45 protein-coding genes, 3 tRNA genes, 1 pseudogene and 1 riboswitch (2 of these 50 cut by a window edge) are annotated in these 57671 nt (G+C 60.4%); of the genes and pseudogenes, 26 read left to right on the forward strand and 23 right to left on the reverse strand.

The window, feature by feature from the left end; translation table 11 throughout:
- Window positions 1-1330: the 3' portion of an APC family permease gene (locus ACVDHI_RS02125; RefSeq protein ID WP_039039329.1), read on the forward strand. 14 nt of this gene lie to the left of the window's left edge; the window shows 1330 of its 1344 coding nt (coding positions 15-1344); its start codon lies off the left edge, out of view; it ends in the stop codon at window positions 1328-1330.
- Window positions 1331-1800: 470 nt separating this feature from the next.
- A complete protein-coding gene (locus tag ACVDHI_RS02130; RefSeq protein ID WP_039039328.1) occupies window positions 1801-3144 on the forward strand; it encodes an APC family permease in 1344 nt (447 codons plus the stop codon).
- A gap of 88 nt (window positions 3145-3232) precedes the next feature.
- Here ACVDHI_RS02130 and ACVDHI_RS02135 read toward each other — a convergent pair whose 3' ends face one another.
- Window positions 3233-3682 carry a hypothetical protein gene (locus ACVDHI_RS02135; protein WP_447211631.1) on the reverse strand — a complete coding sequence of 150 codons (450 nt, stop codon included), beginning with the start codon at window positions 3680-3682 and terminating at the stop codon, window positions 3233-3235.
- A gap of 303 nt (window positions 3683-3985) precedes the next feature.
- Between ACVDHI_RS02135 and ACVDHI_RS02140 the strand changes: the two genes are divergently transcribed.
- From ACVDHI_RS02140 to ACVDHI_RS02155, 4 genes are all read left to right on the forward strand, one after another.
- The gene (locus tag ACVDHI_RS02140) at window positions 3986-5134 is read left to right on the forward strand and encodes a Na/Pi symporter (protein ID WP_447211632.1); all 1149 of its coding nucleotides are present in this window, start codon (window positions 3986-3988) and stop codon (window positions 5132-5134) included.
- A 137-nt stretch (window positions 5135-5271) separates the two neighbouring features.
- On the forward strand, window positions 5272-5742 hold the full coding sequence (locus ACVDHI_RS02145) for an FKBP-type peptidyl-prolyl cis-trans isomerase (RefSeq protein WP_010673545.1): 471 nt from the start codon (window positions 5272-5274) through the stop codon (window positions 5740-5742).
- A gap of 298 nt (window positions 5743-6040) precedes the next feature.
- Window positions 6041-6808, forward strand: coding sequence for a DODA-type extradiol aromatic ring-opening family dioxygenase (locus tag ACVDHI_RS02150; RefSeq protein ID WP_010673544.1), 768 nt, complete (start codon window positions 6041-6043; stop codon window positions 6806-6808).
- Between the two features lie 143 nt (window positions 6809-6951).
- Window positions 6952-10173, forward strand: a complete 3222-nt coding sequence (locus ACVDHI_RS02155; protein ID WP_447211633.1) for an ATP-binding protein — start codon at window positions 6952-6954, stop codon at window positions 10171-10173.
- Window positions 10174-10482: 309 nt separating this feature from the next.
- On the opposite strand, the gene ACVDHI_RS02160 is transcribed toward ACVDHI_RS02155, so the two are convergent.
- Window positions 10483-10683, reverse strand: a complete 201-nt coding sequence (locus ACVDHI_RS02160) for a YbfA family protein (RefSeq protein ID WP_010673543.1) — start codon at window positions 10681-10683, stop codon at window positions 10483-10485.
- A 214-nt stretch (window positions 10684-10897) separates the two neighbouring features.
- On the opposite strand from ACVDHI_RS02160, the gene ACVDHI_RS02165 reads away from it, so the two are divergent.
- Window positions 10898-11185 (forward strand): hypothetical protein, encoded by a 288-nt coding sequence (locus tag ACVDHI_RS02165; RefSeq protein WP_039039322.1) that lies wholly within the window; start codon window positions 10898-10900, stop codon window positions 11183-11185.
- Between the two features lie 63 nt (window positions 11186-11248).
- Here ACVDHI_RS02165 and ACVDHI_RS02170 read toward each other — a convergent pair.
- Both ACVDHI_RS02170 and ACVDHI_RS02175 read right to left on the reverse strand, forming a co-directional pair.
- A tRNA-Cys gene (locus ACVDHI_RS02170) sits at window positions 11249-11322 on the reverse strand.
- 55 nt (window positions 11323-11377) lie between these two features.
- Window positions 11378-11453, reverse strand: a tRNA-Gly gene (locus tag ACVDHI_RS02175).
- Window positions 11454-11702: 249 nt separating this feature from the next.
- On the opposite strand from ACVDHI_RS02175, the gene ACVDHI_RS02180 reads away from it, so the two are divergent.
- Window positions 11703-15140 (forward strand): ATP-binding protein, encoded by a 3438-nt coding sequence (locus tag ACVDHI_RS02180; RefSeq protein WP_447211634.1) that lies wholly within the window; start codon window positions 11703-11705, stop codon window positions 15138-15140.
- A 387-nt stretch (window positions 15141-15527) separates the two neighbouring features.
- Here the strand turns inward: ACVDHI_RS02180 and ACVDHI_RS02185 are convergent.
- Window positions 15528-15617 (reverse strand) — tRNA-Ser (locus ACVDHI_RS02185).
- Between the two features lie 340 nt (window positions 15618-15957).
- On the opposite strand from ACVDHI_RS02185, the gene ACVDHI_RS02190 reads away from it, so the two are divergent.
- Together ACVDHI_RS02190 and ACVDHI_RS02195 are read left to right on the forward strand one after the other, a co-directional pair.
- Window positions 15958-16875: a L,D-transpeptidase family protein gene (locus ACVDHI_RS02190; RefSeq protein ID WP_182936007.1), complete on the forward strand. Its 918-nt coding sequence runs from the start codon at window positions 15958-15960 to the stop codon at window positions 16873-16875.
- A gap of 13 nt (window positions 16876-16888) precedes the next feature.
- Window positions 16889-17881, forward strand: a complete 993-nt coding sequence (locus ACVDHI_RS02195) for a DUF481 domain-containing protein (protein ID WP_447211635.1) — start codon at window positions 16889-16891, stop codon at window positions 17879-17881.
- Between the two features lie 63 nt (window positions 17882-17944).
- Here ACVDHI_RS02195 and ACVDHI_RS02200 read toward each other — a convergent pair whose 3' ends face one another.
- The 3 genes from ACVDHI_RS02200 to ACVDHI_RS02210 form a co-directional block, all read right to left on the reverse strand.
- Window positions 17945-18670, reverse strand: coding sequence for a MaoC family dehydratase (locus tag ACVDHI_RS02200; RefSeq protein ID WP_010673529.1), 726 nt, complete (start codon window positions 18668-18670; stop codon window positions 17945-17947).
- A 236-nt stretch (window positions 18671-18906) separates the two neighbouring features.
- Window positions 18907-19854, reverse strand: coding sequence for a 23S rRNA (adenine(1618)-N(6))-methyltransferase RlmF (rlmF, locus tag ACVDHI_RS02205; protein ID WP_183149589.1), 948 nt, complete (start codon window positions 19852-19854; stop codon window positions 18907-18909).
- A 151-nt stretch (window positions 19855-20005) separates the two neighbouring features.
- Window positions 20006-20494 carry a C40 family peptidase gene (locus ACVDHI_RS02210; protein ID WP_039039319.1) on the reverse strand — a complete coding sequence of 163 codons (489 nt, stop codon included), beginning with the start codon at window positions 20492-20494 and terminating at the stop codon, window positions 20006-20008.
- 276 nt (window positions 20495-20770) lie between these two features.
- Here ACVDHI_RS02210 and ACVDHI_RS02215 point away from each other — a divergent pair, with 276 nt between their 5' ends.
- A complete protein-coding gene (locus ACVDHI_RS02215; RefSeq protein WP_447211636.1) occupies window positions 20771-21493 on the forward strand; it encodes a 4'-phosphopantetheinyl transferase family protein in 723 nt (240 codons plus the stop codon).
- Window positions 21490-22338 carry a tetratricopeptide repeat protein gene (locus tag ACVDHI_RS02220; RefSeq protein WP_447211637.1) on the forward strand — a complete coding sequence of 283 codons (849 nt, stop codon included), beginning with the start codon at window positions 21490-21492 and terminating at the stop codon, window positions 22336-22338. The genes ACVDHI_RS02215 and ACVDHI_RS02220 overlap by 4 nt, the downstream gene beginning before the upstream one ends.
- A 141-nt stretch (window positions 22339-22479) precedes the next feature.
- Here ACVDHI_RS02220 and ACVDHI_RS02225 read toward each other — a convergent pair whose 3' ends face one another.
- Together ACVDHI_RS02225 and ribB are read right to left on the reverse strand one after the other, a co-directional pair.
- Window positions 22480-22722, reverse strand: coding sequence for an Lpp/OprI family alanine-zipper lipoprotein (locus tag ACVDHI_RS02225; protein WP_010634682.1), 243 nt, complete (start codon window positions 22720-22722; stop codon window positions 22480-22482).
- A gap of 225 nt (window positions 22723-22947) precedes the next feature.
- Window positions 22948-23601, reverse strand: a complete 654-nt coding sequence (gene ribB, locus ACVDHI_RS02230; protein ID WP_010673523.1) for a 3,4-dihydroxy-2-butanone-4-phosphate synthase — start codon at window positions 23599-23601, stop codon at window positions 22948-22950.
- A gap of 104 nt (window positions 23602-23705) precedes the next feature.
- Window positions 23706-23863: riboswitch (FMN riboswitch) on the reverse strand.
- 209 nt (window positions 23864-24072) lie between these two features.
- Between ribB and purU the strand changes: the two genes are divergently transcribed.
- Window positions 24073-24909, forward strand: a complete 837-nt coding sequence (gene purU / locus ACVDHI_RS02235; protein WP_029313992.1) for a formyltetrahydrofolate deformylase — start codon at window positions 24073-24075, stop codon at window positions 24907-24909.
- A 58-nt stretch (window positions 24910-24967) separates the two neighbouring features.
- Here the strand turns inward: purU and ACVDHI_RS02240 are convergent, their stop codons facing one another.
- Entirely contained in the window at window positions 24968-26236 is a 1269-nt protein-coding gene (locus tag ACVDHI_RS02240) for a DUF945 family protein (RefSeq protein ID WP_202044302.1), read from the reverse strand.
- A gap of 109 nt (window positions 26237-26345) precedes the next feature.
- Window positions 26346-27827 carry a cardiolipin synthase gene (gene cls, locus ACVDHI_RS02245; protein ID WP_010673520.1) on the reverse strand — a complete coding sequence of 494 codons (1482 nt, stop codon included), beginning with the start codon at window positions 27825-27827 and terminating at the stop codon, window positions 26346-26348.
- A 96-nt stretch (window positions 27828-27923) separates the two neighbouring features.
- On the opposite strand from cls, the gene ACVDHI_RS02250 reads away from it, so the two are divergent.
- Complete coding sequence (locus ACVDHI_RS02250) at window positions 27924-28466, forward strand: DUF1439 domain-containing protein (RefSeq protein ID WP_029313991.1); 543 nt, start codon at window positions 27924-27926, stop codon at window positions 28464-28466.
- Window positions 28467-28470: 4 nt separating this feature from the next.
- Here ACVDHI_RS02250 and ACVDHI_RS02255 read toward each other — a convergent pair whose 3' ends face one another.
- A complete protein-coding gene (locus tag ACVDHI_RS02255) occupies window positions 28471-28911 on the reverse strand; it encodes a GNAT family N-acetyltransferase (protein WP_010673518.1) in 441 nt (146 codons plus the stop codon).
- A 330-nt stretch (window positions 28912-29241) separates the two neighbouring features.
- On the opposite strand from ACVDHI_RS02255, the gene ACVDHI_RS02260 reads away from it, so the two are divergent.
- Together ACVDHI_RS02260 and ACVDHI_RS02265 are read left to right on the forward strand one after the other, a co-directional pair.
- A complete protein-coding gene (locus ACVDHI_RS02260) occupies window positions 29242-29994 on the forward strand; it encodes a transglycosylase SLT domain-containing protein (protein ID WP_439838532.1) in 753 nt (250 codons plus the stop codon).
- Between the two features lie 14 nt (window positions 29995-30008).
- Window positions 30009-30112, forward strand: a pseudogene (locus ACVDHI_RS02265) (lytic transglycosylase domain-containing protein); the annotation flags it as partial.
- A 105-nt stretch (window positions 30113-30217) separates the two neighbouring features.
- Here the strand turns inward: ACVDHI_RS02265 and aqpZ are convergent.
- The 4 genes from aqpZ to ACVDHI_RS02285 form a co-directional block, all read right to left on the reverse strand.
- Complete coding sequence (gene aqpZ / locus ACVDHI_RS02270) at window positions 30218-30904, reverse strand: aquaporin Z (protein ID WP_010673516.1); 687 nt, start codon at window positions 30902-30904, stop codon at window positions 30218-30220.
- A gap of 293 nt (window positions 30905-31197) precedes the next feature.
- Window positions 31198-31719 (reverse strand): crossover junction endodeoxyribonuclease RuvC, encoded by a 522-nt coding sequence (gene ruvC, locus ACVDHI_RS02275; protein ID WP_010673515.1) that lies wholly within the window; start codon window positions 31717-31719, stop codon window positions 31198-31200.
- Window positions 31720-31952: 233 nt separating this feature from the next.
- The gene (locus ACVDHI_RS02280) at window positions 31953-32861 is read right to left on the reverse strand and encodes a Gfo/Idh/MocA family protein (RefSeq protein ID WP_324050225.1); all 909 of its coding nucleotides are present in this window, start codon (window positions 32859-32861) and stop codon (window positions 31953-31955) included.
- Window positions 32862-33144: 283 nt separating this feature from the next.
- The gene (locus ACVDHI_RS02285) at window positions 33145-33372 is read right to left on the reverse strand and encodes a hypothetical protein (RefSeq protein ID WP_010673513.1); all 228 of its coding nucleotides are present in this window, start codon (window positions 33370-33372) and stop codon (window positions 33145-33147) included.
- A gap of 634 nt (window positions 33373-34006) precedes the next feature.
- Here ACVDHI_RS02285 and ACVDHI_RS02290 point away from each other — a divergent pair.
- From ACVDHI_RS02290 to ACVDHI_RS02300, 3 genes are read left to right on the forward strand one after another with little or no spacing between them, the layout of a single operon-like run.
- Window positions 34007-35545 (forward strand): OmpA family protein, encoded by a 1539-nt coding sequence (locus ACVDHI_RS02290; RefSeq protein WP_167825447.1) that lies wholly within the window; start codon window positions 34007-34009, stop codon window positions 35543-35545.
- A gap of 17 nt (window positions 35546-35562) precedes the next feature.
- Window positions 35563-37158, forward strand: coding sequence for a hypothetical protein (locus ACVDHI_RS02295; RefSeq protein WP_161469719.1), 1596 nt, complete (start codon window positions 35563-35565; stop codon window positions 37156-37158).
- A gap of 2 nt (window positions 37159-37160) precedes the next feature.
- A complete protein-coding gene (locus ACVDHI_RS02300) occupies window positions 37161-37994 on the forward strand; it encodes a hypothetical protein (protein ID WP_042017295.1) in 834 nt (277 codons plus the stop codon).
- Between the two features lie 670 nt (window positions 37995-38664).
- Here the strand turns inward: ACVDHI_RS02300 and ACVDHI_RS02305 are convergent.
- The gene (locus tag ACVDHI_RS02305) at window positions 38665-39615 is read right to left on the reverse strand and encodes a transposase (protein ID WP_447211638.1); all 951 of its coding nucleotides are present in this window, start codon (window positions 39613-39615) and stop codon (window positions 38665-38667) included.
- A gap of 657 nt (window positions 39616-40272) precedes the next feature.
- Here ACVDHI_RS02305 and ACVDHI_RS02310 point away from each other — a divergent pair.
- The gene (locus ACVDHI_RS02310; protein WP_447211639.1) at window positions 40273-42048 is read left to right on the forward strand and encodes a retron Ec67 family RNA-directed DNA polymerase/endonuclease; all 1776 of its coding nucleotides are present in this window, start codon (window positions 40273-40275) and stop codon (window positions 42046-42048) included.
- Window positions 42049-42102: 54 nt separating this feature from the next.
- Here ACVDHI_RS02310 and ACVDHI_RS02315 read toward each other — a convergent pair whose 3' ends face one another.
- The 3 genes from ACVDHI_RS02315 to ACVDHI_RS02325 all read right to left on the reverse strand — a co-directional run bounded on the left by ACVDHI_RS02315 (window position 42103) and on the right by ACVDHI_RS02325 (window position 48909).
- Window positions 42103-44508 (reverse strand): YgiQ family radical SAM protein, encoded by a 2406-nt coding sequence (locus tag ACVDHI_RS02315; protein ID WP_447211640.1) that lies wholly within the window; start codon window positions 44506-44508, stop codon window positions 42103-42105.
- Window positions 44509-44704: 196 nt separating this feature from the next.
- Entirely contained in the window at window positions 44705-47857 is a 3153-nt protein-coding gene (locus ACVDHI_RS02320) for an efflux RND transporter permease subunit (protein ID WP_042864225.1), read from the reverse strand.
- Window positions 47857-48909, reverse strand: coding sequence for an efflux RND transporter periplasmic adaptor subunit (locus tag ACVDHI_RS02325; protein WP_039039307.1), 1053 nt, complete (start codon window positions 48907-48909; stop codon window positions 47857-47859). Before ACVDHI_RS02325 ends, ACVDHI_RS02320 begins: the two co-directional genes overlap by 1 nt.
- 210 nt (window positions 48910-49119) lie before the next feature.
- Between ACVDHI_RS02325 and ACVDHI_RS02330 the strand changes: the two genes are divergently transcribed.
- Window positions 49120-50676, forward strand: coding sequence for a sensor domain-containing diguanylate cyclase (locus ACVDHI_RS02330; protein ID WP_447211641.1), 1557 nt, complete (start codon window positions 49120-49122; stop codon window positions 50674-50676).
- A gap of 34 nt (window positions 50677-50710) precedes the next feature.
- Window positions 50711-51580 carry a patatin-like phospholipase RssA gene (gene rssA / locus ACVDHI_RS02335; RefSeq protein ID WP_029313973.1) on the forward strand — a complete coding sequence of 290 codons (870 nt, stop codon included), beginning with the start codon at window positions 50711-50713 and terminating at the stop codon, window positions 51578-51580.
- A gap of 65 nt (window positions 51581-51645) precedes the next feature.
- Here rssA and ACVDHI_RS02340 read toward each other — a convergent pair whose 3' ends face one another.
- Together ACVDHI_RS02340 and ACVDHI_RS02345 are read right to left on the reverse strand one after the other, a co-directional pair.
- A complete protein-coding gene (locus ACVDHI_RS02340) occupies window positions 51646-53007 on the reverse strand; it encodes a sodium-dependent transporter (protein WP_447211642.1) in 1362 nt (453 codons plus the stop codon).
- Window positions 53008-53202: 195 nt separating this feature from the next.
- Window positions 53203-53469, reverse strand: coding sequence for a helix-turn-helix domain-containing protein (locus ACVDHI_RS02345; RefSeq protein WP_010673503.1), 267 nt, complete (start codon window positions 53467-53469; stop codon window positions 53203-53205).
- Between the two features lie 258 nt (window positions 53470-53727).
- On the opposite strand from ACVDHI_RS02345, the gene ACVDHI_RS02350 reads away from it, so the two are divergent.
- From ACVDHI_RS02350 to ACVDHI_RS02365, 4 genes are all read left to right on the forward strand, one after another.
- Window positions 53728-54315 carry a hypothetical protein gene (locus ACVDHI_RS02350; RefSeq protein ID WP_201894438.1) on the forward strand — a complete coding sequence of 196 codons (588 nt, stop codon included), beginning with the start codon at window positions 53728-53730 and terminating at the stop codon, window positions 54313-54315.
- A gap of 305 nt (window positions 54316-54620) precedes the next feature.
- The gene (ompA, locus tag ACVDHI_RS02355) at window positions 54621-55640 is read left to right on the forward strand and encodes a porin OmpA (protein WP_010673501.1); all 1020 of its coding nucleotides are present in this window, start codon (window positions 54621-54623) and stop codon (window positions 55638-55640) included.
- Window positions 55641-56051: 411 nt separating this feature from the next.
- Window positions 56052-57053: a porin OmpA gene (ompA, locus tag ACVDHI_RS02360; protein ID WP_039039303.1), complete on the forward strand. Its 1002-nt coding sequence runs from the start codon at window positions 56052-56054 to the stop codon at window positions 57051-57053.
- A gap of 219 nt (window positions 57054-57272) precedes the next feature.
- Window positions 57273-57671, forward strand: partial view of an OmpA family protein gene (locus ACVDHI_RS02365; protein ID WP_447211643.1) — the 5' end (the start) only. It continues 660 nt past the right edge of the window; 399 of the gene's 1059 nt are visible here — the first part of the coding sequence; it begins with the start codon at window positions 57273-57275; its stop codon lies off the right edge, out of view.

Raw genomic sequence — 57671 nt, forward strand, 5'->3', positions numbered from 1 at the left:
CGCCGGTCTGAAAAAAAGCCTGAAACTCTGGCACGTGGTCATCATGGGGCTGGCCTATCTCACCCCCATGGCGGTGTTCGACACCTTCGGCATCGTCACCGAGATCACCGAAGGCCATGTGCCGACCGCCTACCTGCTCGCCCTCATCGGCATGCTGTTCACCGCCATGAGCTACGGCCACCTGGTGCGCAAGTTCCCCTCGGCAGGCTCCGCCTACACCTATGCCCAGAAGGTGTTCCACCCCTATGTGGGTTTCATGGTGGGCTGGGTCTCCCTGCTCGACTACATGTTCATGCCCATGATCAACATGCTGCTGGCCAAGATCTACATGGAGGCCCTCTTCCCCGGCGTGGCCCCCTGGACCTACATCCTGGCCCTGGCCGCCGTCATGACCTTCCTGAACCTGCGGGGCATCAAGCTGGTGGCGAACTTCAACAGCCTGATCGTCATCATGCAGTTCAGCATCATCGCCGTCTTCATCGGCCTCATCGCCTGGGGCGTGAGCCACGGCGAGGGGCTCGGCACGGTGGCGAGCAGCCGCCCCTTCTTCTCCGAGCAGATGCACATCAATCCCCTGCTGACCGGCGCCTCCATCCTCTGCCTGTCGTTCCTCGGGTTTGACGCCATCACCACCCTGTCGGAGGAGACCCCGAACGCGGATCGGGTGATCCCCCGGGCCATCGTGCTCACCGCCCTCATCGGCGGCGTGCTCTTCATCTCGGTCTCCTACTTCCTGCAGCTCTTCTTCCCGGACATCTCCCGCTTCCAGCAGCCGGATGCGGTGCTGCCGGAGATCGCCCTCTATGTGGGCGGCAAGCTGTTCCAGGCGGTGGTGCTGGTCTGCACCACGGTGGCGGTGCTCGCCTCGGGGCTCGCCTCCCACGCCGGGGTGTCGCGCCTGCTCTACGTGATGGGCCGGGATCGCGCCCTGCCGAGCCGCGTCTTCGGCTACATCCACCCCACCTGGCAGACCCCGGCTCTCAACGTGCTGCTGGTGGGCATGCTGGCCCTCTCGGCGGTGGTCTTCGATCTGGAGATGGCGCTGGCGCTCATCAACTTCGGCGCCCTGGTGGCCTTCACCTTCGTCAACCTGGCGGTGATTGCCCACTTCTATCTCAGGCTGGGTCACAACAAGACCCTGAAGGATCACCTGCTGTTCCTCGCCCTGCCCCTGTGCGGCGCCGCCTGCATCGGGGTGCTCTGGCTCAACCTGGAGCCCGCCTCCTTCGAGCTGGGGCTGATCTGGGCCGCCCTCGGTGCCATCTACCTGCTGCTGCGCCTCACCGTGTTCCGGGTCCGCCTCGGCCGCCCCGAGCAGGACGCCTCCTGAGCGAAACCGGCGCCCTCAGGGCGCCGGTTTCGCATGGCGGCAAAGCAGGGTCCCGCCTGATGACAAGGTTGTCATCGACTTTCCGGCTGCGGTGGCGAAGTGATCGCTCACGGGGGGAACAAATTCCCCGCTGACGGCCTTTTTCACTTGTCTCCTCCCCCCCCTGAGGGCACAATACGGCGCCCCTTGAGAGCCGATGTTTCAACAACATCGGTTCTTTGCTTTTCTGGGGCACACCACCATTCACCAAGAGGCCGGCCATGTGCCGGAATTGATACCCAGATTGCCAAGCAATCTCCCGACGTTGTGAGGAAAAACATGGGGCATTTCACTGCTTTCCTGCCGGTCCCCGCCGGCGTGCGCCACGCATCTGTGCCACAGATGGGCGCCCCCTGTGTCCAGCGACGCGTTCCCGCGTCCCTGATCCCGTCCTATCTCGCCCACGGGGCCTGTGCAGAGGAGAAAGCGTGATGGCCGGTGCCAAGCTGCTCAAGACCCTCACCCTGTTCCAGGTCGTGGTGATGGGTCTGGCTTACCTCACGCCCATGGCGGTATTCGATACCTTCGCCATCGTCGGTGACATCACGGATGGTCGCGTGGCCACCGCCTACCTGCTGGCGCTCGGCGGCATCCTGCTGACCGCGTTCAGCTACGGCCACCTGGTGCGCCGCTTCCCGTCCGCAGGCTCCGCCTACACCTATGCCCAGAAGGTGTTCCACCCCTACGTGGGCTTCATGGTGGGCTGGTCTTCCCTGCTGGACTACATGTTCATGCCGATGATCAACATCCTGCTGGCCAAGATCTACCTGACCGCCATGTTCCCCACCGTGGAGCCCTGGATCTTCATCTTCGGTCTGGTGACCGTGATGACCTTCCTGAACCTGCGCGGCATCAAGCTGGTGGCGAACCTCAACGGCTTCATCGTCTTCATCCAGATCGCCATCATCGTCACCTTCCTCGGCCTCATCGCCTGGGGCCTGAGTCACGGTGAAGGGGCCGGCACCCTGATGAGCAGCCGTCCGTTCCATGTGGAGTCTGCCAGCATGCTGCCGCTGTTCACCGGCGCCACCATCCTCTGCTTCTCGTTCCTGGGCTTCGACGGCCTGAGCTCCCTCTCCGAAGAGACCCCGAATGCCGGCAAGGTGATCCCCCGTGCCATCGTGCTGACGGCCCTCATCGGCGGCATCATCTTCGTCACCGTCTCCTACAGCCTGCAGCTCTTCTTCCCGGATCTGGCCCGCTTCAAGGAGCCGGACGCCGTGCTGCCGGAGATCGCCCTCTACGTGGGTGGCACCCTGTTCCAGAGCGTGGTGCTGGTGTGCACCACCGCGGCCGTGCTCGCCTCCGGCATGGCGGCCCACGCCGGCGTGTCGCGCATCCTCTACGTGATGGGTCGCGATCGCATGATCCCGGAGCGGGTGTTCGGCTATATCCACCCCACCTGGCGCACCCCGGCCATCAACGTGCTGCTGGTGGGGGCCCTGGCCCTCTCCGCGGTCTCCTTCGATCTGGACATGGCCCTGGCCCTGGTGAACTTCGGCGCCCTGGTGGCCTTCACCTTCGTCAACCTCTCGGTGATCGGCCAGTTCTGGGTGCGCGAGAAGCGCAACAAGAGCCTCAAGGAGCACCTGCTGTTCCTGGTGCTGCCGCTGCTGGGGGCCGCCACCATCGGCGCCCTCTGGATCAACCTGGAGCAGAGCTCCCTGGAGCTTGGCCTCATCTGGGCGGGGATAGGGGTCACCTACCTCTTCCTGCGCCTCGCCGTGTTCCGCATCCCCTTCCGTCAGTACGAGGAAGCGGCCGACGGCCAGTAAGCCATCTCGATCGCAAGATGCGAAGAGGGGAGCCCACGGGCTCCCCTCTCTTGTTTGCACGACGCATCGCCTTCTGCCGGGTTTCCCCTCAGTAGGTGCCCGTCTTGCGCAGCACGGCGCGGCCCGCCGCCTTGGCGGGATCGTCCACCACGTTCTCGACTCGCTGCTGGGTGTTCTTCGCCTTGTTGTAGGTCTCGCCCACACCGGCAGCCTCGGCGGCCTTGCGCTTGGCGTAGTCACCGGGATTGTCCACCGCATTCTCGACCCGCTGCTGGGTGTTCTTGGCCTTGTAGTAGGCGTCATCCACGCCGGTGGCCTGGGCCGCCTTGCGCTTGGCATAGCCAGCGGGATCGTTGACCGCGTTGTCCACACGCTGTTTGGCGCTCTGCGCGGAGCAATGGCTGTTGATCCCGGTCGCGCTGTTGACGGCCGAGCCGATCGCCACGTCTTTGGAGCTGCAATCGGAGGGCAGCACGGCGGCATGAGAGGAGAGAGAGGCCATCGCCAGGGGCAGGAGAAGAAGGGACCAATGTTTCATGACAGACTCGCAATTACTGATTAAATGACGAGGCAGTCTACTCCCATTGACTGAGTGGCGGCACAGGATCCACCAGTGGATGGCACCCCGTCCGTCAGTTTCTAACGCATTCCTACATTCGACAGACCAATTCACTTAAAACAACAAAATAATCAGAATTAATCACTACCTTCCCATCTGGCCCGCCAATCCCGAGCCCCCTGTCATCAAATCATCATCAAAGTGTCACTTTGTCATATTTCTGTCATAGAGCACTGCTGTAATGCGCCCGTCCAATTCAACGCAGACGTCCCAAGAGGCACCATGCAAAGCAAACCGTCATCCCCGCAGACCCGCGCTACCGGCCCCCTGTTCAACTGGCTAGCGGTGATCACTTTTGTTTACCTGATCCTGGTCGCCGTCGGGGCCGTCTCACACGGCTTTAAAGGGTTCTCCGGCGGCGCCGAGGGCGCGGCCCAGATCTTCGCCTTCGCCAACAACCCCTTCGTCGCGCTGCTGCTCGGCATCCTGGCCACCGCCCTGGTGCAATCCTCCAGTACCGTCACCTCCGTCATCGTCGGCCTGGTGGCGGGCGGCCTGCCCATGAGCATGGCCATCCCCATGGTGATGGGGGCCAACCTCGGTACCACCATCACCAACACCATCGTCTCCCTGGGCCATATCCGTGACAGGGGCGAGTTCCGCCGCGCCTTCGCCGCCGCCACCGTGCACGACTTCTTCAACCTGCTGGCGGTCTTCATCTTCCTGCCGCTGGAATTGATGTTCGGTCTGCTGCAAAAGAGCGCCGAGTGGCTGTCCGGTCTGCTGATGGGCTCCGCCGACATGTCCATGAAGGGCATGGACTTCATGAAGCCCCTCATCTCCCCGTCCCTGGATCTCATCGACAGCGCCGTCGCCTTCCTGCCGGGCAAGGGCCCCGCCATCGCCACCATTCTCATCGGGATTCTGCTGATCCTCGGCTGCGTCACCGCCCTCGGCAAGGTGCTGCAACGGGTCATGGTGGGCCGTGCCAAGGAGCTGCTGCACAAGGCCCTGGGCCGTGGCCCGCTCACCGGCATCGCCTCCGGCACCCTGGTGACCGTCATGGTACAGTCCTCCTCCACCACCACCAGCCTGATGATCCCCCTGGCGGGAGGCGGCGTGTTCAACACCCGTCAGCTCTATCCCTTCACCCTGGGGGCCAACATCGGCACCACCATCACGGCCCTGCTGGCGGCCACCGCCATCAGCGGCGCCGGCGCCCAGCTGGCCTTGACCATCGCCTTCGTGCATGTGCTGTTCAACCTCTTCGCCGTGGCGCTCATCTATGGCGTGCCCTTCCTGCGGGAGCTGCCCATCAAGGCCGCCGAAACCCTGGCCCGGGTCGGCAGCGAGAACAAGCTGCTGGCGCTGGGTTACGTGGCCGGGCTCTTCTTCGCCCTGCCCGCCCTGATGATGGTGGCCGTCAAGTAAATCCGAACCGGGGGCATCATGCCCCCGGTGCCTTGCCCGTCCGGTCACATCCTCCGGCATCCCCCCTCGCCCTCTCCCCCTGGCTGGGATAAGATGCCCCTTCATTGCACTCTGATTTCAAGGAACAGGAAAACCCGATGAAATTCATTCTGATAGCCCTTCTTATCGCCGGCGCCGCCTACTACTTCTACTCCAGCAGCAACAACCGGAAGCTGGCGGAAGAGAACGTGCGCAAGGGGGCCGAGTTCCTCGCCAGCAACCAGGAAAAGCCCCTGGTGACCACCACCGCCTCCGGCCTGCAGTACGAAGTGCTGACCCCGGGCACCGGCACCGTTCACCCCACCGCCACCAGCAAGGTGAAGGTGCACTACGAGGGCAAGCTGCTGGACGGCACCGTGTTCGACAGCTCCGTCGCCCGTGGCGAGCCCATCGAATTCGGCCTCAACCAGGTGATCAAGGGGTGGACCGAAGGGGTGCAACTGATGGTGGAAGGGGAGAAGACCCGCTTCTACATCCCCGCCAACCTGGCCTATGGCGACAGAGCCGCCGGCAAGATCCCGCCGGGCTCAGTCCTCATCTTCGACGTGGAGCTGCTGGGCATTCAATAAACTCGCCCGGGGCCCGCGTTGCTCTTGGCGGTGGCGCTGCGGGGCATCCCGTCAGAGGCCACGTCCGACGGACCCTGATCACAACGCCGGCGCACTGCGCCGGCGTTGTCGTTTCTGCCCCGGACTCCCTCGCCCTGATGCCAGACTATCAACCAAAAGTGAATAGTGCTTATCCATAAAGCCTGATTGTTAACCCATCAATAGGGGCAGATAATGACCACATCGTCAGCGGCATGTCGCCCTGGCCTCGGGTTGTCGGTGCGCCGCGCGCATCGGCACAACGCATATGGAGTCTGTCATGTCTATCGCCCCTGTCTGGTTCATCTCCCACGGCGCCCCGGATCTGGTCCTGCGCGATCAGCCCGCGACCCGGTTCCTGAAGCAACTGCGCCTCGAGGGTGCCAGAGGGCTGGTGGTGATCTCGGCCCACTGGTTCAGCCGAAGCGAGCTGCAGATCAACGTCGAGCCCAGCCCGGCCCTGATGTACGACTTCTACGGCTTCCCCGAGCCCCTCTACCAGATCCGCTGGCCCGCGACGAGCCCGCAATGGTTGCAGGAAGCGGTGAGCGATCAGCTGCTGCTGGCCGGCCTGCCCGCCACCCCGGTGCGCCGCGAGCTGGATCACGGGGTCTGGTCCCCCCTCTCCCTGATGGATCCGGACAGTGAACTCCCCCTGGTGCAGATCGCCATCCCGGCCAGCTTCACCCCGGCCCAGCTGTGGCAACTGGGGGAGGCATTGCAGGGGCTGCGCGAGCAAGGGATCGGCATCCTCGCCTCCGGCGCCATCACCCACAACCTGCGTGCCCTCGGGCCGGACGGCTCGCCGGTTCCCCAGTGGGCGAGCCAGTTTGCCCGCTGGCTGGAGCAGACCATGGCAGAGGGAGACAGGGGAGCGCTGGAAGAGTACCGGGCCCGGGCACCGGGCGCGGTGGAATCCCATCCCCATGACGATCACCTGCGCCCCCTGTTTGTGGCGCTCGGCGCGGCGGGGGCCGACAGACCGCGAAAGCTGCACGACAGCTGGGATTACGGCAGCCTCTACATGGGGGCCTACCAGTTCGGTTGAGGGCGGGGCGGCCAGGCCGCCCTGCTTGCCGTGCTCTCGCCGACGCGCGTGGAGAAATAGCGGACTCGTTATAGCCATTTTCCGGTAGAATGGCGGCCATTGGATGAGGCTTGGCAGGGATGGCTGTCGCGTCGGGTGGCTAGATGAACCTATATCGAACACTGATCCTGCTCTGTCTGCTCTGCCTTCAACCTGTGCAGGCCCTGACCCTGCACAGCCGCTACGATCCCGCCCCGCTGCCTCCCCGCTGGTCGGAGGCGGAGCTCGGATGGCTGCGCCAGCAGTCCCAACTGCGGGTCGGCATCCTGCAAGAGGACTACCGCCCCTTCACCATGATCGCTCGCCAGCGCGTCGAGGGGCTCAGTGCCGACTACATCGACCTGCTGGCCCGGATGCTGGACAAACCCGTTGCCCTGAGCGCCTTCCCCGACAAGGCGCACCTGCTCCGTGCCCTGGCACGGGGGGAGATACACCTCGCCAGCCTCGGCAATCTCACCCTGGCGGACAGTGACACCCGGGCGATCCGCCTGAGCAACCCCTATTTCAGCAGCCCCCTCGTCTTCTCCGTGCCCAGACGTTATCGGGGGGCACTGCTCACACCGGGACAGCGGGTAGCCGCCGTCCGGGATCAGATAGACAGGGCGCGCTTTGGCCGCTACTACCCCACTCTCACCCTGGTGACCTATCCCTCCAACATGGAGGCGTTCGATGCGGTCTTCTTCGGCCGCGACGACATCCTGCTGGGGGATGCCCACGCCACCCACTACCTCAACAGCGAGCGCTTCGACAACCTTCGCCAGCGGGGCGAGGCCCCGCCCGAACTGGCGCCTGCCGAGTTCCGCTTTGCCGTCCCGGCCACCGAGCCCGCCCTGCTCAGCCTGGTCAACCGGGGGCTGGCGGCCATCGACGACCGGGCGCGCAACACCCTCTTCACCCAGTGGAACGGGCCCATCCGCGACATGAACGAGCGAAGCGCCGATCTCTATGATGCCGCCGAGCGGGCCTGGATGCGGCAAGCGCCCCCCATCAGGGTGTGGCTGATGGACAACCTCTACCCCTATGGCGCCCTGGATCATGACGGCCAGCTGGTCGGCATGACGGTGGACATGCTGGACAAGATCCGCACACGCACCGGCCTCACCTTCGAGTTCGTGCGGGCAGACTCCGAGGGTCAGCTGGCAAAAGCCATGCAGTCAGGCGCCATCGACCTCATCGGCGCCATCTCCCAGCAGGTGGCCGGACACTACGGGCTGCGCACCTCGGTGCCCTACGCCACCGACAACATCTATGTGATCCTCACTCGCCAGGAGGAACAAGGGATCGACACCATCCGGCGTCTGGCGGGCAAGGCGGTGGCGATGACGCGCCATGTGCCCCTCGCACAGAGACTGGAGGGCAGCCGCATCACCGAGGTGGAGAGCGCCGCAGAAGCGATGGAGGTGCTCGCCCAGGGACGGGTGGATGCCGCCATCGTGCCCCTCTATTTTGCCCGCCATGCGCTGGACAATGATCCCCAGAGCCCCCTGCGCATCGCCGGCCCCGCCGATGACGAGCCGATCCGGATGGGGTTTGCCAGCCTGCCCGGACAGGGGATGCTGATGGGGATCCTCGACAAGACCATCCTCGCCATCCCCCCCAACGAGCTCGCCATGATGAGTTACGAGTGGCGCAACCGCAAACTGCCGGTGCCCGGCTTCATGGATCGCCACGCCCACATCGTCTACCTGGTGTTCGTGGGGCTCCTCACCCTGGCGCTGGTGCTGCTCTATCGCAACCGCATGTTCAAGCGGATGGCCAGCGCCGAGCAGGCTTCCCGCCAGCAACTGGAGGCCCATGTCAGGTTCATTCGGGCACTGGGGGAGAGCCTGCCCCACCCCATCGTCGTGCGGGACAAGAGCGGCAAGGTATTGCTGTGCAACAGCAAATACCTGACCCAGCTCGGCGCCGAGCCAAAGGCCATCCTGGGTCAGCCCTTCGCCCAGGGGCTGTCAGGGGTGCTCGATGCAGACAGCATCGCCGTGCTGGAGCAGGACTTTGCCAGGGTATTGCAGGAGGGGCAGCCCATCTTTGCGGATCGCCTCTTCCATCACAGGGGCACCCAGAGCGACATCTATCACTGGATGGTGCCCTATTTCGACGGGGAGGGGGCCATCAGCGGGGTGATCGACGGCTGGATAGACATCACGGACCGCAAGCGACTGGAAGAGGCGCTGCGCGAGGCCAAACAGCAGGCCGACAGCGCCAGCCGCGCCAAGAGCGACTTCCTCGCCACCATGAGCCACGAGATCCGCACCCCCATGAACGCCATCCTCGGCATGCTGGAGCTGGCCACCGAGGATCCCGCTCTCAGCCGTCACAGCGGCGAGCTGCTGCGCATCGCCGCCGACTCCGCCAACGGCCTGCTGGATCTGCTGGGGGACAGCCTGGATATCGCCTCCATAGAAGCGGGCCAGATGACCCTGACTCCCACCCCCTGCGATCTCGCCCCCCTGCTCTCGTCCGTCACCCGGGTCTTTGCGGGCATGGCCGAGCAGAAGGGGCTGACCTATGAGGTCAGGCTGCCTGACACCCCCATGCCAAGGGTGCTGATCGATCCCCTTCGCCTGCGCCAGATCCTCTTTAATCTCATCGGCAACGCCATCAAGTTCACCGAGCAGGGCCGGGTCGCCATCACCGCCACCCTGACCGGGGGCGAGCAGCCTCCTGTGCTGCACCTCACCATCACCGACACCGGAGCCGGCATTCCCGCGGACAAGCTGCCCCGGCTCTTCACCCCCTTCTATCGCGCCCACGGCCAGGGCCAGTTCCCCGGCAGCGGGCTGGGCCTCAATATCGCCCGCATCCTGTGCCAGATGATGGGGGGGGAGATAGCCGTTCACAGCCAGGTCGGCGAAGGCACCCGCCTCGAGATAAGGCTGCCCCTCACGCTCGCCCAGCACCCCCCCGCCCCGATCACGGCAATCCCGGCGCCCCAGCCCCACCAGGCCCAACCCCTCCCCCATCGGCTGCATATCCTGGTGGTCGATGACAATCACGCCAACCAGATCCTGCTGCGCCAGCAGCTCAAGCACCTGGGACACGACGTCAGTGTGCGCAGCAATGGCCTGGAGGCCCTGCGCGCCCTCGCCAGCCACCCCTTCGATCTGGTCATCACCGACTGCCAGATGCCGGTGATGGACGGCTTCGAGCTGACCCGCAGCCTGCGAGCCCTCGGCCATGGCCTGCCCGTCTGGGGCTTCACCGCCCATGCCCAGCCTCGCGAGCGGGAGCTTTGCCTCGCCGCCGGCATGAACGACTGCCTGTTCAAGCCCATCGGCCTCGCCCGTCTGCGCGCGGCGCTGGCCACTCTGGGGCCAGCGCCCTGAGTACCGCCAGCCCTTCCTCCCGTCATGTCGCACGGGCGCGGCTGAGAGTGCGACTGAGAGTGCGGCTGAGAGTGCGCCGGCGTTTGCGGCATAAAGGGTCGCCCACAGAAACAAGAGACAAGAGACAAGAGACAAGAGACAAGAGACAAGAGACAAGAGACAACGTGGACCAGCCATGGATACAAGGCCGGTGGCTGTTCGAGCCCCATAAAAAAACCGACACCAGGGTGTCGGTTTTTTTATATCGGGAGGTGCGCCCTGCCTGTCACGCCAGTCTGGCACCGGGTGAAGCGGGCGTCACGAGGAGGATCAGTAGAAGATCCGCTCCCCTCGCTCGCTCATCTTGAGCCAGACCGGCTTGGTGCTGGTCTTGCTCCAGATGCGGTGCAGGTAGCTGTAGAAACGGGCGCGATCCCGGCGAAACAGCATCACCGGGAAGGCGAGCAACCCCGCCATCAGGACGAAGATGCGGCGAAGGATTATCTGAGTCAGGGAGAAGGGATGAAACATGATGTAACGCCTCACTGGTAAGACCACTGAACAAAGATTACGCCAATCATTGTAGGATTACTACACCGATAGCGCCATTTTTTGATAAAAAATGGGGCTAAAAGCCTAAAAATGAAACCGGGTTACATTCTTTAACTAAAAAACAACAAAGGTGGCAAAACGCGGCCCCTGTTCCAGAGTTAACGAGGACTGGACCAGAACGGGGGAACACAGGATGAAACTTGCAGATGCGGCGCTGCTGGGGGCATTGGGCGTGCTCGCCTGGAGCCAGTGGCAGGAGTGGCGGCTCAATCGTGACGATGCCATCGACATCCCCTATCACGGGGTCCCCACCGCCAGCCTGTGGCAATGCGGTTTGCTGATAAAGGAGATGGCCGCACTGGCAGAACAGAGGGGCGAAGAGAGGTCCGGATCCAGGGGCGAGGCATTGGCCGAGATGGATCAGCATCTGCACAAGACGTGGCAACGGGAGGGTTGTTCACGGCTGACTGACATGCAATGAAGCATCATCCTGGGCCGCCATGGCGGATAGACAACGTCAGTGACGTGGAAAACAGGGAGAAGATGGAGGCACGTTCCGGAGTCGAACCGGACTAAACGGATTTGCAATCCGCTGCATAACCGCTTTGCTAACGCGCCATGCTGACAAGGCATTGCCTTGAGAGTGATGTCCATGGTTGGTGCCATGGAGCATTGGAGCGGGAAACGAGACTCGAACTCGCGACCCCGACCTTGGCAAGGTCGTGCTCTACCAACTGAGCTATTCCCGCATGACTGCTTGCGTGCCAGTTGCCTGACAACGAGGCGCATTATACGTACCCCGAGCCCGGGCACAACCCTTTTTTCTCACTTTGAGCCCTTTCCCGTGCTGTTTGCTCACCCTTTAGACGCCTTGGTCGAAAATCCCCCCGCTCCCTGTGACCCGACGAGCGAATTTAAGATAAAGCCATTGAAATAGTTAGCCTTTAGTCAGAAACTCATCGCGCTTAGTAACTGGATTCTCAATTGAAAATCATGCGATGAAATGGAACTTCAGGCCTCGGGGGCTCAGACCGCAGCTGATGCTGGCTTTTTTCATGTTGGGCCTGGTGCCCTTCCTGGTCGTCACCCTGTTTTTCCTCTATAGCCACGGCAAGGATCTCACCACCCAGACCTCCAACCATCTGGTCTCGGTGCGCAACATCAAGAAAAACCAGCTGCAAGACTACTTCGGCAACCTCAAGGAGCAGATCATCAACTTCTCCCAGCAGGACTTTGCCGGCAACAGTATCGGTCGCTTCTACGGTTTCACCGGTGCCTTCGAGAAGCTCGGCACCACGCCGCAGGAGGCCCGTGCCCGCGCCCAGGCCCGCTATGTGCCGGGCTCCTGGGACAAGCTGCAACAACCTGACAGTCAGGTGGAGATAGAGCCCTCCATCAGCGCCCTCATCCTGGCAGACGAGATGTATGGCCGCGTCCACCAGCGCTTCCATCGCGGCTACGCCGACATGGTGCGCAAATCCAACTACAGCGACATCTTCCTGGTCGACCTCAACGGTGACGTGGTCTACTCGGTCACCAAGCAGGCCAACTTCGCCACCAACCTGCTCTCGGGCCCCTACCAGTCCAGCGGTCTTGGCAACACCTTCGCCAAGATCAAGCGCCGCCTCGATGGCGGCCAGAAGCCCCAGCAGATCTTCGAGTTCACCGATTTTGGCCGCAACGAGCTGACCGGCCAGGTGGTCGCCTACCTCGCCGCTCCCGTGATGCAGTACGACTATGTGCGCGGCGTGGTCATCTTCGAGCTGCTGCCGGACAAGCTCAACCAGATCATGGCGGAGCGGGAGGGGCTCGGCGCAACCGGCGAGACCATTCTCATCGGCCCGGACAAGCGGATGCGCGCCAACGCCTGGCTCGCCCCCGAATTCAGCGTGGAGAACAGCTTCAGCCCCGACTTCCGACCGCTGCAGACCCCCCTCATCATCAAGGCCCTCTCCGGGGAGCAGGGGGTCGGCCCCTTCCTCTCCTACCACGATGACGAGGTGCTGGCCGCCTATACCCAGGTGAAGGTGTTCGATACCGAGTGGGCCTTCATCGCCGAGATCTCCACCAGCGAGGCCTATGCCCCCATCCGCCAGCTCGAGACCCTGGTGATCCTGCTGGGGGCAGGCTCACTGCTGCTGCTGATCCTCTTCTCCCGCTGGCTCTCCCACTCCATCACGGCGCCCCTGCGATCCCTCACCGCCGCCGCCGAACAGGTGGCGGACGGCGCTCTGGATCACCCCATCACCATCCCCCGCACTGACGACGACATCGACCGGCTGGCCCAGGCGTTTCGCCACATGCAGCGCTCGGTGAAGGACAAGATCGAGCTCATCGAACGCCAGACCCAGGAGCTGCAACAGCAGGTCAAGCTGACCCACAAGCAGAACCTCAGCCTGCAACAGGCGGACAAGCTCAAAGACGAGCTCCTGGCCAACACCTCCCACGAGCTGCGCACCCCCATCCACGGCATCAAGGGGATGGCCGAGTCCATGCTCGCCAGCCAGCAGGACTTGACCGAAGGGCAGCAGAAACAGCTCGGCCTCATCATCAAGAGCGCCGACGGTCTGGCGCGCCTCGTGGACGACTTGCTCGACTACCACCAGATGCGCTACGGCCAGCTGGAGATCCACCCCCAGCCGGTCTCCTCCAAGGGGGTCATCCGGCTGGTGCTGGATCTCTGCCAGCATCTCGTGCAGGCCAAGCCCCTCACCCTGGTGGACAAGAGCCCCGCCGAGCTGCCCCCTGTGCTGGCGGACGAGCAGCGCCTCGAGCAGGTGCTCTACAACCTGGTGGGCAACGCCATCAAGTACACCCCCCAGGGCAAGGTGGTGCTGAGCGCTTTGGTGGAGGGCAACTTCCTGCGCATCAAGGTGACCGACACCGGCATCGGCATCGCCAGGGACCACCTGGAGCACATCTTCGAGCCCCTGGTGCAGATGAGCCCGGAAGTGAGCAAGCAGGGAGCGGGCCTCGGTCTCTCCATCACCCGCCAGCTGGTGCACCTGATGGGGGGGGAGCTGTTCGTGGAGAGCGAGCCAAGCGTCGGCTCCACCTTCGCCTTCACCCTGCCGCTGGCCAGCGGCAAGGCGGGCAGCCTGACCCTCGACAGCCGCCAGATAGAGCACCAGCTGGTGCGCCAGCAACCCGTCATCCTGCCGGACTGGGAGAGCGAGGATCTGCCGCCCCCGCCGCAAGATGCCCCCGTCATCCTGGTGGTGGATGACGAGCCCATCAATTTGCACATACTGCGCCACCTGCTGCAGCCCTGCGGTTATCGCATCCTGCCCAGCAGCGACGGCCACGACGCCCTGACCAAGCTGGCTCAGGAGCCGGTGGATCTCATCCTGCTTGATGTGATGATGCCCACCCTCTCGGGCTTCGACGTCTGCCGCCGTCTGCGCCAGCAGCACCCCAAGGAGAAGCTGCCGGTGCTGCTGCTCACCGCCCTCAACCAGCCCAAGGAGATTGAAGAGGGTTTCAACGCCGGGGCCAACGACTATCTGGTGAAACCCTTCTGCAAGGAGGAGCTGTTCGCCCGGGTGAGAGCCCTGCTGGAGGCCAGCGCCGGGCGCGCCTCCCTGGTGGAGAACCGCCTGCTCAAACAGGAGATAGAGCACCGTCTGCTGCTCCAGGAGCAACTGCACCAGGATCAGGAGCGGCTCCTCGCCCTGCTAGGCGAGGGGGCCGACCCCATGGTCTTCCTCGATGAGCAAGGAGGGGTGCTGTTTGCCTCCCGGGCCCTGGCGCGCCTGCTGGGTCAGGAGCCGGAAGCCATGGAGGGGCAGATGCTGGACGAGTGGCTGGCCGCCCCGCTGGCAAGCCAGTGGCCCGACATGACCGCGCAGCCGGAGCGGGAGCTGGACTTCCTGGTGGCGGGCCAGCGAGACACCCTCAACGCCCGCGCCCTGCCCATCAACCTGAGGGGGCAGCACGCCTATGCGCTGACCCTTGGCACCGAACCGCGCCAGGACGACAATCGCATGGCTGCACTGGAGAACGCCCTCAAGAGCCTCTCTCGCCAGGCCATCATCGAGGATGGCCAGTTGCTGGGGGAACTGAGCCGGCTGGGCGGGGAGTTCCGCTCGCTGGCGGACGATCTCATTCGCCAGCAGGATGACGAACCTCTGCGCCGCGCCCTGGTGGACACCATGCGTCTCACCCTGGAGACCTGGCAGCAGAGCACCGGCAAGGGCAAGATAGTGCTGGCGGAGAAGAGCAAGCTGTGGCGGGTCTACATGGACCGCTCCAGTCCCCAGACCCGCACCCTCGACAAGTACCTGAACCTCGACACCCTGCCCAAGGCACCGCGCTGGAAGACGGTGGTGGCCAGCGCCGAGTACGTGCTCAAGCACTGCGCCCTGAACGAGGTGCAGCACCAGAGCCTGCACCAGAGCACCCAGCGCCTTCGCCAGCTCGCCAGCCGCAAGGCATGAGTCTCCAACCCGCAGCCACGTTGCTCTGATGATGGCTGCGGGATAGAAAACCAAGCACCAATGGCCAGCTCTGGACACATCGACTCGCAGGCTTTCTGCACCTCTCAGGAGGATCGCGATGGCTGAGCTCGCGGGGTCGGCCAGATGACCCTGCAGGTTCGGACCCATTCCCCATCACCATGTTGGTGATGACCCCGGGAGACCTGTCTGGGCCGGCAAGTGGCTAATCAGGTGAATAGACATTCGAGAGAATGGGTGACGCTTCGCGACCCCGTGACCACAGGCCCCAAATCGGAAAAGACATTGGGAGATGGCTGAGCCGGGGGATGGACAGAGATGAGATAGAAATGACAAACCCGCGACGGACGCGGGCTTGAGGGGAATAAATGGCGGAGAGACAGGGATTCGAACCCTGGGTGGCATTGCTGCCACAATTGATTTCGAGTCAATCCCGTTCGGCCACTCCGGCATCTCTCCACGGGCACTCATATTGACCCAACCCTAGCCGGGAAATCAATGTAAATCTCGTTGCAGATCAGACGACTGGCGATAAAACCGCCATCCGGCGATCCCGCCCCTCCCAACACCAGTGACGTTCACCCGGCAGCGCCTCCTCACTCACTGTCTCCACCCTGTACCCGGTTCCGGGCGGGCGAATACGGCGAGCCTGATGGACCTGTGACACCCTGTGACGCGCTCGCCACCGCCCTCCCGGCAGTCATGGTGCCGGACTGGTAATCCCCGCGGGATTCGTTGACAATCTCTGCTCATTTTTTGGAAGGGAACCCGTCCCTCGCCCCAGCCGATAGGAACAACCATGCTCAACACTCGTATCGTCTCACTGCTGCTGGCCGCCGCCAGCCTCTGGGCCGCACCTGTCTGGTCCAACACCTATCCCCTGCCGCCAGCGGACAGCCGTCTCATCGGCGCCCTGGAAGATTACATCGTACAGCCTGGCGATCATCTGGAACTGGTCGGCAAGCATACCCGGACAGGCTTTCTAGCACTGCTCGAAGCCAATCCCGGCGTAGACCCCTATCTGCCCCCCCCGGGCACCCGGCTCACTCTGCCGACCCAGATGCTGCTGCCCGACGTGCCGCGAGAAGGCATCGTCATCAACCTGCCTGAACTTCGCCTCTACTACTTCCCCAAGGGCAAGCAGGAGGTGATGGTGCTGCCCATCGGGATCGGTGACATCGGCCGCGAGACGCCGGAGATGACCACCACCGTCATTGCGAAAAATCCCAACCCGACCTGGGTGCCCGGCCCCATGGTCCGCAAGTCCTGGCTGGAGCAGAAGGGGATCGATCTGCCCGCCGTGGTCCCCCCCGGCCCCGACAATCCCCTCGGCAAGTTCGCCATGCGTCTTGGCTATGGCAACAAGGACTACCTCATCCACGGCACCAACAAGGATTTCGGGGTCGGTCTGCGAGTCAGCGCGGGTTGTATCCGGCTGCGCCCGGATGACATCGAAACCCTGTTTGGTCTTGTTCCCGTCGGCACCCCGGTCCGGGTCATCAACCAGCCGGTCAAGATGGCGGTAGAACCCGACGGTCGTCGCTGGCTGGAGGTACACTCCCCCCTCTCCCGCACCGAAGCGGAGATGGCACAAGGGGCGCCGCTGGTGCTCTCCCCCGAAGCCGAGCAGTTCATCGCTGCCCCCGACATCGACAGTGCCCGGGTGACCGCCCTGCTCGAGCGCAAGAGCGGGCTGCCCAAACCCGTGAGCGGCTGAAGGCCTGACCACCATGAACAGAATCAGTCATGTGGTTTGCCTGTTGCTTCTGCTGCCTGGCTCCGCGGCGATGGCGGACATCCTCTGGATGCACAACGGCGATCGAGTGAGCGGGACCATAGAGGAGATCACGGACGAGCAGATCCGCATCAAGCCCGCCTACAGTCAGGCCATGACGGTCCCGCGCCACGCCATCAAACGATGGCGTCTGGACAAGCAGGAGAAACCCAAGCCGCTCACCAAGACGGGGATCCCCCTGCTGGACTCTCCTGACGAGGCCAATGCCTGGCTGCTGACAGGGAACGGGGATCTCAACATCAAGCTCAAGGAGAACACCAAGAAGACCAACAACGTCAATCTCAAGGTCTCCACCGAGTTTGCCAATCTGGACTGGCGTTACAGCCTGGATGGCGAGTACATCTACGAAACGGCGAACAACATCACCGACAGCCACGAATACAAGCTCAAACCCAAGCTCGACTTTTTCTTCGACGATCACTGGTTCCTGCGCTCTTCCATCGACATCGATTACAACATGATCGATGCAGGCTATCTGGAGATTGACTATGCTTCCGGCCCCGGCTACCGCTTCTGGAATGACAGGCAACGCCGGCTGGAGATCATCAGCCAGCTCGGCCTGGAGCGGGCCTATTTCAGGCCGGAGGTGTGGAGCAATTCCGACCTGTTTGACGACAGGATCATCAATTACCCCTTCGTCAGCCTGGGTTGGGACTACCGGCAGCCCTTGGCACTCTGGGAAGAGAAGTTCGAGCTGTTTGGCAAGGGCAGTTATGAAAAATTCGTCGATCAACCCTCCCCCTACCTGACCAGAAAACAGTCCGTCAGCGGCAGCCTGGGCCTCAGGTACTATTTCAACGATCACCTGCGCCTCTCCTGGTCAAGCGAACTGGATTGGGACGATGCCTGGCTCGACTACCACGGCCTGCACAGGGATGTGAGCGAGAAGGAGTGGCGTCACCTCATCACCCTGGGGGCGAGTTTCTGACCCGCCAGAAACGACACAGGCCCACCGAAGTGGGCCTGTGTTCATGGACGCAAGACGAGCGCGTCAGAAATAGATCCGGGTGACCGACTCGATGACGCAGCCAGGGCGGCGGATCCCCTCGATCTCTATCTTGATCTCCTTGAGGAGCTCGATGCCACCCTTGATGGGCGTGACACGCGACAGCTTGGTACGGGCGCGGATGTTGCTGTCCACCTTGATGGGGTAAGGGAAGCGGACCTGCTCCAGGCCGAAATTCACCACCATGCGAGCGGTCGGGAACTCCGGCGTGCTCTCGTCCACCGAACCGGTCAACTGGGGCAGCAGGGCCAGAGTCAGGAAGCCGTGGGCAATGGTGGTCTTGAAGGGAGACTCGGCTGCTGCACGCTCGGGATCGGTGTGGATCCACTGATGATCGCCGGTCACGGTCGCGAACTGGTTGATCAACGCCTGGGTGACCTGCAACCACTCACCCACATGGGTCTCTTCACCGATGCGGGTCTGCAACTCGGCATAGAGTGCCGCCGCTTCACCTTCGAGCTCCACCACGGGATCCTGCGCCAGGGCAGGCTGGCCATTCGCGACCTGGGTGACTCTGGCAGCCTCTTGCTGGCGGGCATCCTGGGACTCCCCCTGCAGATCCAGCACTCTTCCCAGCAAGGGGTGAAGGTGTGCCTTTTGCTGAAACTCACGCCAGTAGTCGCGGATCGCCGGAGAGAGCCAATCCTTGAGCTCAAAGGGGTGTTGCGCCAGAATTTCGCGCTTGTGCTTCAGAAAATCGACAACTTTCATTTACCGATCCCTATTTGATTCAAAGCCTGTAAAGAGGTCTAACCAGTCCTATTTTATGAAAGTTTCATCAGCAAGTACAAAAAAATCTCGGCGTACACCTGTACCAGGCGCGAAAGTGGTCACTAACATGCGAGCAAACACGGGCAGGAAAACGATTGAATGGAAGGCTGCAAACGAATCAACATCTGATCTGAAAAAGAGACGGGGCCCGTGTCGCCACTGAGCCCCGTCCTCGATCATCTCCCCTGGGCGGTCCACCAGCTCTTGCGCTGCCCATCGTCCAGGAAACTCCAGGCGAGGATCCGGCTCACCTTATTGCCTTGCGCCATGTCGAGCACGCGAACCTCCCGCGCCCCCACCCGAGCCAGCGCCTTTCGTGCGGCAGGCAGATTTTCCTTTTTCGACACCAGCGAGCTGAACCAGAGGCATTGGCTGGCAAACTCCTTGCTCTGCTCTATCATGGCCGCCAGAAACGCCGCCTCGCCCCCCTCGCACCAGAGCTCAGCCTTCTGACCGCCGAAATTGAGCACGGGCGCCCCGGCCACTGCCTGGCCCTTGCCCAGGTTGCGTAGCTTGCGTTCCGTCCCCTTGCTCGCTTCCGCCAGAGAAGCATGAAACGGCGGGTTGCACAGAGTCAGGGCAAAGTGCTCCTTCGGCCCCAGGATCCCGCGAAAGACATGCTTGGGGTTACCCTGATGACGGCATGTGATCTGGTTGCCCAATCCATTGCTGGTGGCCAGCAGGGTTGCCGCCTTCACCGACACAGGATCGATGTCTGAGCCCACGAAGCGCCAGCCATACTCCCGGGCGCCCAGCAAGGGATAGATGCAGTTGGCCCCGACACCGACATCCAGCACTCGAACCTGCTTGCCCGTCGGTACGCATCCCGCGCTCTCGGCCAGCAGATCCGCGGCTCGATGCAGGTAGTCTACCCGGCCCGGAATGGGCGGGCAGAGATAGCCGGGGGGCAGATCCCAATGCGCAATGCCATAGTGCAGTGCCAGCAATGCCCGGTTGAGCGTCTTGACGGCGGCCGGATCGGCAAAGTCCAGGGTTCGGGTGCCGTGCTCGTTGGTGAACACGAAAGGCGTCAACGCCGGGGTACGCTGGCAGAGCGCGTCGAAGTCGTAGGGTGCCTGATGGCGATTGCGCGGGTGCAATCCGGTTTTCTGCTGGGGTGTCATGCTGGACCTGCCGAGGATCAAGGGGGCCACACTATAGAGAGTCGACCAGGGAAAGTCTAAACGAGGGTCATAAAAAAACCGGGCCCTGAGGGCCCGGTTCAAGTGAGGTTGGAAAAACAGTCCGTACTGCGAGCCGTTTGTCCAGCCTGACTCAGATGTCTATCCGGCGTGCCTGCCAGAATTTGCTGCGCCAGTAACTGCTGTCGAGCTTGGAGCGTGTCACCCCGGCGCGGGTGGAGGCATGAATGAATTCGCCATTGCCGACATAGATGCCCACGTGATTGAGGCGGCGGTTGATCTTGAAGAAGACCAGGTCTCCTTCGACCAGATCCTGTTTGGAAACCCGGGTGCCTTCATGGACCTGGGAGCGGGTATCACGGGGTAATTCGATGCCGACGGCATTGCGGAACACTTCACGGGCGAAGGCGGAGCAATCGATGCCTCGCTGGCTGCTTCCTCCCATCCGGTAAGGAACGCCGCGCCACTCTTTGTATACGGTCAGGATTTCGTTGACGTCAGGGGTTGGTGAAACTTCGGGTTCAATCACGGGTTCCATCATGGAAACCTCGATCTTGCTCGCGACCTCGGGTTGGGGTGCCGATGCACAACCCACCATTCCGAGCGCGACCAGCAGTAGCATCAGGTGGCGCAATCCTTTATCCCCGCAAAAAGAGTGAAACTTGTTAAAATGCAGCCCGAAAGGGCAATTTATAAGGCAACAGCACCCGACTATATCCAAGAATTCTATCGAGGCAAGCGAAAATCCCAATCGACCTCACATTTTTGCAAGGAAATGCTCTGTTTAGCGCAATTTATGTGATCATGCCCAAACAATATACAATCTTGAAAGCATCGGTTTTGAGCGCATCAAACGGACTGTTATCGCTATTTCACCCCCATTTTTAAGTGAAATATTATGCTATCTGCGGATCTCTATTTGTTAAATACGGCAAGCGTTGATGCAGACCTGGTGATCAGGCTGGCATCCGAACTCGCCCCGGATGAACGCCGTCACTGGCACGAGATCCACCAGGCGGGTCGCCAGCATGAGTACCTGCTCGGCCGGGTGCTGCTGCGCCGCCTGCTGGCCGAGCGACTCCATTGCCGGGCCGATGCCCTGACTTTTGGCATCGGTGCGCATGGCAAGCCGACACTGCTCAGTCATTGCTGGCAGTTCAACCTCAGCCACAGCGGAGAGTGGCTGGTGATCGCCCTCTGTGAGGAGGGCCCCCTTGGCGTGGACATCGAGATGGGCTTGCGTGACCGCCCCATACTGCCGCTGGCCAAACGCTTCTATGCGCCAAGCGAATACCAATGGTTGAGCGCCCAGCCCCGAGAGGAGCAACATTCGGCCTTCTATCGGCTATGGTCTCGCAAGGAAGCTGTGCTCAAGGCGCATGGCGACGGCATTGCCGCCGGACTCGACAAGATCAGCTTCCTTCCGGAGCAGGCATGGCAGCTCAATAATCACCTCGACAATCGCCACTATGAAATCCGTGACTGGCCCGCGGGCAGCGGATGGCTCAGCCTGGCTGCCCCGACTCGCCGGGTCGATGCCCATCTGCTGGATGCGCGCTTGAATTCCACCCCGCTGGACCCCATGTTGATCCACACCATTTTTCGAGAGTCAGCCTCATGATCGTCGACATCACTCCCCAGAACTTCCACGCAGAATTGCTCGATGCGTCCATGAAAAAGCCGGTCGTCATCTATTTCCACGCGCCCCAGATGCCGGAGTGCCAGGCCATGACCCCGCAAGTGGAAGCGCTGGTCGGCCCGGCCAATGCGGCGGTGACCCTTGCCAAAGTCGACATGAACGACCCCCAGCTGCAACCTCTGGCCAGCCAGCTTGCCTTGCGCGCACTGCCAGCGCTGGTGCTGTTCCATCAGGGGCGCCCGGATGAACAGGCCATTCTGGAAGGGCCGCAGGATGAAGCCACATTGCGCCAATATTTCGCCGCCTTTGCCCCCAAAGAGGAGGAGTTACTGCTCGATCAGGCAAAGCAGGCGCTGGAGAACGGGCAAGCCAATGTGGCGCACACCCATCTTGGCCAGGCCCATCGCCTCGCCCCCGAGCGTCACGACATCACGCTCTGGCTGATACAGGCCGCGCTGGATCTCAATCTCCTCGACGAGGCGCAGAGCCTGCTTTCGACCATCCCCATGGTGGCACAGGATGATCATTACCAGACCCTGAGCTCCCGCCTCTCGCTGGCGCTGCAGGCCAGCGACAGTCCTGAGCTACGCGCCCTGGAGCTGCGCCACGCTGAACAGCTGGATGACCATGCCCTCGCCCAGGAGCTGGCGGTGCTTTACAGCCAGGTTGGTAGACAGGAGGAGGCATTGGCCCTGTTGTTCACCATCCTCAAACGTGATCTCGCCTTTGGCGATGCCAAGAAGATCTATCTCGATGTGCTGGCAACCATGGGTGCGCACCCTGCAGCGCAGAGTTATCGTCGCAAGCTCTACAGCCTGCTCTATTGAGCGACAGGAAAATCAGATGAGGGGATGCCGATTCGTCGGCATTGCCTTGTCAGGCGGATATTAGCGGGAAAAAAAGCGGGTATTTGACGAATTTCAGGCAAAAAAAATGGCGCATTGAAATGCGCCATTTTTTCGCATGGATTACTTCTTGTAGGAAGTAGCCATGTTGTCGATGCGCTGGTTAGCACGCATAGCTTCTTGCTTGGCTTCTGCAACATCAGCAGCGATCTTGGACTGATCAGCACGAACAGCGCTAACATCTTGAGCCAGTTGGTCAACTTTGTTAGACAGATTCTGAACGGAAGTTTCCAGTTCGCTGGTGTTTGCACAACCGCCCAGCAGAGCGGACAGACCAACAACACCTACCAACAACATTTTTTTCATTTTTAAAAGCTCCCTTTAACTCGCCAGACGTTTAGCAAGCGGCGTGATTATGGCACAAAAAAATCATAGTTTGGATAGGCCTCATCACAGATAAATGCGTTAAAACCCTCATTTTTTTTTAGTTGCACACTTTCCGTACAAACTTTAAGCAAAAATGAGTGTCCCTGGATGAGGTTCGCACAAAGCGTAACCAAAATTTGGGCTTATTACAATTTCGTATGAGGCTCAGGCTGAACGTTCTGACAGCAATTGACGATATTGCACCAGATCTTCGATGGTCAGGACCGGCATCCGGTGCTGGCGACCGAAGGCCACCAGGTCCGGCAACCTGGCCATGGAGCCATCTTCCTTGGTCAACTCGCACAATACTCCGTAAGGTTTGAGCCCGGCGAGCTGCATCAGGTCGACGGTCGCTTCCGTGTGACCACGGCGGGTCAGCACCCCACCCGTACGGGCGCGCAGCGGGAAGACATGGCCGGGTCGATGCAGATCGGAGGGCCGGGCACCGTCGGCGATGGCCGCGCGGATGGTGGTGATGCGATCGGCGGCGGACACCCCGGTGGTCACCCCCTGCGCCGCTTCGATGGTCACGGTGAAGGCAGTCTGATAGTGGCTGGAGTTGGCCTCCACCATCATCGGCAGCTCGAGCTGGCGAACCCGCTCGTCGGTCAGACAGAGGCAGACGATGCCGGAGCACTCGCGGATCATCATGGCCATCTGCTCGTTGGTCATGGTTTCTGCGGCAAAGATGAGATCGCCTTCGTTCTCGCGATCTTCATCATCGGCCACCAGCACACCCTGACCGGCACGCAGGGCGGCCAGCGCGGCTTCGACGCGAGCAATGGGATCACCGAATTCACTAAGTAGAGACTGATTCATGGTAAGACTCCTAAAAAAGACAAGGACCAGAATCAGGGCATGGAAAGGCAGACAGAAGTAGCCATGCGGCGGCCAACCCGGCAGGGTCTGGCCAGCAATATCTGTCTTATCCTCTTTCATCCGGACTATGACCGTCGGCTCCGGCATCTCACCGGATCTGCTGACCCCGTCCCGGATGAATGCCGGGTCGGGCGCTCGCGGGCTCCCCGAGTCACATCGGGATACCGCCGGTGGGGAATTTCGCCCCGCCCTGAGAATAAGCGCAGACAGCCTAAAGAAAAAAGACGCAGGATGCCAGCCAAAAACCCATCAAAGACAAACCGGGAGCTGGCTGCACTGCAATTTTCGCGCGAGCACCACCCGATACACGGCGCGCTGTCCTTTCTGATTTCGTTTGTGGCATAGTGCCAGCAAAAACGCGCGCGCCCGCGCAGACCGGGTGCCAACATCACAAACGGAATCATGACAGAGATGGAAAAGAAAATACTGCTGACCGATTGCCCCGACGCCAAGGGTCTCATCGCCAAGATCACCAACATCTGCTACAAGCACCAGCTCAACATCAACAAGAACGACGAGTTCGTGGATCACGAAAACGGCCGCTTCTTCATGCGCACCGAGCTGGAAGGGCGCTTCAACGACGAGACCCTGCTGGCCGACCTCGATGATGCCCTGCCTGCCGGCGCCCAGCGTCGTCTCGTCAAGGCGGGCAAGAAGCGCATCGTCATACTGGTGACCAAGGAGACCCACTGCCTCGGCGACATCCTGATGAAGAACTATGCCGGCGCCCTGGACATGGACATCGTCGCGGTCATCGGCAACTACGACACCCTCGCCGAGCTGACCGGCAAGTTCGACATCCCCTTCCACTGCGTGAGCCACGAGGATCTGAGCCGCACCGAGCATGAGGAGCAAGTGCGCACGCTCATCGATGGCTACCAGCCGGATTACGTCATCCTGGCCAAATACATGCGTGTGCTGACCCCAAGCTTCGTCGAAGCCTATCCGCGCAAGATCATCAATATCCACCACTCCTTCTTGCCTGCCTTCATCGGCGCCCGCCCCTATCGTCAGGCCTTCGACCGCGGGGTCAAGCTGATTGGTGCCACCGCCCACTTCGTCACCGACGATCTGGATGAAGGCCCCATCGTCGAGCAGGACGTGATCCACGTCGATCACACCTTCAGTGCCGATGACATGGCCAAGGCCGGACGCGACGTGGAGAAATCCGTGCTGAGCCGGGCGCTGGAACTGGTGCTGAACGAGCGGGTCTTCGTCTACGGCAACAAGACAGTCGTGTTCAAATAAGCGGCTGCGCGCCCCCAGAAAAAAGGCTCCCGAAGGAGCCTTTTTCATTGCGCGGCACTCACGGGTGCAGCGGCAGACCATTGACGGTCACGGCCCCTTTGTCGAGCTTGAGCTCGGCCTGAAGCTGTGACTCCTGCGCCTTCAGATATCCCATGGCAGTGAATTGCTCCAGCATGGGGGCCAACTGGGGTACGGCCTGGCCCAGCTTCTCCCCAAGGTGGGCATGCAGCAGACCGGAGAGTGCCTGCATCCCCTCCTCGCTGCCCATCAACTGTGCCAGGGTGGTGGACGCCAGCTTGGCCTCCCCTTGCAGGCTGACAGGCTCACCGTTCAATCGCGCACTCAGATCCGCCAGTTCCAGTGTGGCCCCTCTCTGGAGCATCTTGTCCAGCGCTTCCTGGATGGCCGCTTCGTCCACCCGTTTGCTGCTGGCCTCCTGCAGCGTCTGATACCCCTCGAGATCCAGCCCCTTGAGGGAGAGATCCAGATTTCCCTGGGTCAGCGCGAGCCGGTCTTCCTCGCTCTCCATGTTGAGGGTCGCCACCTTCATCTGATAGCGAGTGGAGAGCGTCTGAAGATCGTCCCCCGCCAGCTCGGTGGCCGTGGTCAGCCCCTCCAGCGTGATCTTGACGTTCCCCGGCTGGGTCAGGGAGAAAGCCGTGAGGGTCGCATCGCTGCGGGGAGAGAGCCAGAGGCCGCTGATCTCGGCCATGTCGGCACTGCCCTTGAGATCCGCCAAGGCCAGATCTGTCTTGCTCTGGGCATCGTGGACCGTCATCCCCAGCCAGTGGGCGGTGAGATGGCCATTGCCGTCGAGATCCCCGCGATAGTCGCCGTTCAAGGGCAGGAAATTGAATTCGTTGAGCCCCTCCTTGACCTTGAAGTCGCTCACCCAGAAGCGGGAGCTGTTGCTCATGGTCCAGAGGCTGCTCGCCGATTCTGCCCCCAGTTGCCACTGCTGCATCCCCAGGGAGGTCAGGATGGGCGCCAGCGTGCCCTGTGCGGTATCAAGCTGGAGGTGACTCTTGATATAGAGCGGCAACAGGCGGCTGTTGAACGCGAACTGCATCTCGATGGGTTCGCTTCCCGCCAGTTGGGGATCAAAACTCGCCAGCGTCTGGGGCGGCACCACCACCTTGAGTACGCCGTCGCGGGTAAACAGATTCTCCGTCTCTGGGCTCCAGGTGACTTCGATCCCGCTCTCCTGCTGCGCCCTGGCGATCTGCTCGGCCAGGATCCGGTCGAACGTATTGCCCGTGTACCAGCAGGCGCCAAGCCCTCCCACCACCAACACGGCTCCGACGGCCAAGGCCACTTTTTTCTTCATCAGTTCTGTTTCTCCACAATGGTTCAATGGCGGGTGCATGGGCGCACTCTACGGGGAGGATGGGCATCAACACAAGCCAGACAACGGCTTGGGGTCCACGCTCTGGCTGTCACAGCAGGGGGCTGAACAGGTAGAAGATGTTCTCAAGCAATTTTTTGTACCAGGGGCGGGCACGCCACCTGGTCAGTGACATGGGGGTCGCCTCCAGCATGTAGCCCTGCACCAGCTGGTTCATCTCGGCGACAAACACCGGGTTGTCAATGAGCAGGGTGATCTCGAAATTGAGCCAGAGACTGCGCCGGTCGAGGTTGACCGTGCCCACCAGAGCGAAATCATCGTCCACCAGCACGCTCTTGGTGTGCAGCAGCCCGGCATCATAGCGATATATCTCCACTCCTGCCGCCAGCAGATCCTCCATGAAGGAGTTGCTGGCGTGGTTCGCCATCAGGGAGTCGTTGCGCGCAGGCAGCACCAGTTGCACCAGCACGCCGCGGGCCGCCGCCGAAGAGAGGGCCGCAGCCAGCGGATCGTCCGGCACGAAATAGGGGGTGGTCAGCACCAGATGGTGACGAGCCTGGTAGATGGCGAGCAGCAGGCTCTGCTGGATACAGTCACCACCGACGAAGGGGCCGGAGGGAATGAGCTGGGCCCGATAGTTGGTCTGTGGCCAGGCTTCCGGCTCATGTTGCAGACTGTCGAGCAGCCGCTCGCCGGTCTCCATCTCCCAGTCCCAGACGAAGGTGGACCACATCAACGGCACCACGGGGCCCTGCACCCGGATCATGATGTCGACCCACTGGCCGACCCCGGCATCCTGCTTGAAGAAACGGGGATCCACCATGTTCATGGAGCCGGTATAACCAACCTTGTCATCGATCACCACCAGCTTGCGGTGCATGCGCAAGTCCTGGCGCTGGAAGGGGATTCGCCAGGCGCCGACCGGCAACACTTCCACGACTTTAACGCCGGCGGCGCGCAAGGTTTTGGGCCAGGAGGAGCGGAAGAAGGTCTTGCTGCCGATGGAGTCGAGCAAGACACGACAATCCACGCCGCGTGCCGCCACCTCCATCAACGCCTCGCACACCTCGTCCACATCCCCGCCGGGGTGCCAGATGTAGAACTCCAGATAACAGGATTGGGAGGAGCCCCGGATGTCGCGCACTATCTCCTCTACGATGCTCTTAGGCTTGTGCAGCAGGGTCATCCGGTTGCCCGAGAGCATGGGCATGGCCAAGCGCCCCTGGATCAGATCGTGGAGCGGGCGTGCCTTGCTGCCCACCTCGCAGCAGTGCTGGGGGAAGAGGCGCGCGAGCTGGCGGATCCAGATGGCGTAAGGACGGTACATGGCCTGGGCCCGCTCCGCCCGCTTGCGACCGAGGCGTATCTCGCCAAACAGCACGTAGAAACCGACCCCGGCGAAGGGGATGGCATAGATGAGGGCCAACCAGGCGAGGGATACCCCGATGGGACGCCGCTTCATCACCACCCGCAGGGAGATCCCAGCCACGATCACGGTGTGAAACAACAGCAATAACCAGCCGAGAAAGCGGGAAAACAGCAACTGAATGTCGTATTCCAGACCGTCGAGCAAGGCGACTCCTTGGTGTATTGGACAGATGGCACGGGCAGACCCCACAGGGTCGGGATGGTATGCTATGGGGCACACCCATTCTATCAGGTCGTTAGCATGATCCTGCAATCTATGCTGCTGAGTCTGGCCATGCTAGGTCAAGGCTCATATGACATCAATGAGCAGCAGATAAATCAGTACCTGCAGTCCCAGGTGCAAGTGGACAAACAGCTGGAATTGCCCGGCATCATCAAGGCCCATGTGCAACTCGAGCAGAGCGATGTGCAGATTGGTCGCCAGAGCCCGGATACCGCCAGGGTGTTTGGCAAAGGCAAGTTGAAAATCGCGCTCCCGGATCAGACCGAGTACGACGCGCGCCTCAACATGACCTATGAGGCGAGGCCCCGCTACGACAAGGCCAGGAGTGCGCTCTTCCTCGACAACATGAAGCTCATCGATTACAAGCTGGAGCCTGCAGCGGCGGAACAGAAGTTTGGTTTCATGCTGAGGATGCTGCTGCAGAGCATGGAGAAACGGCTGGAGACCCAGCCTGTCTACAAACTGGATGACAAGGATCCCAATCAGGCCTGGCTCAAGGAAAATCTGCTGGGGCTGGAGCTGTCACCAGGCAAGATCCACCTGCTGACCAAACCCCAATAAGACGTCAGTTGAAAACAGGCGCCTTCGCCTGACGCACCAGCAGCTCGATCTGGTAACCCTGTTCGTGCTGCTGGTGATAGAGAGAGTGGAGGGGCCCGTCGAGTTCATGCAGGGGAAGGTGGTCAAATCCCGCCTTGAGGTAGAAGGGTTTCTCGAACGGCAGGGCGTGACAGATCACGGGCTTGTCGGAAAGATCGCGGCAGGCATGCTGCAGCAGGCGGGACCCCAGCCCCAGGGACTGGTAGTGAGGGAGCAGACGAAAGCCGCACAAGTGGTAATAATCCTGTTCATCGCGCAGGCGCACCGCCCCCACCAGCCAGTGCGCGTCACGGACCACAAAAATCCGTTCTGCCAAATCCGGCACATAGTGGGAAAACGTCGTCTCGTAATAGTCTCTGATGAGGGAAAGATCCGCATCACAGTACTCTTCGAATCTGAGCTCCATCGCTCGCCTGCTTGTCATGCCCATTTCGCTCTGGCCATACCGGCCCTCTCCTGCTCGCTCGCTGGCTCCACGAAGAGATCAGACCAGAGTGGAGCAACAGCAAGATAACACGCCTTTAACTTACAAAAAAGCCAATAACTCGATGGAAAAGACGAGGTTGCGATCATCCGCCCCTTGACGCCATGAGCCGCGCCCCTTGTCCTGAGTGAGCACTCAGGTGGGACGTCCCTCTGCCATCACATTTCCAGCCTCCCCTGTTCACGGGCACTTGTTCTGCGCCATCCCGAATGCTTTACTCAACGTGGCTAACGAGGCTTAAGGAGCAAGCCGTTGAAAGCATGGATGTTGCTGGGCATGATGCCGCTGTTTTCCCACGCAGCCCCGGCTCAGATACCGCCGCCGGCAGAGGTGGTGATCCTGACCCCGGAGACGGCTGTCTCCTCCCCGGTTCCCACGCTGCGTACCGTGGCGCTCACCACGGCGCCGCTCCCCTCCCCTGAACCCGCCAAGCCTGCAAGCCGTCAGATCCAGGTCTACAAGTCGGTACAAAAGAACGGGGTCATACGCTATTCCGACATGATGCCGGAGCAGGGTCACTACGAACTGCTGCTGTTCAACGACTGCTATGCCTGCGATCCGGCGTCCAAGGTCAACTGGCGCACGACAGGACTCTTCCTCTATGACTACGCCAGCACCATACAGGCGGCAGCCAAGACTTATCAGGTCGAGCCTGCCCTCATCCGGGCGCTGATCCATGCCGAGTCCGCTTTCAATCCTCTGGCCGTCTCCCGCAAGGGCGCCATGGGACTGACCCAGCTGATGCCCGCCACGGCGCGCGAGCTCGGGGTCGGCAACGCCCTGCTGGCGGAGCAGAACATCTTTGGCGGGGTGAAATACCTGGCGGGTCTGCTCAAGCAGTATGACGGCAATGTGGCCCTGGCCACCGCCGCCTACAATGCAGGCGCCGGTGCGGTGCAAAAACACGGCGGCATACCGCCCTATGCCGAAACCCGGGCCTATGTGGAACGAGTCAAGCTGCTGCATCAGCGCTACAAGGAGATGCTGAGCGCCAAGGGGTTGTAGGACCGGTACGGTACAAGCACGGCGGCATCCCTCATTGGCCGAAACCCGGGCCTATGTGGAACGGGTCAAGCTGCTGCATCAGCGCTACAAAGAGATGCTGAGCGCCAAGGGGCTGTGATCATGCCGTACCCTATCGTCGGCATGGCGCCCTGCCCGGTATTCCTTCAGGCATAAAAAAACACGCCCGAAGGCGTGTCGATACCACACGTTAACTAGCAACACATCACTCTTTCGTGGCGATCACACGATAGGCCAATGCACCCAGAATGGCACCGACAATGGGGGCAACCCAGAACAGCCAGAGCTGGCCCACGGCCCAGTCACCGACAAAAAGCGCCACGCCAGTGCTGCGCGCCGGGTTGACCGAGGTGTTGGTCACCGGGATGCTGATGAGGTGGATGAGGGTCAGGCACAGACCGATGGCGATGGGAGCAAACCCGGCCGGTGCACGGCTGTCGGTGGCGCCCATGATGACGAACAAGAAGAAACCGGTCATCACTACTTCACACACCAGTGCAGCCAGCAGGCTGTAACCGCCGGGGGAATGCTCGCCATAGCCGTTGGAAGCAAAGCCGGCGCTCACATCAAAACCCGCCTGTCCGCTGGCAATGACATAGAGCACGCCACCTGCCACGATCCCGCCAAGCACCTGGGCCACGATGTAGGGCAACACGTTGGAGGCCGGGAAGCGACCACCGGCCCAGAGCCCGACGGTCACGGCCGGGTTCAGGTGGCAACCCGAGATATGACCGATGGCATAGGCCATGGTCAGCACGGTCAGGCCAAACGCCAGGGCGACGCCCAGCAGGCCGATCCCCACATTTGGGAAGGCAGCAGCCAGCACGGCGCTCCCGCAGCCCCCCAGCACCAGCCAGAAGGTTCCCATAAATTCAGCAGCAAAAGGTTTCACTCTTGTCTCTCCCATGATGACTAACACGCGAACCTGAAAGGCTCATACGGACACTGTTATTGAACAGGCGCCATATTATGGGAGTGTGGCGGAGCAAGACGAAACCGACCCGATTCATCGCGGATATGTGATTAATGTCACAAGTTATTGATAAAGTAGAAAGATATTCCCCCGCCCGGAGCACTTCTCCATGGGAGTCCCATCGAGGGACGCGACAGATTGTGACCCGACCAGCGATTTTGCCAGCAGCTCCCCGCGCTCCCCTGCCAACACCAGAAGCCTTCCCCCGGGGATCAGCGATAACGGCCGCGCACCGATCCGCTGGCCCGCCCGGCCATGCGAATGAGGCTCTGACGGGTGTGGAAGTGGCAGAGCGCCACCCCGAGGGCATCCGCCGCATCCGCCTGCGGGGTGGCAGAGAGCTTGAGCAGGTGAGTCACCATGTGCTGCACCTGCTCCTTGGCGGCGCCACCGGTGCCCACCACCGCCTGCTTAATCTGGGTGGCCGAGTACTCGCTCACCGGCAGCAGGGCATTGACCGCCGCGACGATGGCACTTCCCCTGGCCTGGCCGAGCTTCAGGGCCGAGTCCGCGTTGCGCGCCATGAAGACCCGCTCGATGGCGAACTCGTCCGGCTTGAACTGGGTAATGATCTCGCTCACTCCGTCATAGACCTGCTTCAGGCGAGACGGCAGCTCCCCCAGATCGGTGCGGATGCAGCCCGATCCCAGGTATTCCGCCTTGCCCGCGACGATGCGAATGACCCCGTAGCCGGTGATGCGCGAACCGGGATCGATCCCCAGAATGATGCTCATGAACGGAATACCCCGCCCACTGCGGTCAGCCATCTCATCTTCGACACCTTCTTCATTGCGATTTCTTGCCCTGCAGCTCTTGATGGCCGCCAAGATAACAAACCCGCCTTCGCTTGGCTCGCTCGCTGGCACCTTTCCCGGCTGACTGCGCAAGGAGCCACCATCTCATACAGTGCTCTGCCGCTTCTCTGGCCAGTGATGCCTGCCGGTGTCACCAGCCCCTTGCCTCCGGGTCATCCCTTTGCCAGGGCGACGAGGCGCTCTGCCAGTCGATGGCTTTGCAGGTAGCTCTCGACCAGCGCCCCGTCTGCCCGCCCGACGTCAATCTGCCCATACCAGTGCTCGAGCATGGCGACAAAGCCTCGGCTCGCCAGCACGGGCTGCCAGTCGCCCGGAGCCAGAGTCTGCACTGTGTTGTCTCGCGCAAGCAGGCCACGAGTGCAGTTCTCGATATGCAATGAGAGGTTGTCGCCATAGGCATCGATGCGCTCCTCGGTCATGCCGGCGCTGCGATTCATGCTGCCGCTCACTGCCACCTGCCCGCTCTGCCAGGCCACGCTCACCCCGGCCAGCAGTTCGGGCTGCTCACTGCTGCGTCGCAGCACCGCATGCAGCTCCCCGTCCGGCTCGCCGCCATAACAGCAGAGGCTGTCGAGCACATGGATACAGTCGTCGAACAGAAACTGGCGAGGCGCCCCTGGCAGGGCGTGCCTGTGCTTTTGCCAATGGAGCTCGGTCAGCGGCTGGCCACGTGCGGCGGCCATGGCGGGCAGATAGCGACGGTTGAAGCCGACAAATAGCGGGCAGTCCCTGGCGATGGCGAGATTGGCGAGCGCCTCCACCTCTCCTGCGTTGTCACACAGCGGCTTGTCCACAAAGGTGGGAATGCCAGCACGCAGGCACAGCTCCGCCAGTTTGCCGTGCACGGCGGTGGCAGCGTGGATCATCACCGCATCAGGTCGGCTCGCCAGCAGCGCATCGACCTCGGTAAAACACTCGCCAATCCGGTACTGGCGCGCCAGTTTGCCGAGCACCGAGGGACTCCGGGTACAGAGCAGCGGGGTGACTCGCTCGTCACTGGCAAGCAGCGGCAGATAGGCCTTCCTGGCGATATCGCCAAGGCCAATCAGGGCAATGCGCATGGGCACTCCTCTCAAGGGGATAATCAGATAACTGCCTGCACGATCTCAGGATTTCCCTCGCAGATCCAGCCTTGGCGCCATCTCACTCCAGGCGCCTTCTGATGCATTGCGGCATCGCCCCGCGACCCCCTGGCCACCGTCCTCCATCGCAGCGCCCCCCGGCGGCGCGGCGCTTGAGCGGCAAACCGCGATAGCAAAACAGGCAGGGCGACAACTGTCGCCCTGCCTGTTACACCCGCACACACCGCCGCACTCGGGCGATTGGCGCTCTTCTCACGTCGAGTTACTCTGCCGATCCGGCCTGCTCTTTGGCATCCCGCCACTTGCCAATCCTGGCGCCCAGCTCGGCGCAAAGCATGGCGCTGACCATGGCACCTATCATCCGGGTCATATCCGACATCTCTGTTGCAACCGGAAGCAGGGGCACAATCAGGTTAAAGGCGATGAGCCCCATCACCAGCCCGAGTCCGCTGCCTACCTTCTCTCTTCGGGATCGCGTTGTTATCGCCATCTGATTGCTCCTGACCAAACCCTTTCGACAATATTATCAAACAATGCGTTCAACAATGCTCTTGCAATGCTTCGCACTGCCTGTGCCCCAGTCTATAAACTGTTGTCAGACATATTTATCGACAATTAATCCATTATATAAACGGGATGCCAGACGTTATTCTGCCCATGAACATTATTTCGCCAGCACTGTCAGTGGGGGCAACCACATACTTCCCCCAACAGCCCTCATCCTCAATAGCGATAATCGGCCTGCGCCTTTCACAAACCACAAGAGCGTCACAATAACCCTCTTTGTGTTCAGCGTCGGGGAGATGGGCAAAGATATTGGAAAGTTGATGTTTTTCCTATGGTTGCATCACTTTTCCACTCGCATGATCAGGCTCGTTTGGCTTATCATAGCCACTCGATACCTATTGAACCGCATAGATAATTGCCTCTTCTGACACTCAGGACATATCAGACACAGCCGCTTGCGAGAATGAGCACGCCTGGCGCCGATATTAAACATCAGCCCGCGTTAATATCTTTTATATCAGCAAGTGTCGATATTTCACTCCACCCGAAGACGCTTTTCTCTGGCCTCACTGGCATGTCTGAATCTCGCTATTAAATATAAATGGCAAGGAATCGCTATGGATAAATCGTTTCGTCTTGCACCTCTCAGCTGTGTATTGATTGCCGCCGTGGGTTGCAGCTCTCAGCAGATGCAGAATTTCAAATCCACGGTCAATGATATCGGCAAGGATTACGGCATGCCGGTGCTTTGTGGGGCTGGCATGATTGCAGGAGGGGCTGCGGGCTACGCCATCAACGGGAAAAAAGGGGCTGTCGCGGGGGTTGCCCTCGGTGGGGCACTGGGCTGCGCGGCAGGCTATATGTGGCAGTCCAGGCTACAAGAGCTTGACCGGATAGCAAAGGAAGAGAATCTCAACATCGCGACCGAGAAGCTGACCGTTGCCGAGCCAGCCGCAGTGACCGGTGTCCCTCAGGACGCCGGCCTTGTGGCCCAGATCCCCGATTCCGGCATGTTCTCGAGTGGTTCTGCCCAGCTCACAGAAAGCGGCCTGCGCGTGGTCACGAAACTGGCCCAGCTCTATGCCAAACCCGCAGCCGCAGACGCCTCGGATCAGCGCCGTATCCTCCTCGTCGGCCACAGTGACGCCACCGGCCCTGCAGAACTCAACCTGCGACTCTCCGAGCAACGTGCGCGAGCCGTCGGCAAGGTCCTGGTCGCATCGGGGATCCCGGCCTCTTCCATTTACTATCAAGGCGCGGGTTCTTCGCGTCCCATCGCAGACAACAGCGACCCCTTGCTTCGCGGTCAGAATCGCCGGGTCGAAATTGTGGAACTGGCGAACGAGCAGGCTCTGGTCATGCGGGCCCAATCCGAAGAGAACAACACCCGCTATCTGCGTTATGGCGCTTCCGATACGGCCAAGCCTCGTGTGGCTGCGACCAAACCGGCGGCTCAGTCCGCAAGCGGTTCAAGCAAGGTGGCGGCCACGTCGCAAACCGCCCCTCGCCAACCCGCCGCCAAGCAGAGCGCCTCAAACACCAGCACGACCAAGGCCCTGCCCAATGCCAAGGCCGCAGTGGACTTCGGCGGCAAGCCTGCCGGCACCTATCAGTGGAACATGGCCCAGAACATCAAACCCAAGGCGAGTGGTTTTGCACTGATCAGCAGCGCATACGCAAGCGACATGCCGATGTCGAGCTGTGAGGCAGATAAGCCACGCAGTGCAGGCCAGGTACTGAGCATGGCAGACGACAAGCCTCTCCCGCGCCATGCCACCAAGGAGTACATGCCCGGCTATAACAATCGCGTCTGGGCCAATACCGTCAACGGCCACCTGGTGACTGTCTCTCCGGTTTCCATCTTGCGTGACAACGCCCAGGTCGATCGTCAACCGATCCTGCAAGTCGTTCAGGGTTACAAATCCTCGAATCAGAAGAAGCCCCAGACCCTCAAGGCGGTGGCCAACACCTATGAGGGCGAGAGTGAGGTGCTGTACCGCGTCTTCACCAGCGATCCCAAGGCGTCGGTGTCCTGCATGGACCTCGTGTTCAGCAAAGGCAACGCCAAGGTCAGCCAGGGAGCCCTGTTCTACCCGGCAGGTTCCGAGGCTTATGTGGCTTCGTACCTGCCCATTCCCGCCACCCATTCCAAATAAGAAAACGGAGAAACTTAGTGGAAGACTTTTCTTTGGCAGCGCTCAAGACGCTGATCCTCGCCAACCAGATGCTGACCGTTGGCATTGTTTCATTCCTCGTCAGCGCCGTGGTGGTGTGGCGGCATTGGGAGCATGTCTCCTACTTCCTGATCCGGGTATGGCACAGCCTGCCGCTGATCGGCACAGTGGCCCGTCTCGCCCGCAAGCCGGCCTCGGTCGATGGCGATGGCTGGATCAACCATGAAGTGACCCTGTCAAATGTGTACTACCGCGAATACAAGAAGCATTTAAAGGGGACAGATGCCTACAACGCCTCCCTCGACTACCTTGCCAAGGCAGGAGAGGCCGGCCGCTCCCCGCGCCCGGCGTGGGTACTTGCTCTGGTGCTGGTGCTGGTGCTGGTCGAGGCAATGGGCTTTGCCTACGTGCTGGCAGGCTGGATGAACATGGATGCCTCCACCAATGACCGTCACCTGCTGGCAGCCGCGACGGCTCTGCTGCTCGCCGTTGCATCCGCATTCCTGGCTGAAGTGGCCGGACACTCCCTGCATCACAACAGCCTGATCGCCCGGGCGCGTCACTGGTGGCAAGGGGAAGAGCCCTCAAAACGCTCCCGTACCCTCAAGGCAAACAAGGCCATCAATCTGGAAGACTCCTTCTCGGACTCTGACAAACCTGACTACGAGCAGCTGCTGGCCCGCCTGAAAGACGTGAATTCAGGTGTCAGCCGCAAGTTTGTCTGGCTGATTGTCTGTGCTTCGTTTGTTGCCTGCATGGCCGTGGGCGCCTTCGTGGTGCGTTCAGCCACCCTCGACAGCATCGAAACCGAGATGGTCAACAACATGCGCGCCGAAACAACGGCACAGAGTGACAGCAGCATGGGGTCGCCGTTTGATCTGCCGGAAGAGTCTCAAGCCATCAACAACGAGGCGGAAGAGGCCACCATCGAAGACAAGATGCAGGCCATCCGTGAGGCCAGCCTGACCACCTACGTCATGCTGTCGCTCATCTACATCGCCATCCAGGGGATCAGCATCTGGCTTGCCAGCAAATACCACTTTGCGGGCACCCATTCCAAAACAGCCTGGCGTCTGACACACGAATACGCGACCGCCGAAGAGATGCTGGACGCGATGGACCAGCAACGCACCGCCATTGCCAGCCATGCCGATGACAAGCTCCGCCGCTTGCAGACCCTGTTGTCGAGCCGTGACCATACCAACTCGGGTGTGCTGGGGGCGCTGGAAGGGGAGAAATCCGCCCATCGCAATTTCCTGGCCTTTATCGAGTACAAGGCAGGCACCGTGCCGCCCAAGCCGGCCCCTCAGGCGGCCCCCCAGGTCGCACCGGCAGCGCAAGCCGAGCCGGCACCCGCCGTACAACCGGCTGTTGCGCAGGCAGAGGCGGCTCTCCCGCCCACCACTGACGCCCCCGGCCAGACCGGCGCTGCCGTCAAGGCCGCCGATTTCCATGATGTCACTGGCCTGCCCGAAGAGAGTCTGGCAGCAGCCAGCCGCGCACTGGGGGTGGACGAAGCGCAGTTGCGTGATATCCGTGAACAGCAGATGGCCCTCAAGACCCTGGGCCTCTTTCCCACCAAGCAGAGTGCCTAATCGTGAAGATCACCCAGGTATTGCTACTGGCGTTGACGCTGCCTTGTGCAGCGTTGGCGGCCGAGCGTAACGACATACAGAGCTGCTATGAGCGCAATGGCCTGACCGACATCAAGCCTGCGGGCACCGGTCGCGAACTGGTGGTCATCATCGACCAGACCATTCCGATGCCTGACGATCTGCAACGCAGCAGTTGGGGGCAGATAGAGCGGTTCGTGCAGGCTGGCGATCGCGTCAAGCTCTATACCTTCTCCGCCTTCTTGCCTGGCGAATACCTTCGCCTGGCCTACGCGGGGCAACTGGATATGCCGCTGGAAGGGGAGATCCGGGACGATGTCAGCATGCGCAAATTGCGCGGCCTGGACACCTGCCTGACGACGCAGACCAAGGTCTTTCGTAACGGCTTTGGCAAACAGTTCGTGAAAGCACTGCGTGATGCCCGCCAGGACATCCCCAAGAGCGAGATCATGAACTCGCTGCGCAAGGTGGGTGACGATATGAAGGCCGAGCAAGGCGTCAATGACCGCGTCGTGTTCCTCATTTCGGACATGCTGGAGCACTCCGATTACACCAGCTTCTATGCCACCAACAAGATCAAACAGCTCAATGTCGGTGACGAGCTCAAGCAGGCCAAGAGCAAGGGGCTGTTTGCCGATCTGCAAGGCGCTCGCGTCTACGTCACGGGCGCCGGGCTGGTGACCGACGCGGTGAAACACGCCTATCGTTCCGGCAAGACCATGGATGCACTCGGTGACTTCTGGTCACAGTACTTCGAGCATTCCCATGCCACCCTGGTGAACTTCGGCGCCCCCAGCCTGAGCACGGATTTGCAATAACCGTCACCTTCACAGGCAGAGCCCGCGCTTCTGCCCATCACACAAGGGCGACCAACTGGTCGCCCTTGTTATTTATTGCCAACGCTGCCCCCATTCGAGATATCGGCCAACCCGCCCCTTGGCATCAGGTTTGGTCATGCGAGCCAAAGGTGGATCCCCATATTTGCCGACTCTCGTAAAGATCTCCAAGGGACGTCGTCATCTCCCCCCCTTCTCCATGGACCGAGCAAAATAAGGTCTCTTTTTTATTTGGGACAGCCATCTTTGTGTACGGATTGTTCCATAAGATAAGCTCCCTTTTTATTTGGGACAGCCATCTTTGTGTACGGATTGTTCCATTGGAGGCACCATATCACCCACTCTGTTTCACTGATGCAAAAATCACCTGCTCAAGCAACACCCACGGTGTCGCCGCATTGTGAGAAAGGGCCTGTTGACAAAGGACCGATAGCCCCTCTTCCCCAACCCGCCTTATCAGGACAGCCATCTTTTGGAGAAAGCCCTCATCCAGCGCCCAGCACAACTCGTCATCCAGCATGTGCGATGGCATTTGTGAAACTCGGGGGATTAAAAAGAATGTCTTGGCATCGATGACGCCAATTCAGATGCGATCACACCGGTGATGAGCTGGCGCTATACCGGACGTTGTTATGACACAAATATTCATCACTCAAAGGGATGGTTGATGACACCGTCGCTGGCCACAGTGCCAGGCAAACTGCTGACAATGCTCTTTGTCACCCACCACTCTGATACCCTGGCGCCGAAACAGCGTCACTTGCTTGAGCCAGCGCACCTCGTCCAACCCCAGCCGCGCCAGGATAGGGGCAAGAGAAGCCGGGATATGGCCCCGTTTGTTCACTCGGATGGCGCGACCTGTCCAGTCCACCAGCATCAGGTAATCCGCAAAGGCATATGGCAGGCTATCGGGTCGCGCGTCGTGCGCAAAGGGCAACAACAACGGCGACAATGGGGCGGCGGACTGCTCGCCATCGAAACGCTGCTTGAGGCTGGTGTAGTCGCTATGCTCGGGCCGGTCGGCAATCGCCGCCCGTATCGGATTGAGATCGACATAGGCCATGCAGGCCAGCAGGGCTGATTCGGTGAGCAAGACCTGGCTCTTGAAGCGCCCTTCCCAGAAATGGCCCTTGCAACCATCTTCCCGATTGGACTGCCGAGCCAGGTTTTCGTTGAGCAACCGCACAAACCAGCTGATGGAATGTAACCGCTCCCGCCACTGCCCTATCAGTTGTTGCACCACAGCGAGTTCAGGCTCAATCAGGGATTCCCCCTGATACCAGCGTCGTACCAGCAGCGGCCACTGGAATAGCGCCGCCCAACGCTCGGCCACCTCCCGCTCGCTCCAATTGGCAGCGGTATCCGGCTCGACCTTGAGCACCAGGTGATAGTGATTGCTCATCACCGCATAGGCACACACACCGATGGCAAACAGTCGCGACAATTGGCCCAACTTGTCGACCACCCACTGGCGCCGATGCTCGTAACTCTGGCCGGAGTGGGCATCTTCCCCGCACAGAAACGCCCGCCGCACACAGCGACTGACCACATGATAGTAAGGCGTATCCTGCAAACTGATTTGACGTGAACGAGCAATGGTCATGGCTCACCCCCTGGGCAGTGACACCTCAAGCCAAGTACAGGGCTACGCCGCTGTCACAAAGGTGGGTGTCCCAGATTTCCCAATATGTTTTAGGGAGATACCATGGTGCCCTCCCCTTTGAACCAGACGCCAAGATAACAAAGTCACTGTCACCTAGCCGCTTTTGGTTGCAGTTGGTGATGCGCTTTGATGATCTGGTTCAAAAAACGATAACGTTTTGATGGTTGTATCACTTCCGATACTCGTAAAAGCGGCTTCGTTTGGCTTACCATATCCGTCCAGAACCTGTTGAGCTGCGATGGGTTGCTGCCAACGCGGGTCAATGGGGCATATTGGAAGCTGTAATCCACGGGCGGTAGCGTGTACTTTATATGTTTTAACAAACTGCATGCACAAAAACTTATTTAAGAAGGAAGTATTAATAACTTTTTCGACATCATCTAACGGCCAGTTTTTGTGAGTAAAAACAAGTTCTTATTGACTTTCAAATTACATGGCGATATTGTCCACCTCGGCTTATGGGCAGATTTTGGATTGTGTTTCGCAATCAGTGAAAAAAATGTCCCACAGGACTCGCCATTTGGCGGATTGACGCAGTGTCGATTCCGAATATAAGTGCATAAGAGTGCCCATAAGCCTTCACTTTAACTTCAAAAAATGTCCAGACTGGCCTTATTAAAGCAAGCAACTACTAAGAGAATGCTTGCAAAAGTACTAGATGTAAACCCCTCCTTTCTTACCAAAACCCTCTATTTGACCAGCGATGAACTAAAATATAAATCTTTTGAAATACCTAAACGCAATGGCGACCCTAGGACAATTTACGCACCAAACAAAGAATTAAAAGATTTGCAATCTAGGCTTTCAGCTTTACTACTTGACTGTATAGATGAAATAAATAAAGAAAGGAAAATAACACCAAAACTATCTCATGGTTTTGTTAGAAATCGGTCAATAATAACAAACGCAAAAAACCACACTCATAAAAAAAATGTTTTAAATTTAGATTTAAATGATTTCTTTGGATCATTTAACTTCGGTCGAGTGAGAGGTTTTTTCATAAAAAACCAGCACTTTGAGCTTCATGAACATATTGCAACTGTTATTGCACAAATAGCATGCTATAAAAACTTTTTACCTCAAGGAAGTCCATGCTCTCCAGTAATAACAAATTTAATAATGCATAGTGTCGATATTCGACTTGCTAAACTTGCTAAGAAAAATAGCTGTACATATACCAGGTATGCAGATGACATAACCTTTTCAACACGTGAAAATATATTTCCAAAAGATATTGCAATAGCAGATAAAAACAAAATTCATCTCGGCAGAAGGCTTTCCAAAGAGATAACTGATAATGGATTCACAATAAATGAGAAGAAAACCAGAGTTCAGTTAATGGATTCAAGACAAGATGTAACTGGCTTGGTTGTAAACAAAAAAGTTAATATAAAAAGTGACTACTGGAGAATCACTAGAGCTATGTGCCATAGCTTATTCCAAACTGGTTCATACATAAAATGCGAACAGAATGGACAAGAGGTTGCGGGTACTCTTTATGAACTAGATGGCCGATTAAATTTCATTGATTACATAGATAAATATAATAACGTAAAGGAAAAAGGTCCTATAGATAACCGTTTTTCACTGAGAAACCACGGACTTAACTACAGAGAAAAACTTAATGTAAGAGAAAAAACCTTCAGTCGATTTTTATTTTACAAGTATTTCTTCGGCCATAATAAACCAACGGTACTATGTGAAGGGAAAACCGATAACATTTATATCAAGGCAGCCATACTACGTTTATCTGAAAAATTTGACTTATTATCCAATGCAAAAACTGATGAAAAAGAATATGAGCTCCTGGTTAACTTTTTAGAATACAGTAAGAGAACTAGATACCTCCTTGATTTATATGGTGGAGCAAGTTATCTAAAGCGTTTTGTAGAAAGATACCGTTCTGATTATTCTTACTATCGAGCTCCAGCAGCAACGCAACCGGTCATTATTGTTGCGGACAACGACTCTGGTTCAACAGAGTTAATTTCATATCTTGTAAATAATAAACCTCTCTACCCTGAACTAAAAAAGGATAAAGCCGAGTCAAATAAAATCATAAAAGATTCTTCTTTTGTTCATGTTGAGAAAAACTTATATATAGTGTTTACGCCACTTATTGATGGTCGAGATAGCTTCATGGAAAATCTCTTTTCACATGAAACACTAAATATTGAAGTTGATGGACGAAAATTCTCACCTCAACAAGAAGCCGATACTAAAAACTCCTATGGTAAAAATACTTTTGCGACCAAAGTAGTATCGGCCAAAAAGCATAGCATACCTTTTTCCGGTTTTGAGCCATTATTAACCAGAATGGAAGAGGCTATTATTCACTATCGTACCCAAATTGAAAAAAATAAGGTTAAATAAAAAAGGCGACCATCCGGTCGCCTTTTTATTTCTATCGCTTTTCAATCAGCAAACTCACCTTGCCGGTCGCTTGGCACCATTGCCTTTGGCCGCGGGCTTGCCGCCCTGAGTGGCGGGTTTGGCGCCCGGCTTGGCAGAGCCGGCGCGGGTCGGCGCCTTGCCCTTGTGAGCAGGTTTGCTCTTACCAGCACTCTGCCCTGCGCCCTGCGCGGCAGGCTTGCCGTTGCCAGCCCCTTTGTGGAGCTGGGAGCCCACCGGCTTGCCATTGCCGGCCTTGCCGCCATGTTTGCTGGCTGCCGGGGCATTGGCTGCACCAGCCTCGCTGCGGGCGACCTTGTTGCCAGCCCCGTTGCTGCGCTGGTGAGTGATGGCACTGTGGCGGGTCAGGGCGGGCTTGAGGCCCTTGCTGCGGCTGCGCTCGGCTTTGGCTTCACCACGGCCTTCCGGCGGCACCAGGCAGTCGGGGCCGTTGCCGATGAGGTGACCCTTGCCCATCTCCAGCAGGGCTTCGCGGATCATCGGCCAGCCGGCCGGATCGTGATAGCGCAGCAGCGCCTTGTGCAGGCGACGGCGACGCTCCCCTTTCACCACGAACACGTCCCCGCCCTGGCGGCTCACCTTGTTCAGCGGGTTTTTCTCGGTGTAATACATGGTGGTGGCGTTGGCGAGCGGCGACGGGTAGAAGTTCTGCACCTGATCGAGCTTGAAGCGGTTGGACTTGATCCAGAGCGCCATGTTCACCATGTCCTCATCCGTGGTGCCCGGGTGGGCGGAGATGAAGTAGGGGATCAGGTACTGCTGCTTGCCCGCCTCTTTGGAGTACTTGTCGAACAGCTCCTTGAAGCTGTAGTAGCTGCCCATGCCCGGCTTCATCATCTTGGAGAGCGGACCCTCTTCGGTGTGCTCCGGCGCGATCTTGAGGTAGCCGCCGACGTGGTACTTGGCCAGCTCCTTGATGTAGCGCGGATCTTCTACCGCGATGTCGTAACGCACGCCGGAGGCGATCAGGATCTTCTTGATGCCCTTGAGATCGCGCGCCTTGCGATAGAGGTTGATGGTCGGGCTGTGGTCGGTGTCCATGTGCGGGCAGATGGTCGGCCAGACGCAGGAGGCGCGCCGACAGGTCTGCTCGGCCTTGGGGCTCTTGCAGCGCAACTTGTACATATTGGCGGTAGGGCCGCCCAGATCCGAGATGACGCCGGTAAAGCCCGGCACCTTGTCGCGGATCTCTTCGATTTCTTTCAAGATCGACTCTTCCGAGCGGCTCTGGATGATGCGCCCTTCGTGCTCGGTGATGGAGCAGAAGGAGCAGCCGCCGAAGCAGCCACGCATGATGTTGACCGAGGTCTTGATCATGTCGTAGGCCGGGATCTTCTCCTTGCCATAGGCCGGGTGCGGCACCCGCTGGTACGGCAGGCCGAACACCCCGTCCATCTCGTCGGTTTCGAGGGGGAAGGCAGGCGGGTTGACCCAGATGATGCGATCGCCGTGAGCCTGGGAGAGCGCGCGGGCGCAGCCCGGGTTGGTCTCGTGGTGCAGGATGCGGGACGCATGGGCGTAGAGCACCTTGTCCTCCTTCACCCGCTCGAACGCCGGCAGCTTGACGTAGGTCAGCTCCCACGGCTTTTGCTTAGGGGGCTGCACCAGGATGGGCTTGGCCTCCTGCTCCACCGGCGCGGTACCCTCGTCATCGCTGCAGGGCGCCCCTTCCATATAGGGGTTGGGGATGGGATCGATGCGGCCAATCTGGTCGAGCTTGCTCGAATCCACCCCGCGCCAGCCCGGCAGTGGCTCCTTGCGGATCACGGCGGTGCCGCGAATGTCCTGCATGGTCTCGATGGTCTCGCCGCCTGCGATGCGGTGAGCCACTTCCACCAGGGGGCGCTCGGCGTTGCCGTAGATGAGGATGTCGGCCTTGGCGTCGATCAGGATGGAGCGACGGATGGTCTCGGACCAGTAGTCGTAGTGGGCGATGCGGCGCAGGGATGCCTCGATGCCGCCGATGACCACCGGCACCTCTTTATAGGCCTCTTTGCAGCGCTGGGTATAGACCAGGGTGGCGCGGTCCGGCCGCTTGCCGCCCACATCCCCCGGGGTGTAGGCGTCGTCGTGACGCAATTTTTTGTCGGCGGTGTAGCGGTTGATCATGGAGTCCATGTTGCCCGCCGTCACCCCGTAGAAGAGATTGGGCTTGCCCAGGCGCATGAAGTCATCTTTCGATGACCAGTCCGGCTGGGCGATGATGCCGACCCGAAAACCCTGGGATTCGAGCATGCGGCCGATCACCGCCATGCCGAAGCTCGGGTGATCCACGTAGGCGTCGCCTGTCACCAGCACGATGTCGCAGCTGTCCCAGCCGAGCTTGTCCATCTCCGCGCGGGACATGGGCAGGAAGGGCGCCGTGCCGTAGCACTCGGCCCAGTAACGGGGATAGGAGAAGAGGTTGGTAACCGGCTGCATTTTGACCACCTGGAACAATTCGGGTCGCGCATTATACCGGCAGAGCAAGGCGGGGGCGACGGCTTTTTGCCCCTACAGAAAGCGAGGGGAAGGGGCGCCTTCGAGCGGGCGTGACAGGTCGGCGTGACAGACTCGGATCTCATCAACAAGCAGGGCGCCCATTGGCGCCCTGCTTGCTGTCATCCGGGTCGGCACGCTAGGCCGCCGGTTTGTCACGCCCCTCGGGGGCCACCGCCCCTGGCACCGGGGAGGGACTGGCCGGGGTTGCCGTGGCCAGTACCTCGTCCACCAGTCGGTCCCGCGCCCCCGTCATCCCCGCGCGTCTGGCGATCAGGTGATAGATGGCGGGCACTACCAGCAGGGTCACCAGGGTCGCGAGCGACAACCCGAAGAAGACCACGGTCCCCACGGCCATCCGGCTCTCGTACCCCGCCCCCATGGAGAGCATCAGGGGCACGGCGCCGATGATGGCGGTGAGCGAGGTCATCAAGATGGGGCGCAGGCGGCGCACCGACCCCTTGATGATCGCCTCCTCGAACCCTTCACCCCGCTGGCGCAGCTGGTTGATGAACTCGACGATGAGAATGCCGTTCTTGGTCACCATGCCGATGAGCATGATCATGCCTATCTGGCTGTAGATGCTGAGCTCCTGCCCCGTGAGCCAGAGGCCGAGCAGGCCGCCGAAGATGCCGAGCGGCACCGTCATCATCACCACCGCCGGGGTCAGCAGGCTCTCGAACTGGGCCACCAGCACCAGATAGACCACCAGCAGGGCCAGGCCGAACACCAGTGCCATCTCCCCCTGGTTGTCGCGATAGTCCTTGGACTCGCCAGCGTAATCCACCGACATGCCGGTGGGCAGGTGATCTGCGGCCCAGCCATCCAGGAAGTCGAGCGCCTCCCCCAGGGTGTGACCGGGGGCCACGTCTGCGGTGAGGGTGACCGCCTTCTGGCGCTGGTAGTGGTTGAGGCGCTGGGGGCTCGCCACCTGGGTGACGGTCGCCAGGGTGGAGAGGCTCACCATCTCGCCGCTCGCGGCCTTCAAATAGATGCGGCTGATGTCGGAGATGCCGTTGAACTGGGTCTGGTTGGCGCGCAGGTAGACATCATACTCTTCGCCCCTGTCCACATAGGTGGTCTGGCTGACGCCGCCGAGCAGGGCCTGCAGGGAGCTTGCGATGGTGGAGACCGGAATGCCGAGCTGGGTGGCTCGCTCCCGCTCTATGGTCACCTGCAGCTCCGGGGTCTTCTCGGCATAATCGAGATCCGGGCTCTGCATCAGCCCGCTTTGGGCCGCTGCCTCCTTGAGCGCCAGCCCCTGCTGGTTGAGCTCGCCGTAATCGGAGCCTTGCAGCACGAACTGCACCGCCGCGGTGGAGCCGCCTCTGAACCCCGGCTGGAAGGTGCGGATCATCACGTCGGGGATGCCGGCGAGGCGACCGCTCAGGGAGCGGCCAAACTCGGTGGCCGTTTCGTCCCGCACCGCCCAGTCACTGAGCTGGATGATGGCCATGCCGGTCTGATCGCCGCCGCGCCCGAAGGCCGGGGTGCTGAAACTCATGGCCTGCACCACCCCCTTGCCGAGCAGCGGCAGGATGGCGGCCTCCACCTGCTGCATGTTGCGCTTCATCCGCTCGATGCTGGTGCCCTCCGCCCCTTTCACGAACACATAGAGCACGCCCCTGTCCTCGGTCGGGGTGAGGCTCGCGGGCAGCTTGCCAAAGAGGGCGCCAATGCCGCCAAGGCAGAGCAGCAACACCAGGGGCATCCAGACGGCGCGGCGCAGCACGGCCCCCAGCACGCGGCGATAACGCTCCTCCACCCAGCCAAGTCCCTTGTCCAGGGTGGCGGTCAGGGCGTTGGGCTTGTCCACGGCACGCATCAGCCAGGAGCCCATGGCCGGGGTCAGGGTGAGCGCTACCAGGGAGGAGAAGAGCACGGCCAGGGAGAGCAGGATGGCGAACTCGGTGAAGAGGCGCCCCACCATGCCATCCATGAAGGCGATGGGCACGAACACCATCACCAGCACGGCGGTGGTGGCGATGACGGCAAAGCCCACCTCCCGGGTGCCGTGCCAGGCCGCCATCAAGGGGGACTCGCCCCGTTGCAGGTGGTGGTGGATGTTCTCCACCACCACGATGGCATCATCCACCACCAGGCCGATGGCGAGGATGAGGGCCAGCAAGGTAATGAGGTTGATGGAAAAGCCCAGATACCAGGCACCGATGAAGGCCGAAATCAGGGAGACGGGCACCGTGATGGCGGGAATGAGGGTAGTGCGCCCCTGCCCGAGGAAGAGATAGAGCACGGCGACCACCAGCAGGGCGCAGATGGCGAGTGTCTCGTATACCTCGTCGATGGCCTGCTTGATGAAGATGGTGGAGTCGTAGTCGACCTCAAGGGTGGCCCCCTCCGGCAGGAAGCGCTGCATCTCCACGAGCTTCTTCTCGATGCCCTGGGCCACCGCCAGGGGGTTGGCTGTGGATTGAGCGACGATGCCAATCCCCAGGCTCTCGCGGCCGTTGCGCTGATAGGCGCTGTCTTCGTTCTTGGCCCCCACCTCCACATCCGCAATGTCCGCCAGATAGATGCTCTGACCATTGGTAGCTGTTTTCACCGGCAGGGTGCGAAAATCTTCCGCACTGTGATAGAGCCGTGCGATCTGCACCGCCATGGTCATGGTGTTGTTGCGGATCTCGCCGCCCGGCAGCTCGATGTTCTCCCGCTTGAGGGCATCCTGCACGTCGGCTACCGTGATGCCGCGGGCAGCCATGTCGGCGGGGCGCAGCCGCACGTACATCACCTGGGTCAGGTCCCCGGAGAGAGACACCTCGCTCACCCCGTCCACCAGGCTCAAGGGGTCCACCAGCATGCGATTGGCGTAATCCGTCATGGCGGTACGATCCATCTGGGTGCTGCTGAAGTTGAGCCAGATGGCCACATCCCCGTTGCCGTTGTCCTTGGTCACCATGGGCTCGTCCGCCCCGTCTGGCAGCTTGGGTCTGGCCCGGGAGATGGCGTCACGCACGTCGGAGGTGCCCTCCAGCATGTTCCAGCCGAGCTTGAACTCCACCGTGATGGAGGAGCGCCCCTTGCGGGTCACCGAGTTGATGTTCTTGATGCCGCTGATGCCGGAGAGCTGATCCTCGATGGGCTTGGTGACCTGGCTCTCCATCACCTCGGGGGCCGCCCCCTCATAGGTGGTGGTGATGGAGACGGACGGGGTCTGCACATCCGGCATCTCCCGCACGGTGAGTTTGCTGAAGGCCACCAGGCCGAACACGGTGAGCAGGGCGCTGATGACCACCGCCACCAGGGGACGGCGTACTGAGATATCGGAGAGCCACATCAGCCTTTCACCTCGCCCAGATCACGTACCTGGGCGCCGTCGCGCAGATTGACCAGCCCCTCCACCGCGATGCGATCGCCGACGTTCAACCCCTTGAGCACCCAGACGGCCTCGCCATGGGTGTCGCCAAGCTCCACCGGCACCCGCTTCACCCGTCCGTCCGCCTCCAGGCGATAGACGAAGCGCTGCTCGCCGGCGTACTCCACCGACTGGGCGGGGATCAGGGTCATCTTCTGGGGTGGCAGAGAGAGATCCACGTTCATCAGCATGCCGGGACGCAGCTGGCCGCCGGTGTTGGGCAGGATGACGCGGGCCTTGATGTTCTGGGTGTCGCTGGAGATCCGGCTGTCGAGGGTCTCCAGCACGCCGGAAAAGGATTGATCCGGCCAGGCCGAGCTGGTTGCCGTCACCGCCATGCCGGGGCGCAGCAGGGAGAGGTAGCGCTCGGGCACCGCCAGATCGAGCCGCAGTTTTGCCAGCTCGTCCAGATGCAAGAGCACGTCGCCGCTGTTGACCAGGGCTCCTTCGCTGAGATCGATGAGGCTGACGGTGCCGTCGAAGGGGGCGGCCAGGGTGCGCAGGGAGAGCTCGTAACGGGCCGCATCGACCCGGGCCTGGGCCTGGGCAACAGTCGCCTCCTGCCCCTCCAGCTCCGAGGTGGTGACGGCGCCTCGCGCCACCAGCTTGCGCATGTCCCGCAGCTTGCGAGCCTCGTCGCGCACGCTGGCGCTCTGCTCGGCCAGCTCTGCCTGCTGCTTGCCCGCATCCAGGGCGATCAGGGTCTGCCCCTGTTTGACCTGCTGGCCGGAACTCACCGCGATGGTGGCAATGCGGCCGGTCACCTCGGGACTGATGGCCACGGAGCGATTGGCCGCAAGCTTGCTCACCAGCTTGATGGAGGGCTCGGCCAGACTCTGCCTGACGGTTTCGGCCCTGATGTTGATCTCTCTTGGTGCAGGCTTGCTGGCGGGTTCAGCCTGCCGCAGATGCCAGGCGCCCGCCGCCAGCAATAGAAGAAGAGGGAAAAGCCACAGCCACACGCGCGTTTTCATCACAAGATCCATGCAGTCAAAGAGAGAGGAAGAAGAGATAGCTTCATCAAGGATGGCACCATGTTACCCCCTGACTATGCCGTGACTATGTATAAATGTGACAAAACGTAACAGTCCGGTGAGAAGATCATCAAAAACGCATCTTGTCGGCACGCGCGTCAGGGTTCTGCCTTACACTGATGCCGACTCTCGCCATCTTCCGGTACGCCCATGTCCATTCCCTCCCCCGCCTTTGCCAGATACCGATTGCAGTGGCTGCTGCTGGGCCTCGGCCTGCTGCTGTTGCTGCTCGCCCTGCAACATGCGTTTCGCCAGGTTACCGAGATAAACAAGCGTGACACCATCAACGCCGCGACTCAGCTCAGCAGCCAGCACCAGCGGATGGAGACCTTCCTTGAGGCCATGCGCGGCCAGGCGGAGGAGCGCCTGCGCAGCAATCCCCAGTCCGTGCTCTCTCGCCAGCTCTATCAGGCGCTGCAATCCGACGGGGAGCACGGCATCAACCTGGATCGCATCCCCGTCGATCTGCCCCCCGCCCTCATCGGCAACCTGACCGGGCAGGGCCCGCTGCCCCACGACGGCAGCGAGCGGCAAGCCAGAATACATCTCGCCCTCAGCCTCTCCCCCCTGCTCGCCACGGCCAGCAAGCTGCTGGACAGGGACGTGGCCTGGATCTACTTCACCGGTACGGACAATTTCATCTACCTCTATCCCTGGGTGCCATCCAGCCAGTTTCGCTTCGATCCCGTGATTTACAGCAAGGCCTACTGGCAGGAGGCGATGGCCAGGTATCCCCACCTGGAGCACGCCATGCTCTCGCGCCCCTACCAGGATTTTGCCGGACGGGGGCAGATGATCACCCTCTCCCAGCCCATTACCCAGGGCGGCCAGATCATTGGCCTGCTCAGCATCGACATCCAGACCGTCACGCTGGCGCAGACCCTGCACCGCCTCGCCCCCCGGATTGGCACCCTGTTCCTGCTCAACGCCCATCAGCAGATCCTCGCCAGCAGCCAGTCCGGTACCGCGCCGCCCCCGGCCAGGACGGCGCAGTCAGCGGAATATGAGTGGCAACAGGGCGCCCTGCAGCTCGTCTATCCCATCCCGGAGACACCGCTCTCCCTCATCCATCGCATCCCGCTGCTGCCTCTGCTGCAGACGCTGTTGTGGCAATCGGCGACGGCGCTCATCACCATTTTCTGTCTGGTGGTGGCGACCGTCTCCAGCCTGCGTGCCCAGCGCCTCAACCGGCGCCTCAACTACCTGTCGCGCCACGATGCCCTGACCGGCGCCTTCAACCGCCACTACTTCGATGCCTTCGAACACCGCCAGGCCCTGGCAGGCCGCCAACGCATCGGCGCCATCATGTTTGACTGCGATCACTTCAAACAGGTCAACGACCGTTTCGGCCACGGGGTGGGCGATCAGGTCCTCATCCGTCTGGTGCAGCTCTGCCAGTCCTTGCTGACACGGGAGTGCCACCTGATCCGCTGGGGCGGCGAGGAGTTCCTGCTGCTCGTCGCCGATGAAGCGATCCCTCTGGCCCCCTTGGCCGAGCGGCTTCGCCTGTGCATAGCAGAGCATCCCTGGAGCGCCATCGCGGCCGAGCTGAAGGTGACCGTCAGCCTGGGCCACTGTCGTCAATCACCAGCCATCTCCTTGCAGGAGGTGATCCGCCGCGCCGATATCGCCCTCTATCAGGCCAAGGCCGACGGCCGCAATCGCAGCGAAGCGTGGCGGGATGACGGACAGGAGAAGCCGGAGTAAGCTGGACTCCCACTTCATGTCAGGAGACGCAACTGTGTCACGAAAACCCCGTCTGGGATTGGCTCTGGGCAGCGGTGCGGCCCGAGGATGGGCCCACATCGGCATCATCCGTGCCCTGGAGCGACTGGGCGTCAAGCCGGATCTGGTGGCTGGCTGCTCCATCGGCAGCTTTGTCGGCGCCGCCTATGCCGCTGGTGAACTGGACAAGCTGGAGAGCTGGGTGCGCGGCTTCAGCCGCCTGCAGGTCATGGGGCTGCTCGATCCTGCCCTTTCCGGCGGCCTGTTTCGCGGTGACAAGGTATTTGGCATCGCCGCCGGCCATCTGGGGGATCCCGCCATCGAAAGCCTGCCGCTGCCCTTTGCCTGCGTCGCCACCGAACTCGATACCGGCCGCGAGATCTGGTTGCAGGAAGGGCCGCTTCGCCAGTGTGTGCGCGCCTCTTGCGGCATGCCCGGCCTACTCACCCCGACCCGGGTGGAGGATCGCTGGCTGGTAGACGGGGCCGTGGTCAACCCGGTCCCCATCTCCCTGGCCCGCGCCATGGGAGCCGAGGTGGTGATCGCCGTCAACCTCAACACCGACATGCACCAGCCCTGGACCGACGAACCGGACGAGCCCGTGCAGGGGGGGCTGCTCAGCCAGTGGTTGAACCGGGGCGAACGCGAACCCAGTACCCCCGGCATGTGGGGGGTAATGACGGGCTCCATCAACATCATGCAGGAGCGCATCACCCGTGCCCGGATGGCCGGGGATCCCCCCGAGATCCAGCTCTGCCCGCGCCTTGGCAACCTCTCCATCATGGATTTTCACCGCGCGAGCGACGCCATCAACGAGGGGGAAGCCTGTGTCGAGCGCAACCTGGAGCAGCTCAAGGAGGAGCTGTCACGACTCTGCCTGATATGAAGGCATATCGGGGTAAAAGACAAAAAGAGCGCCAATAGGCGCTTTTTTGTTTCGGGCGACCCGGCTCAGAACAGCCCCAGCCCCTTGAGCATCACCACCAGGATCAGCAGCGGCGACACATAGCGGATGATGAAAAACAGGGGCCTGAGGATGGGCTGCGCCAGCTTGCCCCCATTGGTCAGCGCCGTCGTCATCCGCTCAAATCCCCATACCCAGCCCACAAAGAGGCAGAGGAAGATGCCGCCAAGGGGCATCAGCACGTTGGAAGAGACGAAGTCGAACAGATCGAAGAAGGTTTTCCCGCCAACCTGCACATCCGCCAGCGTGCTGCTCGAGAGCGCACAGGTCGAGCCGACCGCCCCCAGCACCAGCAGGTTGATCAGGGTCGCCCTTGTGCGGCTCATGTGAAAGCGCTCGGAGAGCACCGAGACCGGCACCTCCAGGATGGAGAGCATGGCCCCGGTGGCTGCGATGGCGGAGAGCACGAAGAAGAGCACCATGAAGAGGTGGCCTAAGGGTATGCTGGCAAAGACCGCGGGTATGGTGATGAACAGCAGGGAGGGGCCTGCGCTCGGCTCGAAGCCAAAGGCAAACACCGCCGGGAAGATGGCGATCCCCGCCAGCATGGAGACGAAGAGATCCGCGCACATCACCCGTACCGTGGTGAGAGGGATGTGCTGATCATCGCGAAAATAGCTGCCATAGGTCATCATGCAGCCCATCCCGATGGAGAGCTTGAAGAACGCCAGCCCCATGGCCGTCAGCACGACGCCTGCGGTCACCTTGGAGAAATCCGGCGAGAACAGGAAATGCAGTCCTTCGCTCGCTCCGGGCAGAGTCAGGCTGCGCACGCCTATCACCAGCAGCAGGATGAAGAGCAGTGGCATCAACCGCTTGGTGACCGCTTCGATCCCCCTGGAGACCCCCATCAGCAAGATCCCCCCCATCAGGGTCAGCACCAGCCACTGCCAGAGCAGACTCTGCAAGGGATCCGTGATGAGTGAATTGAAGGCAGCACCCGTGACGGCGGGATCGGTGGAGAGGATCTCGCCGCTGGCCGCCTTGAAGATGTAGGCAAACACCCAGGCCGCCACCTCGGAGTAGAACGACATGATGAGGAAGGCCGCGCTCACCCCCATGGCGGCGATCAGCCACCAGGGTTGCCCCTTCGGAGCCAGCTTGATGAGCCCGCTGACCGCATCCGTCCTGGCCTCGCGCCCCAGCATGATCTCGGAGATCATCACCGGCAATCCCACCAGCAGGGTGGCGATGACATAGACCAGCAGAAAACCGGCGCCACCGTTCTCACCGGTCAGATAGGGAAACTTCCAGATATTGCCGAGCCCGACGGCAGACCCCAGGGTCGCGGCCAGCACGCCAAAGGTGCTGGTAAACCCATCTCTGGCTTTGGTAATGGATTGGCTCATCGTTGTCTCGCTGTGTGGATCACCGCCTGAATTAAAAGGGTCGGAGTGTTCTGTGGATTAATCCAGCCCGACAAGATGATTTAGTGAAAATCGCCACTGGCCGCACCCAACGCATTATTTAATTAAATAATTTTCCATTTTGACAAATAAAAAATGCCGCCTCGAGGGCGGCATTTTTATCAAGGTTGAACCGAATCAAGCCTTGGCAATATCGTCCGGACCGATCTGGCCGATTTCGGCGACTTTCTTGTCAGCCAGCAGCCAGAGGGTGAACTTGTGCAGATCGGGGTGGTGGGCCAGGGCAACCAGGAAGGCGCCTCCGACTTCACGGTAACCCAGTTCATAGTTCTTCAGGGTGGTTGGGGGGACGCCCAGCAGATCGGCAAACTTGGGACGGCTCAGGCCTACCGCTTCGCGGATCTGACGGATCTTCTTGCCAACAGTTACGATATTTGAATTCATGTGTTCCATACTCCGTTCGGCGGATTGACTCCACCTTTATTTTTCGCGACGACTCGTAGTCAAGTGTATCAGTTTTGAACGGACTCGTTATGGTCGAGCCTCTATCTATAATCAGCGTCTTTCGACGACAACCCTTCACAAACCTCGGGGATGGTAATCGCTGCGTCGCCTCAGGTAAACAGTCTCGAAAAGAAACCTTTCTTGTTGCCCGGCCATCCCTCGTATAATTCGCCGGTTATTTCCAAGAGAGTCATCAACATGGCATTTCCCGGCATCATTTCCCGCCTTCATTCCGACCCGGACTCCCTCCCCCGTCAGCTCGCCCAGGGTCTGCAGACCCGGGCCGAAGCGTTCTGGCTGCCCATGGCCATGCAGGGGGACGCCGCCACCGTGCTGGCGGCCCTCCCGGACAGCTGCAGCCTCTATCTTGAAGGCCAGGCGACGCTTCCCCTGCGCAGCCACGACGGCGTCGTAGCAGAAAACGGCACCCTGGCACTGGGCAATGGTCACACGATGACGCTTGCCAGGGAGAAAGGCGATGGCGGCATCGTGCCGGAAGAAAGCCTCGCCGAGATGGCCCAATGGCTGGAAGCGGGTCATCGGCACTTCATCTGCTCCACTGCCGTCCAGCCCGTGGCGCGGGCCATCCTCAACATCTGGCCTCTCGATCCCTACCTCGCCCGTCACTTCTTGCTCAGTTTCACACCCTTGCTGTGCGAAGCAACTGAGGCGGACTATCTTGCTGTCCTCTCGGTCAGGGCGGGTGACGCCATCCCGCGGCACGCTTGGGCTGAGGCTTATATGAAGCTTGAGAAGAAACTGCATCGCGCCTACTTGGATCACTAATAAATCCCAAGAAACAGCCAGTTATCCCTACGACACAATTTGCCCCATCCCTTATCTGTGAGCTTGATCATGTTTTGAAATGGGCATAAAGTGCGCCACGTCATCGGAATGACGTCGGCTGTTCGTGGCGGAGTATGCATTGTCGACAGTGCAACCCGCGCACTTGTGCACCCAGATACGTGCCTCCTGGATGGATCTAGGATCCCTGTTCGCACCAACGTCGTTGGTCGACAGAGCCAGCAGCTTACATAAATTACAAAGTGCGAAGCACGTGAACAACGTGCCATCTCAACGAGGATTATTTTATGATGAAAATGGCTCCTTCCCTGATCGCCATCGCTATGGCCACCATGGGTGCAACTGCAGCTCACGCCGCTGACGACATCTACTTCGGCGCCGGTGTTGGTGCAACTCACTTCAACGGTCTGAACAAGATCGAAGGCGTGAACGTTGGCGAAGAAGATGCGGCTGCTGCCAATGCCTTCGTTGGTTACAACTTCAACGAATACTTCGGTTCCGAGCTGGGCTACCAGTACACCGGCCGTGGCAACACCGACGGCAACCGTTACGAGAGCCAGGGTGCCACCCTGTCTGGTATCGCTCGTCTGCCGCTGGGCAACGATTTCTCCCTGTTCGGTGAAGCTGGCGCCTACTGGGGCCACACCGACGGTCTGGGCACCAGCGATACCAAAGTATCCCCGCTGGCCGGTGCCGGTGTGACCTACAAGGTCAACGACGCGCTGGATCTGCAAGCTCGCTACCGCTACATGTGGGACGTGGCTGACCTGCACGCCGACAACGTACGCTACAAGTCCAACCAGAGCGTTGCGACCCTGGAAGCCGTTTACCACCCGTTCCGTACTTCCTACGTAGCGCCTGCTCCGGCCCCGGTTGTTGAAGAAGCACCGGCCCCGGCTCCGCAAATCGTTGAGAAGAACTTCGCCCTGAACTCCGACGTGCTGTTCGCCTTTGGCAAAGACAGCCTGAAGGCCGAAGGTGTGCAAGCCCTGAACGCTCTGTACCAGCAAATCGTTGAGTTCCAGCCGAAAGACGGCAACGCCGTTGTTGTTGGTTACACCGACCGTATCGGTTCCGACGCTTACAACCAGAAGCTGTCTGAAGCTCGTGCCCGCACCGTTGCCAACTTCCTGGTCAGCAAGGGTATGGCTGCCAGCAAGGTTGCCATCGAAGGTCGCGGCGAAGCCAACCCGGTCACCGGCACCAAGTGTGACGGCGTCAAGGCCAAGGCTCAGCTGATCTCCTGCCTGGCTCCGGACCGTCGCGTAGAAGTTCGCGTATCCGGCGTACAAGAAGTTCAAAAGTAATCTGACTTCGCTCAGGTAACGTAAAAAAGGGGATGCCACGGCATCCCCTTTTGCTGTCTCTCTCCTCCCCCCAGCGACACTCTCTGTCTCACCTTTTCTCCCCTTTACCCCCGTATTGCGGCCCCGCGACACCGGTGTCGGCGCTGCATATCTGTGCAGAAACTTGATCACGCTGATTCAAAAGAATACAGTAGCAACGCTTGTAAGACATTGGATGAACTATTAAAAGTGCTCAGTGCCCGGTTAGTTGTCCATGGAGAAACAGCTTCATGAGAATCCAGGTTTCCATCCATTTTTTATCAAGCCGTCCGTGATCCGCTCACGGTGTCGCACATGAAGTGTCATCTGCGACCGGTATAACAAAGAGTGCGCAGTACGCCCATAGCACGGCAACTCAACGAGGATAAAACGATGAAAATGAAAATGGCACCAACCCTGATTGCTCTGGCCATTGCAGCCATGGGAACCACCACAGCTCAGGCGGCCGACGACTGGTACACGGGTATGGGTGCAGGTTGGGCCTATGGCCACGACCTGGATACCTTCGGCCAGGATGCTGACAAGGACGCCACCGCGCTCTCCCTGTTCGGCGGTTACAACTTCACCGAGAACTTTGCCGCCGAGCTCGGCTATCTCTATGCCGGCAAGGCTGGCGTCGATGGCGTCGACTTCAAAACCCAGGGTGCCACCCTGTCCGGTATCGCACGCCTGCCCATGAATGACATCTTCTCCGTCTTCGCCGAAGGGGGTGCCTACTTCAACCACGTCAACGGCAACGGCCAGAGCGACAACGGCACCTCGCCGCTGGCGGGTCTGGGTCTGACTGCCAAGCTCTCCGACCTTATCGACCTGCAGGCCCGCTACCGCTACATGTGGGATCTGGGTGACGATCAGAAAACCTGGAAAACCGACATGAGCGTCGCCACTCTGGAACTGGTGATGCACCCGAACCGCACCACCTATGTGGCACCGGCCCCGGCACCGGCTCCCGAGCCGGTTCCCGAGCCCGTCATGGTCGACAAGAACTTCTCCCTGAGCTCGGACGTGCTGTTTGCCTTCGGCAAATCCACCCTGAAGCCGGAAGGGGCTGCTGCGCTCAACACCCTGTATCAGCAGATCGTCGACGTCCAGCCGAAAGATGGCAGCGCCGTGGTGGTGGGTTACACCGACCGCATCGGCTCCGATGCCTACAACCTGAAGCTGTCTGAAGCCCGTGCCCGCACCGTGGCCGACTTCCTGGTTGGCAAGGGTCTGCCGGCTGGCAAGGTATCCATAGAAGGTCGTGGTGAAGCCAACCCGGTCACCGGCACCCAGTGTGACGGTATCAAGGCCAAGGCTCAGCTGATCGCCTGCCTGGCACCGGATCGCCGCGTCGAAGTGCGCGTCACCGGCGTACAGGAAGTGCAGCAATAAGGGGACAACCACCTGTTGCAAAAAGGGGCCATTCCGGCCCCTTTTTTAATGCCCGGACGGCACCGCCAGCGCGGGCAGCCCACCAGCCTGTCTCACCGATTTTCCATACAGATGCGTCACTTAAATGGTTAATGCGCTCACATCGCCTATACATAATGTTGGCTATACATAGCAAAGGGCTGGGAGCCCTATAACACCCAACATCGACGAGGATACGCGATGAACATAAGACTGAAACCTGTGTGGATTGCATTGGCATTGGCGACGAGTGCCGCCCAGGCGGCACCTGTTCACGACTGGTATGTGGGGGCTGGAGGTGGCTGGGCCTTTGCCCATGACATCGATGATTTCAGCAAGGACGTCGGCAAGGACGCGACCGCCATCAACGCATTTGTCGGCTACAACTACAACGAGAACCTGGGGACCGAACTCGGTTACCTCTCCACCGGTGACTGGGATATCGCCGGCCAGGACTTCAACAGCAAGGGGGCCACCCTGTCGGTCATTGGCCGTTTGCCGCTCGGGGACATCTTCTCTGTCTTTGCCGAAGGGGGCGGTTATCTCTATCACGTCGACTCCGTCAACGGGGGAGATGACAACCTGGCTCCCCTGGCGGGT

This window comes from Aeromonas sp. 25-248, assembly GCF_053005425.1.

Bases quoted from the DNA above. Each gene is read 5' to 3' on its own strand.
- ACVDHI_RS02180 (WP_447211634.1), top strand. From the start codon at position 11,703: ATGAAATGGAACTTCAGGCCTCGGGGGCTCAGACCGCAGCTGATGCTG.
- ACVDHI_RS02250 (WP_029313991.1), top strand. From the start codon at position 27,924: ATGATCCTGCAATCTATGCTGCTGAGTCTGGCCATGCTAGGTCAAGGC.
- ACVDHI_RS02315 (WP_447211640.1), bottom strand. From the start codon at position 44,508: ATGCAGCCGGTTACCAACCTCTTCTCCTATCCCCGTTACTGGGCCGAG.
- ACVDHI_RS02285 (WP_010673513.1), bottom strand. From the start codon at position 33,372: ATGGCGATAACAACGCGATCCCGAAGAGAGAAGGTAGGCAGCGGACTC.
- ACVDHI_RS02140 (WP_447211632.1), top strand. From the start codon at position 3,986: ATGCAAAGCAAACCGTCATCCCCGCAGACCCGCGCTACCGGCCCCCTG.
- ACVDHI_RS02160 (WP_010673543.1), bottom strand. From the start codon at position 10,683: ATGTTTCATCCCTTCTCCCTGACTCAGATAATCCTTCGCCGCATCTTC.
- ACVDHI_RS02225 (WP_010634682.1), bottom strand. From the start codon at position 22,722: ATGAAAAAAATGTTGTTGGTAGGTGTTGTTGGTCTGTCCGCTCTGCTG.
- ompA (WP_039039303.1), top strand. From the start codon at position 56,052: ATGAAAATGAAAATGGCACCAACCCTGATTGCTCTGGCCATTGCAGCC.
- ACVDHI_RS02345 (WP_010673503.1), bottom strand. From the start codon at position 53,469: ATGAATTCAAATATCGTAACTGTTGGCAAGAAGATCCGTCAGATCCGC.
- ACVDHI_RS02215 (WP_447211636.1), top strand. From the start codon at position 20,771: ATGCTATCTGCGGATCTCTATTTGTTAAATACGGCAAGCGTTGATGCA.
- ACVDHI_RS02200 (WP_010673529.1), bottom strand. From the start codon at position 18,670: ATGAAAGTTGTCGATTTTCTGAAGCACAAGCGCGAAATTCTGGCGCAA.
- ACVDHI_RS02325 (WP_039039307.1), bottom strand. From the start codon at position 48,909: ATGAAAACGCGCGTGTGGCTGTGGCTTTTCCCTCTTCTTCTATTGCTG.
- ruvC (WP_010673515.1), bottom strand. From the start codon at position 31,719: ATGAGCATCATTCTGGGGATCGATCCCGGTTCGCGCATCACCGGCTAC.
- ACVDHI_RS02190 (WP_182936007.1), top strand. From the start codon at position 15,958: ATGCTCAACACTCGTATCGTCTCACTGCTGCTGGCCGCCGCCAGCCTC.
- ACVDHI_RS02280 (WP_324050225.1), bottom strand. From the start codon at position 32,861: ATGCGCATTGCCCTGATTGGCCTTGGCGATATCGCCAGGAAGGCCTAT.
- ACVDHI_RS02210 (WP_039039319.1), bottom strand. From the start codon at position 20,494: ATGCTACTGCTGGTCGCGCTCGGAATGGTGGGTTGTGCATCGGCACCC.
- ACVDHI_RS02165 (WP_039039322.1), top strand. From the start codon at position 10,898: ATGAAACTTGCAGATGCGGCGCTGCTGGGGGCATTGGGCGTGCTCGCC.
- ACVDHI_RS02290 (WP_167825447.1), top strand. From the start codon at position 34,007: ATGGATAAATCGTTTCGTCTTGCACCTCTCAGCTGTGTATTGATTGCC.
- ACVDHI_RS02255 (WP_010673518.1), bottom strand. From the start codon at position 28,911: ATGGAGCTCAGATTCGAAGAGTACTGTGATGCGGATCTTTCCCTCATC.
- ACVDHI_RS02330 (WP_447211641.1), top strand. From the start codon at position 49,120: ATGTCCATTCCCTCCCCCGCCTTTGCCAGATACCGATTGCAGTGGCTG.
- ACVDHI_RS02310 (WP_447211639.1), top strand. From the start codon at position 40,273: ATGTCCAGACTGGCCTTATTAAAGCAAGCAACTACTAAGAGAATGCTT.
- ACVDHI_RS02320 (WP_042864225.1), bottom strand. From the start codon at position 47,857: ATGTGGCTCTCCGATATCTCAGTACGCCGTCCCCTGGTGGCGGTGGTC.
- ACVDHI_RS02155 (WP_447211633.1), top strand. From the start codon at position 6,952: ATGAACCTATATCGAACACTGATCCTGCTCTGTCTGCTCTGCCTTCAA.
- ACVDHI_RS02130 (WP_039039328.1), top strand. From the start codon at position 1,801: ATGGCCGGTGCCAAGCTGCTCAAGACCCTCACCCTGTTCCAGGTCGTG.
- purU (WP_029313992.1), top strand. From the start codon at position 24,073: ATGGAAAAGAAAATACTGCTGACCGATTGCCCCGACGCCAAGGGTCTC.
- ACVDHI_RS02135 (WP_447211631.1), bottom strand. From the start codon at position 3,682: ATGAAACATTGGTCCCTTCTTCTCCTGCCCCTGGCGATGGCCTCTCTC.
- ACVDHI_RS02240 (WP_202044302.1), bottom strand. From the start codon at position 26,236: ATGAAGAAAAAAGTGGCCTTGGCCGTCGGAGCCGTGTTGGTGGTGGGA.
- ACVDHI_RS02195 (WP_447211635.1), top strand. From the start codon at position 16,889: ATGAACAGAATCAGTCATGTGGTTTGCCTGTTGCTTCTGCTGCCTGGC.
- ompA (WP_010673501.1), top strand. From the start codon at position 54,621: ATGATGAAAATGGCTCCTTCCCTGATCGCCATCGCTATGGCCACCATG.
- ACVDHI_RS02220 (WP_447211637.1), top strand. From the start codon at position 21,490: ATGATCGTCGACATCACTCCCCAGAACTTCCACGCAGAATTGCTCGAT.
- ACVDHI_RS02350 (WP_201894438.1), top strand. From the start codon at position 53,728: ATGGCATTTCCCGGCATCATTTCCCGCCTTCATTCCGACCCGGACTCC.
- rlmF (WP_183149589.1), bottom strand. From the start codon at position 19,854: ATGACACCCCAGCAGAAAACCGGATTGCACCCGCGCAATCGCCATCAG.
- ACVDHI_RS02340 (WP_447211642.1), bottom strand. From the start codon at position 53,007: ATGAGCCAATCCATTACCAAAGCCAGAGATGGGTTTACCAGCACCTTT.
- ACVDHI_RS02305 (WP_447211638.1), bottom strand. From the start codon at position 39,615: ATGACCATTGCTCGTTCACGTCAAATCAGTTTGCAGGATACGCCTTAC.
- ACVDHI_RS02145 (WP_010673545.1), top strand. From the start codon at position 5,272: ATGAAATTCATTCTGATAGCCCTTCTTATCGCCGGCGCCGCCTACTAC.
- ribB (WP_010673523.1), bottom strand. From the start codon at position 23,601: ATGAATCAGTCTCTACTTAGTGAATTCGGTGATCCCATTGCTCGCGTC.
- ACVDHI_RS02150 (WP_010673544.1), top strand. From the start codon at position 6,041: ATGTCTATCGCCCCTGTCTGGTTCATCTCCCACGGCGCCCCGGATCTG.